Source organism: Chishuiella changwenlii (genome assembly GCF_900142565.1).
Taxonomy (GTDB): domain Bacteria; phylum Bacteroidota; class Bacteroidia; order Flavobacteriales; family Weeksellaceae; genus Empedobacter; species Empedobacter changwenlii.
On sequence record NZ_FRBH01000002.1, the window covers coordinates 115,344 to 173,014 of the forward strand.

At 27.2% G+C, this 57,671-nt stretch carries 61 protein-coding genes (1 of these 61 only partly in view); 26 read left to right on the forward strand and 35 right to left on the reverse strand.

The window, feature by feature from the left end; genetic code table 11:
• Window positions 1–111: 111 nt before the first annotated feature.
• The gene (locus BUA86_RS02205) at window positions 112–1,869 is read right to left on the reverse strand and encodes an ABC transporter ATP-binding protein (RefSeq protein WP_072929442.1); all 1,758 of its coding nucleotides are present in this window, start codon (window positions 1,867–1,869) and stop codon (window positions 112–114) included.
• A 65-nt stretch (window positions 1,870–1,934) separates the two neighbouring features.
• Between BUA86_RS02205 and nusB the strand changes: the two genes are divergently transcribed.
• The 6 genes from nusB (at window position 1,935) to BUA86_RS02235 (ending at window position 6,803) form a co-directional block, all read left to right on the forward strand.
• Window positions 1,935–2,882, forward strand: a complete 948-nt coding sequence (gene nusB / locus BUA86_RS02210) for a transcription antitermination factor NusB (RefSeq protein WP_072929444.1) — start codon at window positions 1,935–1,937, stop codon at window positions 2,880–2,882.
• A gap of 46 nt (window positions 2,883–2,928) precedes the next feature.
• Window positions 2,929–3,420, forward strand: a complete 492-nt coding sequence (locus BUA86_RS02215) for a DUF1573 domain-containing protein (protein ID WP_072929827.1) — start codon at window positions 2,929–2,931, stop codon at window positions 3,418–3,420.
• 22 nt (window positions 3,421–3,442) lie between these two features.
• Window positions 3,443–3,799 (forward strand): preprotein translocase subunit YajC, encoded by a 357-nt coding sequence (gene yajC / locus BUA86_RS02220; RefSeq protein WP_072929446.1) that lies wholly within the window; start codon window positions 3,443–3,445, stop codon window positions 3,797–3,799.
• Between the two features lie 69 nt (window positions 3,800–3,868).
• The gene (gene coaE / locus BUA86_RS02225; RefSeq protein WP_083580272.1) at window positions 3,869–4,477 is read left to right on the forward strand and encodes a dephospho-CoA kinase; all 609 of its coding nucleotides are present in this window, start codon (window positions 3,869–3,871) and stop codon (window positions 4,475–4,477) included.
• 75 nt (window positions 4,478–4,552) lie between these two features.
• A complete protein-coding gene (locus BUA86_RS02230; protein ID WP_072929448.1) occupies window positions 4,553–6,103 on the forward strand; it encodes a sensor histidine kinase in 1,551 nt (516 codons plus the stop codon).
• A gap of 4 nt (window positions 6,104–6,107) precedes the next feature.
• On the forward strand, window positions 6,108–6,803 hold the full coding sequence (locus tag BUA86_RS02235) for a response regulator transcription factor (protein ID WP_072929450.1): 696 nt from the start codon (window positions 6,108–6,110) through the stop codon (window positions 6,801–6,803).
• Window positions 6,804–6,852: 49 nt separating this feature from the next.
• On the opposite strand, the gene BUA86_RS02240 is transcribed toward BUA86_RS02235, so the two are convergent.
• The 6 genes from BUA86_RS02240 to BUA86_RS02265 are packed head-to-tail and all read right to left on the reverse strand — an operon-like array spanning window position 6,853 to window position 13,087.
• Window positions 6,853–7,959, reverse strand: a complete 1,107-nt coding sequence (locus BUA86_RS02240) for a glycosyltransferase (protein WP_072929452.1) — start codon at window positions 7,957–7,959, stop codon at window positions 6,853–6,855.
• Between the two features lie 43 nt (window positions 7,960–8,002).
• A complete protein-coding gene (locus BUA86_RS02245; RefSeq protein ID WP_072929454.1) occupies window positions 8,003–9,145 on the reverse strand; it encodes a glycosyltransferase in 1,143 nt (380 codons plus the stop codon).
• 5 nt (window positions 9,146–9,150) lie between these two features.
• Window positions 9,151–10,152, reverse strand: coding sequence for a glycosyltransferase family protein (locus tag BUA86_RS02250; RefSeq protein WP_072929456.1), 1,002 nt, complete (start codon window positions 10,150–10,152; stop codon window positions 9,151–9,153).
• Window positions 10,153–10,156: 4 nt separating this feature from the next.
• Complete coding sequence (locus tag BUA86_RS02255) at window positions 10,157–11,068, reverse strand: polysaccharide deacetylase family protein (protein WP_178300388.1); 912 nt, start codon at window positions 11,066–11,068, stop codon at window positions 10,157–10,159.
• A gap of 19 nt (window positions 11,069–11,087) precedes the next feature.
• Entirely contained in the window at window positions 11,088–12,128 is a 1,041-nt protein-coding gene (locus BUA86_RS02260; protein WP_072929460.1) for a hypothetical protein, read from the reverse strand.
• Between the two features lie 11 nt (window positions 12,129–12,139).
• Window positions 12,140–13,087: a glycosyltransferase gene (locus BUA86_RS02265; RefSeq protein WP_072929462.1), complete on the reverse strand. Its 948-nt coding sequence runs from the start codon at window positions 13,085–13,087 to the stop codon at window positions 12,140–12,142.
• A 267-nt stretch (window positions 13,088–13,354) separates the two neighbouring features.
• Here BUA86_RS02265 and BUA86_RS02270 point away from each other — a divergent pair, with 267 nt between their 5' ends.
• Both BUA86_RS02270 and BUA86_RS02275 read left to right on the forward strand, forming a co-directional pair.
• Window positions 13,355–14,353 (forward strand): glycosyltransferase family 2 protein, encoded by a 999-nt coding sequence (locus tag BUA86_RS02270; protein ID WP_072929464.1) that lies wholly within the window; start codon window positions 13,355–13,357, stop codon window positions 14,351–14,353.
• Window positions 14,354–14,446: 93 nt separating this feature from the next.
• Complete coding sequence (locus BUA86_RS02275; RefSeq protein WP_072929466.1) at window positions 14,447–15,376, forward strand: O-fucosyltransferase family protein; 930 nt, start codon at window positions 14,447–14,449, stop codon at window positions 15,374–15,376.
• 15 nt (window positions 15,377–15,391) lie between these two features.
• Here the strand turns inward: BUA86_RS02275 and BUA86_RS02280 are convergent, their stop codons facing one another.
• From BUA86_RS02280 to rfbB, 16 genes are all read right to left on the reverse strand, one after another.
• Window positions 15,392–16,450 (reverse strand): glycosyltransferase family 2 protein, encoded by a 1,059-nt coding sequence (locus BUA86_RS02280; RefSeq protein WP_072929468.1) that lies wholly within the window; start codon window positions 16,448–16,450, stop codon window positions 15,392–15,394.
• Between the two features lie 11 nt (window positions 16,451–16,461).
• Window positions 16,462–17,604: a glycosyltransferase family 4 protein gene (locus BUA86_RS02285; protein WP_072929470.1), complete on the reverse strand. Its 1,143-nt coding sequence runs from the start codon at window positions 17,602–17,604 to the stop codon at window positions 16,462–16,464.
• Window positions 17,605–18,381: 777 nt separating this feature from the next.
• Complete coding sequence (locus BUA86_RS02290) at window positions 18,382–19,128, reverse strand: glycosyltransferase family 2 protein (RefSeq protein WP_083580273.1); 747 nt, start codon at window positions 19,126–19,128, stop codon at window positions 18,382–18,384.
• Between the two features lie 29 nt (window positions 19,129–19,157).
• Window positions 19,158–19,994 carry a glycosyltransferase family 2 protein gene (locus tag BUA86_RS02295; protein WP_072929474.1) on the reverse strand — a complete coding sequence of 279 codons (837 nt, stop codon included), beginning with the start codon at window positions 19,992–19,994 and terminating at the stop codon, window positions 19,158–19,160.
• Window positions 19,991–20,908, reverse strand: a complete 918-nt coding sequence (locus BUA86_RS02300) for a glycosyltransferase family A protein (RefSeq protein WP_072929476.1) — start codon at window positions 20,906–20,908, stop codon at window positions 19,991–19,993. Before BUA86_RS02300 ends, BUA86_RS02295 begins: the two co-directional genes overlap by 4 nt.
• A complete protein-coding gene (locus BUA86_RS02305; RefSeq protein ID WP_072929478.1) occupies window positions 20,908–21,927 on the reverse strand; it encodes an acyltransferase family protein in 1,020 nt (339 codons plus the stop codon). Before BUA86_RS02305 ends, BUA86_RS02300 begins: the two co-directional genes overlap by 1 nt.
• Before the next feature lie 27 nt (window positions 21,928–21,954).
• Window positions 21,955–23,457, reverse strand: coding sequence for a glycosyltransferase family protein (locus BUA86_RS02310; RefSeq protein WP_072929480.1), 1,503 nt, complete (start codon window positions 23,455–23,457; stop codon window positions 21,955–21,957).
• A gap of 6 nt (window positions 23,458–23,463) precedes the next feature.
• Entirely contained in the window at window positions 23,464–24,564 is a 1,101-nt protein-coding gene (locus BUA86_RS02315) for a DegT/DnrJ/EryC1/StrS family aminotransferase (protein ID WP_072929482.1), read from the reverse strand.
• A gap of 2 nt (window positions 24,565–24,566) precedes the next feature.
• On the reverse strand, window positions 24,567–25,601 hold the full coding sequence (locus BUA86_RS16385; RefSeq protein ID WP_221405184.1) for an acyltransferase family protein: 1,035 nt from the start codon (window positions 25,599–25,601) through the stop codon (window positions 24,567–24,569).
• 12 nt (window positions 25,602–25,613) lie between these two features.
• Window positions 25,614–26,075, reverse strand: coding sequence for an acyltransferase (locus BUA86_RS02325; protein ID WP_072929483.1), 462 nt, complete (start codon window positions 26,073–26,075; stop codon window positions 25,614–25,616).
• Window positions 26,068–26,493 carry a sugar 3,4-ketoisomerase gene (locus BUA86_RS02330; RefSeq protein WP_072929485.1) on the reverse strand — a complete coding sequence of 142 codons (426 nt, stop codon included), beginning with the start codon at window positions 26,491–26,493 and terminating at the stop codon, window positions 26,068–26,070. The genes BUA86_RS02325 and BUA86_RS02330 overlap by 8 nt, the downstream gene beginning before the upstream one ends.
• Window positions 26,486–26,896 carry a sugar 3,4-ketoisomerase gene (locus BUA86_RS02335; RefSeq protein ID WP_072929487.1) on the reverse strand — a complete coding sequence of 137 codons (411 nt, stop codon included), beginning with the start codon at window positions 26,894–26,896 and terminating at the stop codon, window positions 26,486–26,488. The genes BUA86_RS02330 and BUA86_RS02335 overlap by 8 nt, the downstream gene beginning before the upstream one ends.
• Before the next feature lie 2 nt (window positions 26,897–26,898).
• Window positions 26,899–28,173 carry an ABC transporter ATP-binding protein gene (locus BUA86_RS02340; protein ID WP_072929489.1) on the reverse strand — a complete coding sequence of 425 codons (1,275 nt, stop codon included), beginning with the start codon at window positions 28,171–28,173 and terminating at the stop codon, window positions 26,899–26,901.
• A gap of 17 nt (window positions 28,174–28,190) precedes the next feature.
• The gene (locus tag BUA86_RS02345; RefSeq protein WP_072929491.1) at window positions 28,191–29,051 is read right to left on the reverse strand and encodes an ABC transporter permease; all 861 of its coding nucleotides are present in this window, start codon (window positions 29,049–29,051) and stop codon (window positions 28,191–28,193) included.
• Between the two features lie 6 nt (window positions 29,052–29,057).
• A complete protein-coding gene (rfbA, locus tag BUA86_RS02350; protein WP_072929493.1) occupies window positions 29,058–29,915 on the reverse strand; it encodes a glucose-1-phosphate thymidylyltransferase RfbA in 858 nt (285 codons plus the stop codon).
• Between the two features lie 65 nt (window positions 29,916–29,980).
• Window positions 29,981–31,027 carry a dTDP-glucose 4,6-dehydratase gene (rfbB, locus tag BUA86_RS02355; RefSeq protein WP_072929495.1) on the reverse strand — a complete coding sequence of 349 codons (1,047 nt, stop codon included), beginning with the start codon at window positions 31,025–31,027 and terminating at the stop codon, window positions 29,981–29,983.
• A 350-nt stretch (window positions 31,028–31,377) separates the two neighbouring features.
• On the opposite strand from rfbB, the gene BUA86_RS02360 reads away from it, so the two are divergent.
• Both BUA86_RS02360 and BUA86_RS02365 read left to right on the forward strand, forming a co-directional pair.
• A complete protein-coding gene (locus BUA86_RS02360) occupies window positions 31,378–32,214 on the forward strand; it encodes a sulfite exporter TauE/SafE family protein (protein WP_072929497.1) in 837 nt (278 codons plus the stop codon).
• A 1-nt stretch (window position 32,215) separates the two neighbouring features.
• Window positions 32,216–32,596 (forward strand): DUF1634 domain-containing protein, encoded by a 381-nt coding sequence (locus tag BUA86_RS02365; RefSeq protein ID WP_072929499.1) that lies wholly within the window; start codon window positions 32,216–32,218, stop codon window positions 32,594–32,596.
• 64 nt (window positions 32,597–32,660) lie between these two features.
• On the opposite strand, the gene BUA86_RS02370 is transcribed toward BUA86_RS02365, so the two are convergent.
• The 7 genes from BUA86_RS02370 to BUA86_RS02400 all read right to left on the reverse strand — a co-directional run bounded on the left by BUA86_RS02370 (window position 32,661) and on the right by BUA86_RS02400 (window position 39,405).
• Window positions 32,661–33,506 carry an SDR family oxidoreductase gene (locus BUA86_RS02370; protein ID WP_072929501.1) on the reverse strand — a complete coding sequence of 282 codons (846 nt, stop codon included), beginning with the start codon at window positions 33,504–33,506 and terminating at the stop codon, window positions 32,661–32,663.
• Between the two features lie 10 nt (window positions 33,507–33,516).
• Window positions 33,517–34,683, reverse strand: coding sequence for an MBL fold metallo-hydrolase (locus BUA86_RS02375; protein WP_072929503.1), 1,167 nt, complete (start codon window positions 34,681–34,683; stop codon window positions 33,517–33,519).
• Window positions 34,684–34,841: 158 nt separating this feature from the next.
• Window positions 34,842–35,645, reverse strand: coding sequence for a siderophore-interacting protein (locus BUA86_RS02380; RefSeq protein ID WP_072929505.1), 804 nt, complete (start codon window positions 35,643–35,645; stop codon window positions 34,842–34,844).
• 173 nt (window positions 35,646–35,818) lie between these two features.
• Window positions 35,819–36,751 (reverse strand): siderophore ABC transporter substrate-binding protein, encoded by a 933-nt coding sequence (locus BUA86_RS02385; protein ID WP_072929833.1) that lies wholly within the window; start codon window positions 36,749–36,751, stop codon window positions 35,819–35,821.
• A gap of 1 nt (window position 36,752) precedes the next feature.
• Window positions 36,753–37,517, reverse strand: a complete 765-nt coding sequence (locus tag BUA86_RS02390) for an iron ABC transporter ATP-binding protein (protein WP_072929507.1) — start codon at window positions 37,515–37,517, stop codon at window positions 36,753–36,755.
• Window positions 37,514–38,464, reverse strand: coding sequence for an iron chelate uptake ABC transporter family permease subunit (locus BUA86_RS02395; protein WP_072929509.1), 951 nt, complete (start codon window positions 38,462–38,464; stop codon window positions 37,514–37,516). The genes BUA86_RS02390 and BUA86_RS02395 overlap by 4 nt, the downstream gene beginning before the upstream one ends.
• A complete protein-coding gene (locus tag BUA86_RS02400) occupies window positions 38,461–39,405 on the reverse strand; it encodes an ABC transporter permease (RefSeq protein ID WP_072929511.1) in 945 nt (314 codons plus the stop codon). The genes BUA86_RS02395 and BUA86_RS02400 overlap by 4 nt, the downstream gene beginning before the upstream one ends.
• Before the next feature lie 145 nt (window positions 39,406–39,550).
• Between BUA86_RS02400 and BUA86_RS02405 the strand changes: the two genes are divergently transcribed.
• Entirely contained in the window at window positions 39,551–40,531 is a 981-nt protein-coding gene (locus BUA86_RS02405) for a helix-turn-helix transcriptional regulator (RefSeq protein WP_072929513.1), read from the forward strand.
• A gap of 53 nt (window positions 40,532–40,584) precedes the next feature.
• On the opposite strand, the gene BUA86_RS02410 is transcribed toward BUA86_RS02405, so the two are convergent.
• Both BUA86_RS02410 and BUA86_RS16235 read right to left on the reverse strand, forming a co-directional pair.
• Window positions 40,585–42,036, reverse strand: coding sequence for a TonB-dependent receptor domain-containing protein (locus tag BUA86_RS02410; protein WP_229731930.1), 1,452 nt, complete (start codon window positions 42,034–42,036; stop codon window positions 40,585–40,587).
• A 24-nt stretch (window positions 42,037–42,060) separates the two neighbouring features.
• A complete protein-coding gene (locus BUA86_RS16235; protein WP_229731933.1) occupies window positions 42,061–42,570 on the reverse strand; it encodes a TonB-dependent receptor plug domain-containing protein in 510 nt (169 codons plus the stop codon).
• Between the two features lie 178 nt (window positions 42,571–42,748).
• On the opposite strand from BUA86_RS16235, the gene BUA86_RS02415 reads away from it, so the two are divergent.
• Complete coding sequence (locus tag BUA86_RS02415) at window positions 42,749–43,423, forward strand: ABC transporter ATP-binding protein (RefSeq protein WP_072929515.1); 675 nt, start codon at window positions 42,749–42,751, stop codon at window positions 43,421–43,423.
• On the forward strand, window positions 43,423–44,187 hold the full coding sequence (locus tag BUA86_RS02420) for a TIGR02757 family protein (RefSeq protein WP_072929517.1): 765 nt from the start codon (window positions 43,423–43,425) through the stop codon (window positions 44,185–44,187). The genes BUA86_RS02415 and BUA86_RS02420 overlap by 1 nt, the downstream gene beginning before the upstream one ends.
• Before the next feature lie 10 nt (window positions 44,188–44,197).
• Here the strand turns inward: BUA86_RS02420 and BUA86_RS02425 are convergent, their stop codons facing one another.
• Both BUA86_RS02425 and BUA86_RS02430 read right to left on the reverse strand, forming a co-directional pair.
• Complete coding sequence (locus BUA86_RS02425) at window positions 44,198–44,839, reverse strand: hypothetical protein (RefSeq protein ID WP_072929519.1); 642 nt, start codon at window positions 44,837–44,839, stop codon at window positions 44,198–44,200.
• Between the two features lie 26 nt (window positions 44,840–44,865).
• Window positions 44,866–45,768 carry a glycosyltransferase family A protein gene (locus BUA86_RS02430; protein ID WP_072929521.1) on the reverse strand — a complete coding sequence of 301 codons (903 nt, stop codon included), beginning with the start codon at window positions 45,766–45,768 and terminating at the stop codon, window positions 44,866–44,868.
• Window positions 45,769–46,037: 269 nt separating this feature from the next.
• On the opposite strand from BUA86_RS02430, the gene BUA86_RS02435 reads away from it, so the two are divergent.
• Together BUA86_RS02435 and BUA86_RS02440 are read left to right on the forward strand one after the other, a co-directional pair.
• Window positions 46,038–46,625 carry a helix-turn-helix domain-containing protein gene (locus BUA86_RS02435; protein ID WP_072929523.1) on the forward strand — a complete coding sequence of 196 codons (588 nt, stop codon included), beginning with the start codon at window positions 46,038–46,040 and terminating at the stop codon, window positions 46,623–46,625.
• A gap of 152 nt (window positions 46,626–46,777) precedes the next feature.
• Window positions 46,778–47,428, forward strand: coding sequence for an alpha/beta hydrolase (locus BUA86_RS02440; protein ID WP_072929525.1), 651 nt, complete (start codon window positions 46,778–46,780; stop codon window positions 47,426–47,428).
• A gap of 2 nt (window positions 47,429–47,430) precedes the next feature.
• Here the strand turns inward: BUA86_RS02440 and BUA86_RS02445 are convergent, their stop codons facing one another.
• Entirely contained in the window at window positions 47,431–47,946 is a 516-nt protein-coding gene (locus BUA86_RS02445; protein WP_072929527.1) for a Smr/MutS family protein, read from the reverse strand.
• 123 nt (window positions 47,947–48,069) lie between these two features.
• Between BUA86_RS02445 and BUA86_RS02450 the strand changes: the two genes are divergently transcribed.
• The 11 genes in view from BUA86_RS02450 to BUA86_RS02500 are tightly spaced (at most 35 nt apart) and all read left to right on the forward strand, a layout consistent with a single transcriptional unit that may run on beyond the window.
• Complete coding sequence (locus tag BUA86_RS02450) at window positions 48,070–48,936, forward strand: UbiA prenyltransferase family protein (RefSeq protein ID WP_072929529.1); 867 nt, start codon at window positions 48,070–48,072, stop codon at window positions 48,934–48,936.
• Window positions 48,936–50,255, forward strand: a complete 1,320-nt coding sequence (locus BUA86_RS02455) for an FAD-binding oxidoreductase (RefSeq protein WP_072929530.1) — start codon at window positions 48,936–48,938, stop codon at window positions 50,253–50,255. The genes BUA86_RS02450 and BUA86_RS02455 overlap by 1 nt, the downstream gene beginning before the upstream one ends.
• On the forward strand, window positions 50,255–50,980 hold the full coding sequence (locus tag BUA86_RS02460) for an SDR family NAD(P)-dependent oxidoreductase (protein WP_072929532.1): 726 nt from the start codon (window positions 50,255–50,257) through the stop codon (window positions 50,978–50,980). Before BUA86_RS02455 ends, BUA86_RS02460 begins: the two co-directional genes overlap by 1 nt.
• Window positions 50,980–51,570 (forward strand): HAD-IB family hydrolase, encoded by a 591-nt coding sequence (locus BUA86_RS02465; protein ID WP_072929534.1) that lies wholly within the window; start codon window positions 50,980–50,982, stop codon window positions 51,568–51,570. The genes BUA86_RS02460 and BUA86_RS02465 overlap by 1 nt, the downstream gene beginning before the upstream one ends.
• 35 nt (window positions 51,571–51,605) lie before the next feature.
• Window positions 51,606–53,114, forward strand: a complete 1,509-nt coding sequence (locus tag BUA86_RS02470) for a hypothetical protein (protein WP_072929536.1) — start codon at window positions 51,606–51,608, stop codon at window positions 53,112–53,114.
• Complete coding sequence (locus tag BUA86_RS02475) at window positions 53,114–54,256, forward strand: glycosyltransferase (protein ID WP_072929537.1); 1,143 nt, start codon at window positions 53,114–53,116, stop codon at window positions 54,254–54,256. Before BUA86_RS02470 ends, BUA86_RS02475 begins: the two co-directional genes overlap by 1 nt.
• 2 nt (window positions 54,257–54,258) lie before the next feature.
• Entirely contained in the window at window positions 54,259–54,807 is a 549-nt protein-coding gene (locus BUA86_RS02480) for a serine O-acetyltransferase (protein ID WP_072929539.1), read from the forward strand.
• 2 nt (window positions 54,808–54,809) lie between these two features.
• A complete protein-coding gene (locus BUA86_RS02485; protein ID WP_072929541.1) occupies window positions 54,810–55,793 on the forward strand; it encodes a glycosyltransferase family 2 protein in 984 nt (327 codons plus the stop codon).
• A gap of 6 nt (window positions 55,794–55,799) precedes the next feature.
• A complete protein-coding gene (locus BUA86_RS02490; protein ID WP_072929543.1) occupies window positions 55,800–56,912 on the forward strand; it encodes an EpsG family protein in 1,113 nt (370 codons plus the stop codon).
• Window positions 56,903–57,649 carry a glycosyltransferase family 2 protein gene (locus tag BUA86_RS02495; protein WP_072929544.1) on the forward strand — a complete coding sequence of 249 codons (747 nt, stop codon included), beginning with the start codon at window positions 56,903–56,905 and terminating at the stop codon, window positions 57,647–57,649. Before BUA86_RS02490 ends, BUA86_RS02495 begins: the two co-directional genes overlap by 10 nt.
• Window positions 57,636–57,671, forward strand: the beginning of a protein-coding gene (locus tag BUA86_RS02500) for a glycosyltransferase family 4 protein (RefSeq protein ID WP_072929546.1). It continues 1,068 nt past the right edge of the window; the window shows 36 of its 1,104 coding nt (coding positions 1–36); it begins with the start codon at window positions 57,636–57,638; its stop codon lies off the right edge, out of view. Before BUA86_RS02495 ends, BUA86_RS02500 begins: the two co-directional genes overlap by 14 nt.

Sequence of the window (57,671 nt, forward strand, 5' to 3'; positions counted from 1 at the left end):
TGTATAAGGTTATATTGTTAAATATTTCCTAACAAAACTATAAAAATTTAACAAACGAGCAAGTTTTTTAGATGATTTTTATAAAAAAATGAGAAATAATAAATATCAAGGCTAATCTAGCAATTGTTTATTGTACAATTCGTAATAATAACCACGTTTATTTATCAAATTTTCGTTAGAATCATTTTCTATTACTTTTCCGTCTTTCAATATTAAAATCTGATCTGCTCTTTTTGCAGAAGAAACACGATGTGTAATTATAATAGTTGTTTTACCATCAATTTCAGATGAAAGATTATTTAAAATTTGCTCTTCTGTCTCTGTATCAACAGCAGATAAACTATCATCGAAAATTAAAATATTAGGATCGTTTACCAATGCACGAGCAATAGAAACACGTTGTTTTTGACCACCAGAAAGTGTTACTCCTCGTTCTCCGACAACAGTATCATATCTTTCCTTAAAATTATCAATATTGTTATGTACAACAGCTTTTCTAGCAAATTCTTCGGCAATCATTTCTTCAGAAGCGTCAGACCCAAATAATATATTATTGGTTAAAGAATCTGAGAATAAAAATGCTTCTTGTGGAACATACCCAATAACATCCCTTACAGCTTGAATACTTAAGTCATTAATATTTTTTCCATCTATCAGAATTTCTCCAGAAGTTGGTTCTAATGAACGTGTAACTAAAAGTGCAATTGTTGATTTTCCGGAACCTGTTTTTCCTAAAATAGCTAATGTTTCACCTTTATTAATCTTGAATGAGACATTATCTAAAGCTTTTATTCCAGTATTATCGTATACATAAGAAACATTTCTAAATTCTATGCTTCCATTTATTTGTTGATACTCAAATTCCTTTTCTTGTATATCAGATTCAGCATTCAAGAATTCGTTAATACGGAACATAGATGCTTCAGCACGTTGAACAACCATTGTAATCCATCCAAGAGATGTAAAAGGCCAAATTAGCATATTTAAATAAAGGAAAAACTGAGCAATAGATCCAATGTCCATTGTTCCCTCTATATATTTTAAACCACCTAGATATAAGATCATTAAATTACTTATACCTACAACGACAACCATTAATGGACCAAAAGCGGCTTGTATTTGCGCTAAATTAAGAGCTCTGGTTTGGTATTCATCTGCTTCTACTTGATATTTAGATTTGATGAAGCCTTCCGAATTAAATGATTTTATTACTCTAATTCCAGAAAAAGTATCTTGTACAGAAGATGAAATTGTTGATTGCTGTTCTTGTACACGTTTACTTTTTTTGTTGATATTTTTAGCAACGTTATAAATTAATACGGATAGAATAGGTAAAGGAGCTAATGTATAAAGCGTTAATTCTTTATCAATTTGCAACATAAAGTAAGCGATGATTATTACACGAGATAATAAATCTATCGGATACATAATACCAGGACCTAAATACATACGTACTAAACCAACGTCTTCGGTAATACGGTTCATTAAATCTCCCGTCTTATGCTTTTTATAAAATGATAGAGATAGCTTTTGGTATTTATCATAGATTACATTTTTTAAATCAAATTCAATGTAACGTGACGCAACAATAATCATTTGTCTTGTACCAACAGTTAAAATACCTCCTAAAACTTTAAAGCCAAAGAAAGCCAAACTAGCATACATTAAACCTTGTTTTAATAAATCTATATTATCGTTACCATTTTGTTTAAAATTACGGAGTAATTCTTCTACAGCGTTAATAGCTTCTCTAATATACGTAACGGAAAAAACTTGCACCCAATTGGCACAAATTGTAAAAATGAAGCCTAGTAAAATTCTCCATTTATACTTCCACAGAAAAATATTTAGTTTTTGTAATGATTTCACAAAGCAAAATTACATTCTTTTTTTTACCTTTGCACTAATTTATTAGACGTTATATCATTGAAATTATGTTGGGAAGAAGACAACTCCGCGAAAAAGTAATGCAGAATATCTATGCTTACAATTGTTTAGGGACAAATGGCGAAGAAAGAATGGTCGAAAAAAATATGCTGAAAAGCATTGACCAAATCTACGATTTGTACATTTATTTCTTGAATTTAATTAAAATTCAAAAAGAAATTGCTGAGCACAAAATAGAATTAGCAAAATCTAAAAACTTTCCGACAAAAGAAGATTTAAATCCAAATTTAAAATTTGTGAACAATAAAGTTTTCACAATTTTAGAACAAAATCTTGAGTTAAGCAGATATTCTAATGATAACAAAAGCTTACTTTGGGATATTTACGATTCTTACCCAAATAATATTTACAAAAATTTAATAGAAAGTGATCTTTATAAAGATTACATGAAAAATGATAAAAATTCTTTTGCAGAAGATTTAGAATTTATCATGAATTTATATGTAGAGTTTATTGCTGAATATGAAGATTTACACGATTATTTAGAAGGTATACAAATCACTTGGGCAGATGATGTACATATTGCTAATGCAATGGTGTATACGACTTTAAAATCTTTTAGAGAAAATAGTTCTCCATTAATTTCTTTATTTAAAGTATACAAAGATTTAGATGATAAAAAGTTTACAGAAGAGTTATTCCGTAAAACAGTACGTCATCAGTCAGAAACAAGAAAAATAGTTGAAGAGAAAGCTCAAAACTGGGAATTAGATCGTATTGCAACAATAGATTTAATAATTTTAGAAATGGCTTTAACTGAATTTTTACATTTTCCAAACATTCCAGCAAAGGTTACAATTAATGAATATGTAGAGTTAGCAAAAAATTATTCTACAGAAAAATCTCGTGTATTTGTTAACGGAATCTTAGATAAATCTTTAAAAGAGTTAAAAGACAATGATAATTTACCAAAATACGGTAGAGGATTATTATAATAATAAAAATTTCTTAAATTTGGCTAAGACTAATAAATTAAAAAAAATGAAAAATAAAATATTTATTTTAGGTGCATTTGCATTATCATTTGTTGCAACTTCTTGTGGAGAGAAAAAAGCAAGTGAAAGTTTTACAGCCGAAGAAACTGCTCAACAAGCAGAAAACATCGTAGATCCTGCAACAGCTCCAATTTTAACATTGGCTGAAGCAAGTCATGATTTTGGTGATGTACAGGCAAATAATAAAGTAGAAACATATGTGAAGTTTAAAAATGATGGAAAATCTCCATTAGTAATTCGCGATGCTTCTGCAACTTGTGGTTGTACAGTTCCAGAATTTCCTACAAACCCAATTCCAGTTGGAGGTACAGATTCTATCAAAGTTCAGTATACTGCTGGTAACATGAATGGTAAACAACAAAAAACGGTAACATTAGTAACTAACACTGTTAATGGACACGAAAAGTTTGATATTACTGCAAATGTTACAGGAGCTGCTGCTAGTAACCAAACGGCACAAGAAGCTTTTGGTAAATAAATTTAACAATTAATATAATAAAATGATTCAAACAATCTTTTTACAAGCTGGTGCTCAAGGAGGAGGAATGTCAATGTTATTGATGTTTGGAGGAATGTTCGTAATTATGTATTTTTTCATGATTCGTCCTCAACAAAAAAAAGCTAAGCAAGAAAAACAATTTCAAGCAGATATCAAACGTGGAGATCAAGTTGTAACAACTTCTGGTATTCATGGAAAAATAAACGAAGTTTATGATGATGCAATTCTTATTGAAACTGGAGCTGGAAAAATTAAATTTGAAAAAGCTTCTATTTCTAGAGAGTTAACAGCTGCTCGTTATGGAAAATCTACAGAAAAAGCTGAAAAAAGCACTAAAGCTGTAGAAGAAAAAAATTAAAATAAGGTTAACATATATTTAACTCATTGCCGAAGAATTTATTCTTCGGCATTTTTTTAACTTCAAACCGTGAAAAACAAGCAAACTTTTATAGTAGGAATAACAGGAGGTATTGGTTCTGGAAAATCAACTGCAGCTCATTTTTTTGAAGAATTGGGAATTCCTGTTTACAATTCTGATACACGAGCAAAAGTTATTCAGAATGAAGATGAAACTGTAAAATCAAAAGTAATTCAGGTTTTTGGAGATGAAGCCTACACGAAAGAAGGTTTGAATAGAGCTTTTATAGCAAAACAAATTTTTAATAATAAGGAAAAGCTAAATGCTCTGAATAAAATTGTTCATCCTGCTGTTTTTTTGGATTTCGAAAATTGGAAAAAAGAACAGAATAGTAAAATTTTAATCAAAGAAGCTGCAATTTTAATTGAAAGCGGGAGTTATAAAGATTGTGATGCAGTTGTAAGCGTTGTTGTTGATTTAGATAAAAGAATTGAGCGAACAATTGCACGAGACCAATCTACTAAAGAAGAGGTCTTGAAAAGAATTAATAATCAGATTTCTGATGAAGAAAGAATAGCTAAATCAGATTTTATTATTGATAATAATGCAGATTTAAAGCATCTGAAAAATGAAGTAGAGAAAACATATTTTCAACTTAAAGAAAAGTTTTCTTTATAAATAAAGCTTAAAATTCAGGAAATAATTGTATATTATTTCTTTAAATAAAGGAAAAAACTAATTAGTATAAATTAGATGAAAAAAGGATTTTATAAAATCTTAATAGGAATAATGAGCGTTGCGCTTATTGGATTAATTATAATTCAGTTTTATTGGCTAAATCTGACAATTAAAACAGGTACCGAAAGTTTTAATAACAACGTGTACCAAGCAATGAATTATACAACAGAGAAGATAAATAAATCTGAATTAGAAAAATATTATAAGAAATTTAATAATATTCAGGCTGATTTAAAGTCTAATAAAGATAAACCTCAAGTTGTAACGAATCAAGTTATCAAAGACTCTTTAGGAGTTACATATGCCTATGTTACCAGATATGTAGTAGAGAAATCTATGTTACCTTCTGGTCAGTATAATGATAGTTTAACAAAGGCTAATATTTATTCGCAAGAACAAGTTTACAAAATAAAAAAAGATCCTAATTCTGACGGAATTCCTAATCTTAATTTCAACTGGGAACATTCATTACAAGACGGAACTTTTACATTAGAAAGTGCTGCACGTTGGGATGCAGGAACGACACCTATAGATAAAAGAATTTCGTATAAAATGTTAGATTCTATCTTGAAAACAGAATTACGAAATAGAGGAATAAATCAAGCATTACCAATTTTAGCTGTTCTAAAAAAGGATTCTACAGAAACATCCATAAAATCAGAAAATTTTGATTCTACGAAAATTGAATTTATGGTTCCTTTATTTTTAGATAGAAAAGATAGAATTGAATATTATTTAGCAGCCAATTTTGAGAATAGAAAATTAGCAATTCTTGCACCAACTGTACCCATCATATCATTGACTTTTATTTTAACAATGATAATTATTACAGTTTTCTCATTGTCAATTTATTATATGCAACTTCAACGAAAAAGTTCGGAAGTAAAAACAGACTTTATTAATAACATGACACACGAGTTTAAAACTCCTATTGCCACAATTAATATTGCGTCTGATGCGCTTAGAAATGAAAAGGTATTTACAGATCCAGATAAGGTTAAATATTACGCAGATTTAATTAAACAGGAGAACAAACGAATGAATGCCCATGTAGAAATGGTCTTAAGAATGTCAAAATTAGACATGAACCAAATGGACATGAATTTGCAAGAAGTTAACCTGAATGGAGTAGTACAAAAGAGCGTTGAACCAATTAGGTTCATTGTTGAAGAAAGAAATGGTACAATATTTGAACAATATAATGCAGAACATTCTTTTGTGAAAGGCGATCCTTTTCATTTAGAGAATATCGTGATAAACGTTTTGGATAATGCTCGTAAATATTCGCCTAATGCGCCAGAAATTACGGTAAAAACATATAACAAAGACCAAAACTTTATGATAGAGATTTCAGATAAAGGAATGGGAATGTCACAGAATGTTATTAAAAAAATATTTGAACAATTTTATAGAGAAGAAACAGGAAATATACACAATGTAAAAGGTCATGGACTTGGCTTAGCTTATGTTAAAAAAATTGTACAGTTACACAACGGACAAGTTTGGGCAGAAAGCTCTCCAGGAAAAGGAAGTACTTTTTATATTAAAATTCCTCTAAAATCATAAATCCATGAGCGATAAACAAAGACTACTTTTAGTAGAAGATGATCCAAGTTTTGGTAGTGTATTAAAAGACTATTTAGTTATAAATGATTTTGACGTAACTCACGCCATTGATGGTGAGGACGGACTTACAAAATTTAAAGAAAGCGATTATGATTTGTGTATCTTAGATGTAATGATGCCTAAAAAGGATGGATTTACTTTAGGAAAGGAAATCAAAGAACTAAAAGGAGAACAACCTATAATATTCTTAACTGCAAAAAATATGCGTGAAGATGTATTAAATGGGTATAAAATCGGGGCAGATGATTATGTGCTAAAACCGTTTGATTCGGAAGTTTTGTTGTATAAAATAAAAGCTGTTTTACAACGCAATTCTGGAGAAGATGAAAAGTTTGAGCAAGACGATTTCAAAATTGGTAAATTTAATTTCAATGCTAAATTGAGACAATTAATTTACGATGGTAAATCGCAGAAATTATCTCCAAAAGAAAACGAATTATTACGTTTATTAGCTGTTTATAAAAATGATTTAATGCCAAGAGAAATTGCTTTAACACGCATTTGGCACGATGATAATTATTTTACATCTAGATCTATGGACGTGTATATTGCAAAATTACGTAAGTATCTAAAACAAGATGCAGCAGTAGAAATTGTTAATATTCACGGAGAAGGATTTAGATTATTAGTACAAGAATAAAATATTTCTAAATATAGAAAAGCACTTCATATGAAGTGCTTTTTTTATGTTAATTGATTAATTCTAAAATTTGATTGAAAGAATTTCTATTCTTTAGAAAAATTGCTCTCAAATTAGTTTTTTCTTGAAGAGAGGCTAGAGGCTCATTGGCATTTAAAATATTTTTTAAGCCTTCGTAAAGAGCATCTTCGGAATTGTTTACAATAATACCAGCATTTCCATTATCTAAAATTTCTTCCATTCCAGAACAGTTTGTTGTAATAACAGGAGTTTCTAAAATAACAGATTCTGTAACAACTGTACTATAACCTTCTTTATGAGAAGAGCAAACAAATAAATCTGCATGTTTTATATAAGGATATGGATTTTTCTGGAAGCCTAAGAAATTAATTTGATCTGACAAATCATTGTCGATAACATATTTCTTTAATTCAGCTTCCATAGGTCCCATTCCTAAAATATTTAGTTCAAAATCAAAACCATCCGATTTTAATTTTTTCATAATTCTCACTAAACGATCATATCCTTTTTGAGGATTTAACCTTCCTACCGTTACTAATCTAATTTTATCTATTTTTTGATATGGATTAATTTCAGCTTTTGTTGTTATTTCGTCTATTTCTAGTGGATTATAGATAACTTCTAACTTATCCTGAGGAATTGCTACACATTTTGTAAAATGGTCTTGTACTGTTTTCGCTACGGAAACAATTTTATGAAATTTATTGTAACACTTAACAGCCTCCTTTTTGTTTCTAAACTCGTATCCAATTGTATTTTCATATAATTCTAAATGAATCCAACTTATTAATTTAATATTTGGATTTGTACAACCAGCAACAATTCGAGAAGGAAAGCCTTCTAAAAATGAAATAATAACATCGTAATTATCTGACTTAATAAACCGTTTAAATAAAAATTTAGGAGAAAATAATAAAGCTAAACGAGTATATCCTTTAAATGGTTTTTCAAAAATCCATTCTTGTTTAATTTCTTTGTTTAAATCTTCTCTATTTATTCCTTCTTTAAAAATGGTTAGAACAGTGACTTCATATTGAGAATAATCAAAACTATTAACAATATTTACCAATATTTTCTCGGCGCCTCCACCTCTTAAATCAGTGTTTACAAATAGTATTTTTTTTAAGTTGGTCACGAAATTTAGTTTTAAGTGGTTTTAATTTAAGTAAAAGATAAATCTAAATATTTATAAATAGTTGTTCAATTTTATTTAATTGCTGTTCTAAATTAAATTTTAAATGACTCTGTTTACAATTCTGCTTTAATTGAATTAATAATTCTTTATCATCTAATACTTTTTTCATGTATTTATACACATTTTCTTTTCCTGGATTAAAAAGAAATCCTTCTTGCTCGTTTATCACCATTTCTGGAATTCCTCCAACATTAGTTGAAAGTACAGGAACTCCAAGAATTAAGGATTCTGCAACAACAGTAGGGTAAGATTCTGTATAGGTAGGAAAAATAAAATAATTACTGTTTTTTAGATATTTTAATGGATTAGACTGAAAGCCTAATAAATGAAAACTATCTTCTAAATTATATTGTTTAATAAGTTGTTTAATATTTTCATACTCTTCACCAGAACCAACTATTGCAGTATTAATTTTATAACCTTCATTTATTAACTGATAATGAGCATTAACTAAATCATCAAAACCTTTTGCTTTACCAAATCTCCCGATAGATATAAAATCAAAGAAAGAAATAGTTTCATTCATTTCTTCGTTTGATTTATCTTTTATTTCCATTGTATTTATCGGGTTATAAATAACAGTAGAGTTAGACAGTTTAATTTTATAATTATTTTCGATATTTTTCTTAGAATGCTCAGAAACAAAAACACCTTGGTCGAATTTTAATAAACTCTGAACCAATTTATATTTCTCATCATCTGTTAAAGAAAATTCGAGTAAATCGCCATGAAACCAAAAAATCTTTTTACTTGCCTTAATTGGGCTATTTAAAACAGTCGGAATCATGTAGTGAGAAAAGGCAATTTCGGTTTCAATATCCATTAATTGATGTTTTTTATAAAAAGCAATTGGATATGTTTGAAATAAAAAATATTGTAGTCTTTTTATAGCTCGATTTAATTTAGATAAAAAAGAGTTTTTATTTAGAAAATCTATACCGTTTGTTATACTTTTTACTTTTACATCGGGAGGTAATTGATTGATAAATTCTCCTTCTTTAAAATTTAAAACTAATGTGATATCAAATTTATTTCGATCTAAGTTTTGAAGAATATTTAATAATATTTTTTCTGACCCGCCAACTTCTAATGAGCGATTTCTGAAAAGGATTTTCTTTTTTCTCATTTTAATTAATCAACTTTAGCTCCAACATTTCTATATTGATTTTTAAACTTTTCAACCCATTTTTTCCAGCTATCAATATCAACATCTTCTTGTATGAAAGAAGCAATATAGTCATCAGAAAAATCGTTAGGAAAATTTTCTGTTACATTCAATTTATCATCTAACCATGCATTGTTAAGAATACGATTAACAGTGTTCATATCAATACTTATTCCGTATTTATGATAAGAATTTGTAGCAGAAGAACTGAATGTAGTTTTTAACACTTCAGCTTCTGTTCTAGCAATTATTTTTGTATTTTTTTTGTATTGATTAAACCATACTGAAGCATTGCGTAATTGTTGAAGTTCATCTACTTTTCCTTTCGCATCTTTCCAAATGTGTAACCAATAATCTTTATGATAAAGTCCCATTAAAATAGAGTTAAGAACCCAATATTTATCAACCGTATGATTATTTACAAGACCTAGTTTATATAGAATTGTATAGAATTTAAATTTATTATAGAAGAATAAATCCATAATTAATTCAGAACTTGTAAAGAGATTTTTAGGATAAGTTGATACAATTTCTTTTGATAAATTAACTTCATCTACAGACGAATTAGACTTTTTGCCAAGCCATCCTAATTTTACAAGTTGTATTGAATCAGCCTTCATTTGACGAATTATCTCGTCTACATTAATATCATTTACAAACCAAACATCGTCTTCTGTTACAAGAACATAATCTTTCGCATTTTTAACTGCATTTATCCAAAGATTTGTAGGAATATTAAATCCATCAATATCTTGACTATTCTCTAGCTTTTTTGACTTTATATCATAATTTTCTGAAAGAATAACTTTTATCTCAGGATACTTAATTTTAATTTTATTTAAAAATTTTTCTGGAGTACCGTCATCTAAAACAGTAACAGTAAAATTCCCTTTGACATGTTTATAAATAGAATCTAAACATCTGTCTAAATAATAGGGACGATTGAAAGATTTAATAATAATATCCATAAAATTAAACAGATAATGATTTCTTAATTAATTTTCTATGCTTGTCTTCATTATTGAAAACAACTTTTTTAAATGGTTCCCAAATAGCTCCAAATTTTAATTTTTTACGAATAAAATTTTTATCACCATGGTATAAACCATAACGAGGAACAGTTAATAAATTATCAGATAAATTGAGGTTTTTAAACTCGAAAGAAAAAGCATAATTAATATTGCATTGTTTTAAAATATCAATTTCTCTTTTTCCAAAATCTAAACCTTTACTTCCATTAGGATATGCAAAAGATTCAACATTTCTACCCAATAATTCACTTAATTCAGTAATAGAATCTTTAATTTCTTTTTCGGAAATTATGTTAGATTCATTCGCTAAAATAGGATGATTCATGGTGTGAGCACCAATTGTAAAAATACCAGAATGTTCTAATTCTAACAATTGTTCAACAGTTATATATTGGCAACTTTTTGTAGGGATATTGAATTTATTTTGGTATGTTTTTATAATTTCCCAATTTGTAGCTAAAGACAATGTTTTCATTACAGAAATTGGATAAAAGTTAGCTAATTTCTCTTTCGAAATTTCTAAGACTTCTGCTATACATTCTTTTAATTGTTCTGTTTCATAATCGCCACATTCTGCATACCAAAAATTAGTCTGATCTTTTATAATTTTTGGAGAAACAAAAATAGATGCTGTTAATCCAAGTTCTTTTAAAATAGGATAAATAATAGTGTATGTAGAAATATTTCCGTCATCAATTGTTAGGTGTACAGCTTTAGGGTTTATTTTTTTACCATTGTAAAAATCCTTTATTATAGAAAAAGGCACAATTTCATAAGATTCTAAAATAACTTCTATTGTGTCACGAAACCATTGCGGATCGTATATATCATGAAAATTAATAATCTTAGGCATGAGAGTAGTTTTTAGATATTTATTCATAATTAAATTTTCCCTGATTACTATGCATATCCATATCACTGTCAGCAAAACTAATCATAAAAAAATTATTGGTATTATTTGTTTCATTATATTGAAAAGGGTAAGTAGATAAAACAACTTCATGATTTGTTATTTTAAAATTATTCTTTTCCAATATTTGATTTGATTTTTCTAATGAAGATGAAATCAAAATACCATATAAATTAAGTTCATTTCTTAATTTTTCTATGGCATTTAACAGTAATTCAAATTGATTTTTTTTGTCTATTTTATAACGATAATCAATAACTCTAAGCCAATTTACACCTTTATAAAAATAAGGTTTAACAACAAAATAGATGTTGTTTTCTGATTTATTTGTTGACTTTGATTGATAAAGGAAATAACGGTTTTTTCTGTAAAAAAAACGCCATTTTAAAAATTCCTTATTTCGTATAGTTTCTATCGTATTTTTATTCCAATTAAGATTGGGTAATTGTATTTGTTCAACACTTTCAACTAACTCAAATTCTCCAATAGATTTAGGTAAGGTATATAAATCTGTTGATTTCGCTTTTATTTTTAGACCTCTCTGAAAGATGAATTTTAATTTAGAAAAATTACTTCCCCATTTTTCATAAAAATCTAAATATCCAATTTTTTTAGCCCCCATTTTTTGATGGATAATTGCAGATTTTTCTGAAAAACCAACAGCAATATAATAGTCTTTTTTTAAATAGAAGTCAGAAAGACCTTTTCCAATTCCTCCTCCTCTATATTCTTCTAAAACGATATAATCTTGTCCCCAAAATGCAGGAATAATATTTTCGTTAAATGTCAATGCTCCAGGAGTTGTTAACATTTGGGCTATGTACTTATCATCTTTTTCTACACCGTATAAAAAATCATAACTTTTGTCGGAAAATGGGTTATCTATAAAACGGTATTGATCATATGCAGTATGATTACCTCTTATTTTAAAACAATGATTGTTGAATTGAGATATTGTTGAGAGATTATTTTTTTCTTGTTCAGAAAACTTAAAATAATTCATTGTTAGTTGGTCTATTTTTTTGAATAAATTTTATATGACAAGTTAAAGTTTTTTGAGATAATCCAAAAAATAAAAAACGATTTTATACTATAATATTTTTTTACTTTTTTAAACAATAATAAAAAATCTTCTTTTAGACCAGAAGTAAATGCCAGTTTCATGGCTAAATTCAGGTCATTTATTGAAGAATTATAATTTAAATCAAATATTTTAAGATAATTATCTGGGTTAAAGCTATCATAACTATCATAACCTTTTTCGACTCTTTCGTGGTAAAAAGAAATTGCTTTAAGTTTAAATAATTCTTGTATTACAGCTTTATTATTTCTAGATAAAGAAGTTTTTAAAATTCTATAGTTGAATAGAAAATCTTTTCTATGAATCATCTTTTTTCCATCAGAAAATAATCGTAAATATAAATCGTATTCTTCTGTGTAAAACATTTTTGGTCGATATAAATGACCTTCATTTCTAAATAGAATAGATGGATGGCAAAAAGGATTCTCTTTAAGAATCATTCGGTTTGATTCTTCAATATGATTAGGTCGTATAACTTTTCCAATTATATTATCATTTTCGTCAATTTCATATGCATTTGCGCTAAGTAAAAAAATGCTTTCGTCACTTTCTATATCAACTAATTGTTTTTCTAACTTATTTTCAAACCAAATATCATCTGCATCAATTATTGCGATATATTTTCCTTTTGCTTTAAGTATACCTTTATTTCTAGACTCTATTACAAATTCATTTACTGTATTATTAATAACAGTAATTCGTTCATCTGTTTCAGCACTTTCTTTTATTATTTTTAGAGTGTTGTCTGTAGAACAATCATCAATAATTAAAAATTCGAAATTTTTAAATGTTTGATTTAATACAGATTTAATACATTTTTCGATAAATTTTTCAGCATTATAAGCAGATAAAATAACAGAAATGATAGGTTGGTTGTTCATAGGGAAAAATTAATTATACGTTGGTTTTATTATGAAAAACAGCATCTAAAATATGAAATAAAATACTTCAATGTAAAAATAATCTATATTCTAAAGAATTGTGTTTTTTCTTTAAAGCTATATTTTTTTTACCGATTTTATTTAAAGTGTTTTCCTAAGTTATTTATAAGAAAAACAATAGATACTTTATTTTCGTTTATCTTTTAAGGTTGATTGTTGTAAAAATAGCTGTTTTATTTATTATATTCGTTTTATTTAATAAAAATTATGAACCTAACCTCAATAGTTATTCCTGTTTACAATGTAGAAGCATTTATTATAAAATGTTTAGAAAGTGTTTATGAACAAACTTATCAAAATATTGAAGTTATTTTAGTTGATGATTGTTCTCCGGACGATTCTGTACAAGTTATAAATAATTATTTAGAGAATAAGAAACCTTATTTTTCAACTTCTATTGTTCGTCATGAAGTTAATAAAGGTTTATCAGAATCTAGAAATACAGGAACAAAACATGCAAAAGGAGATTATATTTATTATTTAGATAGTGATGACTGGATTAGTAGTAATTGTATAGAGTTATTATTAAACTCTGCATTAGAATATAATTCAGACGTTGTAATAGGAAGTACAATATGTTATTTAGAAAAAGAAAAGATTGAAAAAGTAATTTTTCCTCTAAGAAATACCAAACAATTTTTATCTTCTCAAAATGAGGTTTTCGATGCATTTATGGAGTATCAATGGCCGGTAATAGCACCAAATAAATTATATAAGAAATTGTTTTTAGAAAAATATAATTTATCATTTGAACCTAAACTTTTAGCAGAGGATGAGTTATGGAGTTTTTTATGGGCACAGTATGCGGAGCGAGTTAGTTTTGTGAATGAGCATACATATTATTACTTATTAAGAGGTAATTCTATCATATCTTCTAAGACTAAGAAAAATTTTGAAGATATGTTTTTCATTTTAAATAAGTTTAGTGAGCAATTTAAACTAGAAAAAAATGAAAAGAAAAAGCAACAAATAAAAGCTCATATACTTACCTTTAAAGAAATGCTTTTAATGATGCAATGGACGTCTTTACCTAATGATAAAGCTTATTTCTATCAAAATTATAAAAGATTAAAAAAATATCCTTTTCTTAATTTAGTAGATTCTTTATCAAATAGATTTTCAATTACACAAAAAAAGAAAAATTTCTTGTTACACTTGCCAACTTTTATTGGAGCTCCATTTTTTATTTGGAGGTATGAACGTTAATACTAGTCACAGGTAAATTTCTTTTTTTGTAAAATGACAAACTTTATAAGGTAAAAAAATAGAAATTTTAAATATTATTTATAATAAAAAAAAATGAATAGATCGCAGATAAAAAATAAATTGTTGCCAATAATTGATATTATAGAAAATAGAAACCTTATACAGGCAAGATTAATTGGAGGACTATGTAATAAATTATATTGTTTGATGAGTGCATGTGATATTGCAATTAAAAAAAATTATAAAATTATAGATCCTGAATTTGGATGGATTGAAAAAAAAATGTTTTCCGATATTTATGATCTTGAATACTTTAATGAAAGTATAGAAAAAATTACAGGAGTTAAAGATTTAATTGTAAAATCAGATGATCAGATAAATGAAAAAAAAATTATTAGAACTCAATTAGATTTGTGGGAGCATTCAGAAAAACTATTATCTGTATCAAGAGAGAGTAATAAAATTTTTCTAAACTCTCCAATGGTCTTTGTATTAAAGTCATTAAGATTGAATAAAAACTTACAAGATATATTAGATAATCAGTTAAATAATAAGATAGTAGTTCAGTTTAGAGTAGAAAGTGATTGGCAGAATCATGTTAAGCATCATGACTTTAATTATAGAAATGAAATTCCTTTTTCAGACTCCAATGATATAATAAAAATGTTACGTGTGAAATTTAAAGATTTTAACGAAGTTTTTTTTACGGCTGGTGAAAAACATACTGAAATAGAACATTTACTTTCAGATGAAGGAATAAAGTCGAATTATTTTTATGATAGTACGCTAGAGTATGAAATTAATGCTGCTATTAATTTTGAGATTATAGCTAATTCGGATATATATGTTGGAATTTCTAGAAGCACATTTTCTAATTTATTAACTTTGAAAAGACAGTTGTTATTGGAAAATAACAATAATTATATATACAATTATAATAATGAAATTGTATTGAGAAACGATTTTGGTTTGTATCCACATCCGTTTGACAGTATAAATAAAACTCCAATATTAATTTCTTAAAAAATATACTTTAAGTTAGTATTGATGATTTGTTAAGCATTTTACAATAAATTTTATTTTTTCTGAAGATGAAGGTATTTTTACATACTTGCTGTATTTAAAATATAATAGTAATAAATTGATGTCAAACTTACTTTTACTTAAGAAGTAATTTACTATTATTTCGTTACTATTTCGCTTTATAAATTTTTCAGTAAAGTATTTTGAATCATTATTGTATATTATGATTTTATCAGTCCAATCAATAAAATTTTTAAGTTCAGTTGAGTTTTTTAATGAAGAATGTCTTAAAAAAATATTTACAAATTCTTGTTCGTATAAATCATTTTCTTTTCCGATAAAACGATTCCAGATACTATATTGTATTTTATGAGAGGCAACTTGCTGTTTAATGTTTATAATTTGTTTTCCTTCGCTATCAAGACTAAATGATTCTTGTTTACCAGTAATTCTATAGTTATGTAATACAAGAGGAAGATTGTTAATCTTAGCACTTGCATCTATAAAACGTAATGACCATTCGTAATCTTCGGCAGTTCTGTAATCTTCATTATAAAATAAATTGTTTTTTATTATAAAGTCTCTTCTAAACATAAAGGTTGCATGTAAATATGGCATTCCTATTAAAAGAGTATCTTTAATTAATGAAAGATCAGTTTCTGCTTCTACAATATTATGTTGTAATCCAAAACATTTCATAAATGTACCACAACCAAACATGTCTAAATTTTTTTCTAGATAAGCTAGCTGTTCTTCAATTTTATTTGTTTCAAAATAATCATCACTATCTAATAATGCTATATAATTTCCACTAGCTTCTTTTATACCTATATTTCTAGAATGCGCAGGACCTTTATTTTCATTTTTAGTAAAAACTTTAATATTAAGTTCAGTGTGTGAATGTTTATAGTTGTTAATAATCTCTAAACTATTATCTGTGGAATAATCATCAATAATAATAACTTCAAGATTTTTATAAGTTTGATTTTTTATACTATTTAAGGCTTCTACTATTGTACTGTTGCAATTATAAGATGGAATTATGATCGTTACTAAAGGTTGATTTTGTGTCATAGGTTATAGGTTTAATTGATGGAATCTAATATAGTTTTTAATTTACTTCTCCAAACATTCCAATTTAAGGCTTCTTCATATCTTTTTCGACTATTTATACTTAAATTTTTAAACTTTTCTTTATCAACTAAAAAAGGTTCTATACTGTTTACATAATCTTCTGGTGTAGCTTTTAATGGTAAAGCAAATCCATTAACATTATCTTTTACAACAGATCTAACTCCTCCTGTAGCTGTCGAAATACTTGGTAGCCCATAGGCTGAAGCTTCAGAAAATACAATTCCATAACATTCAGCTTCTGTTGGAACAAAAAGAAAATGAGATGAATTTAATATATTTTTTAATTGTTGATATTCTTTTGGATTATTTTTATTTAAAAAAGGAATAACATTTAACAAATCAGATTTTACTGGAGGTATACAGCCTACAACTTTTAATTCGACATTATAACCTTTTTTAGCTAATAATTCTATTGTTTCTAATGCTAGGTAACCTCTTTTTCGTTTCCATTCTACACCAAGAAAAAGAAATGTTATTGGATTAGTTAATTCTTTTGGTTGAAAATCTTCTTTAATAGGAACATCTATATTAGCTCCAAAACGTAATAAATGAACTTTGTTTTTTGATAATTTATAGAATGATTTTGCTCTTTCAATAGACCATTCAGATGGTAATAAAACAGCTTTACATTTACGTAAAGCTTTATGCTCTATGAAACGTAATATTTTTTTAGAATACCACCCTAATCCTTGATAAGCTGGGTAATAGTTTATATGTTGATCATATAAAGTGTCATTTACATAAATAATAGGTTGCTTAATATTTAAAAAGGCGATATCATTTATTGCATTAGAAACAAAAAGTAAGTCAAACTTTAAATTCTCTAGTTTTTGTTTTGTTCTTTTTGATGCAATGAATGCTTTTGTTAAATTTTGATAACGATTAAACGTTCTATTTAATACTTTTTCATGAACAGAGGCTATCTTTTCAATAAAATTAATTTCAGAATGAGAATACTGTGTTGCTGGTAGCCATTCTACATCGTGTCCTAATTTTATTAAACTAGAGTACATCATATACATTGTACCAGACCAAGAAGTTTTGTCACGTGGATCGCCTTCACACAAAAAGACTATTTTTTTATACTGATTCATTAAAAAAAATACTTGATTATTCTAATAATACATCTTCATTTTTAGAAATAGGTTTCATTTTATTCTGAATTATTTTTTATAATAATTGAGAATAAAAAAAAGCTAAGAATGTTATAGTATTATCTTAACAAATTTAAAATCAAGCAAAAATATAGATTTTAATCTTTTTATCCTAGAAATCAGGTAGGGATTTGTGTTTAATTTTGTACAACAATAGAAGATTTAAGTAATTTTTTTTAGAATGGCTAAATGTATTTTTATTAGATTTAGAATATTCTCTAATAAAATTGATTCAAGAAATAAAAAAATGTTTTATCTATCTATTTTAAGTTTTCTTTTGAATTTATTAAACGACATTATGTCATATATATGATGTTGTGTTAATGTGTTTTGTCTTTGCAATTTTTATAATTCAAAAAGCTATCCTTTTATATATTGGTTCATAATTTATAGAAAGAAAATTAAAGATTTTATAATTAATTTTGCCAAATTTAAAATCAAATAATAACACAAAATTTAACATTTTTATTTTCAATCTAAATAAGAATTTGTTTTTTTTAGAATGAGGTAGTTTGAATAACTACAATTTTGATTAATTCTGAATATCATTATGAGCCTTTCTAATAAAAATAAAGTGTTCAATAAATATCGATAATGTTAATATAACAAAATTTTCTAAAAACAAGATATTTATTAAAAATTATAGAATAAGTTACTTAAAATAAGTAACTTATTATTAGTGTATTAGAATTTATGTATTATTTCAAAAAGATATATTCATCCTATAATTTTGTTTGGTTCAGAATGAAAAGTAGTTAATTGTCTTTTTTCAATTTCAAAATAATTAAAGAAGTTACTCTTGGGTTTTTCATAAGTATCATGACAAATAAAAGTATTTGGAGTAACACCAATCTTTAAATTTTTAAAAGTAACACGTCGACAATAATTATCATCTTCACCATAATGAAAAAAAGAAGGATTAAAACCTCCAACTATTTTAAGACATTTTTTTGTTATAAACCAAGAAGCAGCATAAGATTCTATCGTTTCATAAAGCTCTTTAGTTTGTTTCTTTAAAACAAAATCAGAGAAAAAATCTTTATTGAACTTACTACTTATAGAATAAGAAAAACCATTTTCTAATCTTTCTCCTGTTCCGTCAAGTTGTAAGGGACTTATGATACCGAAATCTTCATTATTCTGAGATATTCTAACTAATTCTGAGATTGTTTTGGGTTCTATCCAAGCATCTTGATTAAGTAGAAAAACAGCATCTGCATTTTTTTCTAAAGCTAGTTTAATTCCAAGATTATTGGCTCCTCCAAAACCTAAATTTTTATCAGATTTTATAAGCTCTATTTCAGGAAAGTTTTGTTCTATATACTTAACACTTTCGTCTTTGGAATTGTTATCTATAGCAATTACTTGTAGAGGATGTTCTGAATTTCTTAAAGAGGAGAAGCATTTTTGTATCCAATCTCTATGCATCCCATTATAGATGACAATTATAGCATAAACATTCATAGGTTTTTAGGTTTTATTTTGATTAGTATTTATTTTTTAAATTTATCAAAAAATGAAGTAAAAAAACTCATTATCTTAAATCTTTTGCTAATAAAAAATTTTTCAAAATTCTTATTAAGCGACTTTGTTTTTTGTAATTTTTCTAATAATTCAAAATAAGTTCCAAACTCTTTTAAATATTTTTCTTTATGTTTATTTAAGATATAGTTTTCATATTCATTTTTTAAAATTGAATTATTGTGAATTTCAACATTTCTAGAATCCTTTTTTATTCTATAATAAAAAACAGTGTCTTGAATATAAATAACTTTATCATTTTTTTCTAGTAGTGATATCCAGAAATCCCAATCCTCTAATCCTTTTTTTAAATAGCTATCATATTTTACGCCTTTATCATAATCTGCTCTTTTATAAAAGGCAGAAACATATATTATGTTACTAGCTAAAATATTATCAAAACTATATTCTCTTAATACAAAAGGTCCATTTTCATAATCAAATAATTCAGCTTTTCCATAAATTAGTTTAATGTCTTGTTTAAAATGTTCAGACGCTTTTTCTAAATAGGTTAAGCTTATTTTATCATCGCCATCTAGCGGTAAAATCCAATCTCCAGAAGAATTTTCAATTGCATAATTACGAGCATTAGCAACTCCTGAATTTTCTTGAAAAAGATATTTAAACCTATGATCTTTATCTACCCAAGTTTGTGCAATTTTTTCAGTATCATCCTGTGATCCATCGTTTATAATTATACATTCCCAATTTTGATAAGTTTGATCTAAAACTGATTGTAAACATTCGTCCAAATATTCTGATTGATTATAACAAGGAACAATTATTGAAACTAATGGTGCATTTTTCATTGTTTTATGGCGTTTTTGTTTAGTATGTATTTTTTATACGGGATGGTTAATATTTTTATAGGTTGATTGATGTATAAATATATTGAAAATAAATTCAGACTACTTTTCTTTTTAAGCTTCCATGCACGGAAAATTTGCTCTTTTAAAATGTTTTCAACATTTTCTTTGGCTATATACTTATGATATTTATTTAAAAGATCTTCAAAGAAATAATAACTTGCTTCTTCTTTTAAGTTATTATTTTTATCATTACTAACATCTCCAGATATACTTTTTTCAGAAAATCTAACTAAAACATGAGTAGAATTTATAAAATAGATTCCATGAGGAATAGATAATTGTACCACTGCCATATCATCTGAATGCCATGCTAGAGGGTATTTTTTAAAACGATATTCTTTATATTCAGATAATTTAAAAATATGTTCTGATAAGCTAGATCTTTCGGAAAGTAAAAATTTTCCTTCTAAAAAAGTCTTTGTTGAAATTATTTTTTGATAAGATGAAAATGTAGTATTCTGAATAGAGTTTTCATCAATTAAACATTGAGATATTTTTACAATACTAATTTTTTGATTTTCTATTTGTTCAATGTTTTTATAAAACTCTTCAACAAAATTATCAGCAATCATATCATCATCACCCAAAATTTGAAACCATTCTTCTGTCACATTTTCAAGAATCCTTTCCCATTGAGAAGCAAGATTTTTTCCGCCTAAATTTTCTTTATAATCGAAGTATTGATAATTTGTCTTATCAAAATATTTGTCAATAAGTTGTAAAGGATTGTTCGGGCTAAGATCATTACCTATATATAATGTAAAACGTTTATCAGTTTGTTGATAGATAGATAGCAATGTTTCTTCAAAGAAATCTATCTTGTAATATGGTACAACAATGGCAAGTTTGTTCATTAAACTAAGTTTTTATATTTCTGCATCGGTTTCTCAACATAATGCCATGATAAATAAGCTAAAAAGTAAGTAATTATAATACTATAAATAGTTAACTCTAAAACATTCAAATTTAAATAATTCATCAATATTTGTTGTACTAGAAATCCATATATGTATACTCCATAAGAAATATCACCAAATTTTTCTCCAATACTGCTAATGTATTTAGTTTTTAATGTACCAACTAATAAGATTAATACTGGTAGTGTTAATGGAGCTACTACTTTAAATTGAGTAAAATACAGAGATAAAAATAATAATATTAAAAGGCTTATTCTTGTATATAGATTATTAAATTTTTCAAATTTTACAAAATATAACAAACTTCCAGCTAGGAAATAAGTAGATAATCTATATAGTTCTTTTGTGTCGAGGTATATATAATTAAATAGCTTTGATAGAAAATTTGGTTTAAAAATATATAAAGAATAAGAAGCTATAAAACATAACAAAACTATGTGAAATATATACTTACTTTTTTTAAACGGAAATAATAATACAAGTACAATATACATCGTAAATTCATAGCTTAAAGACCATAAACTTCCGTTAATAGCTTTAGGGTATGGATTTGATTCAAAAATACCATTGATAAAATATTGGACTTTGTATAGGGACAAATTATTAGGTAAATATGTCCAATATTCTTTTTCAGAGAATATACTATTACCTTTATAAAAGAAAGGTAGTATAATCAAAGAGATTAACATTAGTATAATTAATGCAGGATATAGTCTTAATACTCTTTTCCAGATATAATTTTTTATGGTTTTACTATATTTTAAACTTGTAAAAATTAGATAACCACTTAAAATAAAAAATATATCAACAGATAAACTTCCGAAACCTAATTGACCATTGGTTATTGAAGCAAAAAATTCATCTTTACCTGTTAAAGGAAAAGAATGAGATAGTATAACAGCACTCGAAAAGACTAATCTTAAAAAGTCAAAGTTATTTTCGGATCTTTCTGCCATTTTTAATAGGTTTATGGTTATTACGGTTTATTTTTTTAATAAATAGAATTTAATACCTGGTGTGTAATCTATATTTCTGTTTTTATTTAAACTATAAAAAGCAACTTTTAATTTATTTATAAAATTTAAATTTTCAGTAAAATCAAAATGTTTTATTTGTAGCCCACCATGATCTAAAATAGAAACTATTTCTTCATTTCTTCTATCTAAGAATACATCATTGTTAAATTCATTTATTCGATGTGATAAATTTTTAGAATTTAAATAAAGTTGGTGTATTTTATTTTTCCAATGAATTAATTCGTATCTATCTTTTACATACCTATACTGCTTTTCTGTAACATTACTTCTGTAAGATTCGTCTTCAATAAGTTGATAAATACTACTTCTCCAATCTTCAATATTTTTCGGATAAATGATATAATCATTTTCAGAGTTCATAAATAAACTAAAAACTTCAGATGCATTATAATGTAATTGGAATGGTATTTTCTTTAATGCAGGTTTTAATAAAGCTGTAAATGATGGCATAGGAAAGCCTTCTATATAAATGTCAGATTTATTTTCAATTTCATTAAGCACTTCATGAGAAAGAAAACCATGATAAATAATTCGCTCATGATTATACTTTAAAGCATAATCTGAATCAGAAGAAATACCTACGATATTAATTTTTACATTATCATATTTTGAAGCTATTTTAAACATTTCTTCAAGAAAATTATATTCTTCATTTGGTAAATATTTATAATAAGTTCCAGTTGAGAGTATATTTATAATTTCCGAACCTCTATCAACATTTTTTATTTCTTGGTTTTCTATAGGAATAGGCAAAAAGAATTGTTGAGAAATTTGTCTTCTAATTATATCAACTTTAATATTACTCTCTCTAATTTGTAAAAGAACATCTGTTATTGATGCGCCTAGCCAAAAAACATGATCTGCATGATTTACCATATAAACAGGTATTTCGAGATTAGGATTAGATAATACTAAATTAATTATTACATCATCGGGATGTGTGTGTAATATAATTAAGTCATATCCTTTGAAAAGTAATTGATTTAATTCTTTAGCTGTTTCTATTTTAGAATCTGAATAAACAGAAAATAAGTTGACTGATTCTACATTTTTTATATTACTTATTATAACATTATTTAAGTCATTAAGAGTTTGTCGAGTAGAAACAATTGTATGTTTACTATCAGTATCATTATCTATCCAATTAAATAATAATTTAGAATGCCCTCCTGTTGAGCTTAATTCTGAAGAAATATGTAGAATTTCAAAATCTTGATTTTTATTTTTTGAAATGATTTCATCTTTTGAATAAATTATCTCACTTCCTATTCTGTTAAGAACGTTTTCTAAATAATTACTTCTATAATAGCCAGAAAAATTAAACCAAGCAAATTCTGAACTTTTTTCTATTTTATTAATGCAGTCTTCGTATAGCTTTTTGTTATAAAGTGTTTTAACTATTTCTAGACTTTTCTTAAAGTATTTATTATTTTGTAAAATAATAGACATGAAAAATTAAAATTTATTTATAACGTCAATAATAGTATTCACTTCTTCAGCTGTCATTACTGGACTAATAGGTATACTTAAAACTTCTTTATGCATCTTCTCTGTAATAGGAAATGATAAATTGTTTAATTCTTGATACGCTTCTTGTTGATGAGGTGGAATAGGGTAATGAATAATCGTTTGAATATTATTTTCAGTTAAATAATTCTGTAAATCATCTCTATCTTCAATTCTAATAACATATACATGCCATACATGCTCATTACTATCAGTAGGAATTTCTGGTAATTTTATCTTAGGATTATTGATTTCGTTATTGTAACGATTCGCTATTTGTCTTCTTTTTTCATTTTCATCATCAATAAAAGGAAGTTTTACATCTAAAACAGCAGCTTGTATTTCATCTAAACGAGAATTTAAACCTTTATAAATGTTAATATATTTCTGATTGGATCCGTAATTCGCAATAGCGCGAATAGCTAAAGCTAATTTTTCATCATTTGTTGTTACAGCTCCACCATCTCCTAATGCGCCTAAGTTTTTGCCTGGATAAAAACTAAATCCAGCAGCGTCACCTAAATTTCCTGTTTTTATATTGTTCCAACTTGCCCCGATTGCTTGAGCATTGTCTTCGACAATTTTTAAATTATATTTTTCTGCAATATTTTTTAATTCATTATTAAAAACTACACGACCTTGTAAATGAACAATTAAAATACTTTTAGTTCTAGGAGTGATTGCTTCTTCAATTTTTGAAATATCTATATTGAAATTATCATCATTTGGTTCAACCAAAACGGGGATTAAACCATTATCAGATAATGCAAGAATAGATGCAATATATGTGTTGGCTGGAACAATAACTTCGTCACCAATTTGCATAATTCCTAATTCTATGTATGCTCTATATATTAGACGTAAAGCGTCTAAACCATTGGCAACACCAATGGCATAATTTGTACCAATGTATTGAGCTAAATTTTCTTCAAAAGATTTAACTTCGCTACCAAGTAAGTACCAACCAGAACGAAAAACGTCTAATAATTTATTTTCAATTGCTTGTTGATGGAGTAGATTTATTTTTTGTAGGTCTAGGAATTTTATCATTTTTAGATTATTTTTTTAAAAATTTTATTCATTGGTTTTTCAATAAACTTATAAGATATGAAACTTATAAATAGAGATGTTGTTAATATTAAAAAAATTAAAATAGTGTTATTAGATATCATTAAATACTTACTGATAAATAAAATAACCAAATAATGAATCATATAAAAACAAAAACTTATTTCCCCTAAATATACAAATACCTTATGAGATAATAATTTGTTAATTAATATTGGTTTATAGTCTTTTATATAATATTGAGAGGATACACTTAATATAATAAGTGACATAGGTATCCAGTAATAACTTGAATATCTATATGATAGATGAATTTCTTCATGGAAGTAGAAAAACAGTGTAAAAATAATTAATGCAGAAAACTCAATTATTATACTATTTTTTTTTATATAATTTTTTGATTTAATTAAATCACACAAATAAAATAAGTAAATACCGATTATAAAATCAACAATTCGCATTAAAGGGAATATGTAAATATAATAATGTTGTTTTTCAATTGGAGTATAAGTTGTTATACTTATTACTGTTACACATAGTATTATAGTAACAATGGTTTTTAAAGTAAAACTTATTTTTCTAAAAAATGAAATTATAAAAGGAAATAGTAAATAGAAGAAAAATTCATCTGATATACTCCATGAAGGGGCGTTGTAAGAAAAATAAATTTCTTGATTTGGAAAAAAACTTTGAATACTAAAAATCTGTATTATAAACTTATATACTGAACCCTTAACAATAAAAATTGAAAGTAATAAGGTTAATAAATAGACTGGATAAATTCTTGCTAACCTATATAAATAAAATTTCCTAATATAAGATTTAGTAATAGTATTGTAGTTTAATGAAAGAACAAAACCACTTAAAATGAAAAAAAAGCTTACACCTAAAAACCCCTCTTTAAAAACTTGATTATATATTAAAGAGTAAAATTTTGAATTTTCTAAAAAACTTAGATGACTTAAAAATACAAAAAAAGCAAAAAAAAATCTAAGAGATGTTAATGGTTTTATTATCATAGGTTAACTTGGTTATTTATTAGGTTTCATAAATTTTGCTGGATTACCTATCCATATTTCACCATCGGGAACATTTTTTGTAACGACACTTCCAGCTCCAATTAATACGTTTTCACCTATTGTAATACCAGCTAAAATTGTAGCATTCGCACCAATTGAAGCCCCTTTTTTTATTACAGTTTTTTCAAAACTTGTTGGATATTGTTTAGATTTGGGAAACAAATCATTTGTAAATGTAACATTTGGTCCAATGAAGACATTATCCTCTAAGGTAACTCCATCCCAAATTTGTACACCTGGTTTTATTGTTACATTATCTCCAATTATAACATCATTTTCAATAAAAACTTGACAATTGATATTACAATTTTTTCCAATGATAGCATTTTTAAGTACAACACAAAATTGCCAAATAGAAGTATCTTCTCCTATATTTTCACTTTGTACATCTGCTAAATGATGAATTTTAATCATTTTTATAATAAGTTAAATATTCATTGTAATCTCTTATATAATCATTCTCATTATAATTATGAGAAGCTAAAACCAAACAAATAGAACCAGAAGAAAAATTAACTTCTGAGGCCCATATTCCTGGAGGAATATGTAATCCTATATTTGGAGAGTTAAGTAAAACTTGTCTTTTAATTTTACCATCATCCAATAATACTTCAAAAGCCCCTGATGCAGCAATTAAAAACTGATGACATTCTTTGTGAGCATGTGCTCCTCTACTTTCTCCTCCTGGGATATCGTATAAATAGAAAACACGATTAATATCAAATGGTATATCTTCAGAATTTTCTACAGGAGTAATATTTCCCGATCTATTTTTAAGTTTTCTTAATTGTAGTAAACTACAATCATAAACTGTAACTTTATTTTTAGTCATTTTGATTAGCTTTTAGGTTTAAAAAATCATCAAAATCTCTAATATATTCATCTTCATTATAAGATAAATCTGTGGCAATAAAAGCTAAAGAATTAGTAGAAAAATTTTCTATTCTTCTCCAAGTCATTTTAGGAACATATAGTCCATAATATGATCTATTTAAAGAAAATTTCATTTCTTTTTCGCCATTATGTAAAATAACATCAAAAGAACCAGATAGTGCTATAATTAATTCATTTTGATTTTTAAATGCATGGCTTCCTCTAATCTCTCCTCCTGGAACATCATAAATCCAATAAGTTCTATTTATCTTAAAAGGTAATTGATTTGGATATTCAAAAAATGAAAGATTACCTCTAGGATCTTCAATTTTAGGTAGTTCGATTATTTTTATTTCACTCATAATCAAAGATTTTTATATCCAACGTTATAATCAAATTCAGGACGCATTATACCAGGGTAGATGTGTGTTTTAGCTCCAACTTTCACATTTTCAACTTCAAAACCTATCAAATTATCAATTCCAAATAGTAATTCGGTTTGATTTTTTCCAAACATTAATTTGAAGTAGTAATTACCTGCATTAATTAATCCAGAAGGCATATCAAACTCAATAGAATATATTCCTTTTTTAGAATCATTTTCTTTACTAAGTAATTTTCCAACATGATAAATTACTAATTCTTCAAAGTTTCTTAATTCAAATGTTGCATCTAAATTAATGTTAGGTAAATTATTGTAAAACTCTAATTTAACTCTAATACCAGAGTTAATATCAATTAAATCTCCTTGAATTGGTTTAACAGAGAATTCTGTAATTTTTATATTTTCATTACCAACAGCATTTTCTAAATTCTGAGCGATATAACTTGTTGATAATTCATAATCTTTTTGATATTCTAAAATAGTGTCCAACATGTCACCTTGGTAACTAATTGTTCCATTTTTCATTAGAATTCCTGTGTTACAAAGTTCTTTAACTGCTGTCATGTTATGACTAACAAAAAGAATAGTTCTTCCTTCACCTTTTGTAACATCATTCATTTTACCCAAACATTTCTTTTGAAATTCGGCATCACCAACAGCTAATACCTCATCTACAATTAAAATTTCTGATTCTAAATGTGCTGCAACAGCGAATGCCAAACGAACATACATTCCAGAAGAATATCGTTTTACAGGCGTGTCTATATAACGCTCTACACCAGCAAAAGCTACAATTTCATCAAATTTTCGGGTAATTTCTTTGCGTGTCATTCCAAGAATAGCACCGTTAAGATAGATGTTTTCTCTACCAGTCATTTCAGGATGAAAACCTGTACCAACTTCTAGTAAAGATGCAATTCTACCTTTATATTTTATAGAACCAGTTGTTGGTTTAGTAACACGTGAAAGTAATTTAAGTAATGTAGATTTTCCAGCTCCATTTCTTCCAATTATTCCAACAGCTTCACCTTGTTCTATTTTAAAATCAATATCCTTTAAAGCCCAAACATAGTCTGAATCTCCTTTTTGTGTACGGTCATTGGTTTCTCCAATTTTTAAATATGGATCATCTTTTCCTCTAACATTTGCCCACCAGCGTTTTAAGTCATGTTGTAAAGTTCCTGTACCAACTTCTCCTAATCGATATTGTTTTGAAACATTTTCTACATCAAGTATTATATTATTTTTTGACATTTTTTGTTCGTTTTAGGTTAAACAGTATCCATAAAAGATTTCTCTACTTTAGTAAAAATTACCGTACCAATTGCTACAATAATTATTGTAAATAGAGTAGAATAAATTAACATTCCTTCAGAGAAATCTCCTGTTCCTAAATAACCATACTTAAAGCATTCGAAAATTCCAGTTAATGGATTTAATTCTGCTATAAACTTTAACTTTTCTGGGAAAGATGAAATTGGTATAATGACAGGAGTGGCATACATAAATAATGAAATACCAAAGCCTAAAAGCATACTTACATCCTGATACTTAGTTGTCATTGATGAAAAAATCATTCCCATTCCCATTGCAAACCCTGCCATTAATAAAATAAGAAAAGGAGTTGCTAATATCCATATATTAGGATGTACGTTTCCTTCTGTAAAATAATAATATACAACAACAGCTATAAATAATACAAACTGTACTGCGAATCTCATTAAATTCGAAATAACTACAGATAATGGCATAACTAATCTAGGGAAATATACTTTTCCAAAAATTGTTGCATTTGTTTTAAATACAGAAGATGTACCCATTAAACAAGTAGAAAAATAATTCCATAGTGTAACACCTGCTAAATAAAAAGCAAATTTTGGAGATCCATCTGTTGATAAATTTGCAACATTTCCAAATATAACAACGTAAATGATCGTCGTAAATATTGGATTGATGAAAAACCAAATAGGACCTAAAACGGTTTGTTTAAAAGAAGTTACAAAGTCACGTTTTACAAGCATATAAACTAAGTCTTTGTAATTCCAGACTTCTTTTAAATTTAGAGAAAATAAATTATGTTTAGATTCTATTACTTGTGTCCAATTTTCGTTAGGTTGATTGTTTTGTTCCATATTAAATTAAACAATAGATTTTAAATAATCACCGTAACCACTTTTTCCATATTTAGCAGCAGCAATTAATAATTGTTCTTTGTTAATGAACTTTTTTCTGTATGCTATTTCTTCTATACAAGAAACACTTACTCCTTGACGTTTTTCTATAACACGAACAAATTCTGATGCTTCATGTAAAGATTCAAAAGTTCCTGTATCTAACCATGCAGTTCCTCTGTCCATAATACCAACTTCAAGTTCTCCTTTTTCTAAGTAAACTTTGTTGACATCTGTTATTTCTAATTCACCTCTTGGAGATGGTTTTAAATTTTTAGCAATTTCTACTACTTTATTATCATAAAAATATAAACCAGGAACAGCAAAATTAGATTTTGGTTCAGTTGGTTTTTCTTCAATAGATAATGCTTTTTGATTTTCATCAAAATCAACAACACCATAACGTTCTGGATCGCTTACTTCATAAGCAAAAACGCATCCGCCAGTTATATTTGTTTTACTTTCTAATAATTGTTGTAAACCTGTACCATAAAAAATGTTATCTCCTAAAACTAATGCAACAGAATCGTCTCCAATAAAGTCTTCACCAATAATAAAAGCTTGTGCAAGTCCATCTGGACTTTCTTGTACAGCATAAGTAATGTTACATCCTATTTGAGAACCATCGCCTAATAAACGTTGAAATGGCTCTGAATCGTGAGGAGTGGTAATAATTAAAATGTCTTGAATACCAGCTAATAGAAGTGTTGATAACGGATAATAAATCATCGGTTTATCATAAACTGGCATTAATTGTTTACTTACAGATATTGTCAAAGGATAAAGACGTGTTCCTGATCCTCCGGCAAGTATAATTCCTTTCATAGTATATTTTGTTGATTAAAAAAATAGAATAAGTCTTGACAGGGATCAAAACTTATTCTAAAATATTAATTGTATTGTGTTTCGTAATAATTTTGATAATCTCCTGATGTTACGTTATCTAACCATTGTTGATTTTCTAAAAACCAATCAATTGTTTTAGATAAGCCTTGTTCAAAAGTCACAGATGGTTCCCATCCTAATTCTTGGTTAATCTTAGTCGCATCAATAGCATAACGTAAATCGTGTCCTGGACGGTCTTTTACAAAAGTGATTAATTGTTCAGAAGTTCCTTTTTCTCTTCCTAATTTTTCGTCCATTTGTTTGCAAAGTTCTTTTACAAGATCAATGTTTTTCCATTCGTTAAAACCTCCAACATTATAAGAAGCTCCATTTTTACCTTCATGAAAAACTAAATCTATTGCTTTTGCATGGTCAATAACGAATAACCAATCGCGTGTGTATTTTCCGTCTCCATAAATAGGAAGCGGTTTATTGTTAATAATATTATGGATACATAATGGAATCAATTTTTCTGGAAAATGATTTGGACCATAGTTATTAGAACAATTAGTCATTACAATAGGTAATCCATACGTATCATGATAAGCTCTTACAAAATGATCAGAAGATGCTTTAGAAGCTGAATATGGAGAATGAGGATCATAAGAAGTTTCTTCTGTAAAGAATCCTTCATCACCTAAAGCACCAAATACTTCATCGGTAGATACATGGTGGAAACGTTTACCTTCAAAATTATCTTTCCAGATATGCTTCGCTGCATTTAGTAAATTAACAGTACCAATAACATTGGTCATTACAAATTCTAAAGGGTTTGTAATTGAACGATCTACGTGAGATTCGGCTGCTAAATGTATAACTCCGTCTGGTTTAAATTCTTCGAAAACCTCTAAAATTTGCTTTGCATCTACAATATCTGCTTTTACAAATTGATAATTTGGATTATTTTCTATATCTTTTAAATTCTCCAAATTTCCTGCATATGTTAATGCATCAAGATTAATAATCTTTGTATTTGGATAGTTTAAGACAAATTCTCTTACTACATGCGAGCCTATGAATCCAGCTCCGCCGGTAATTAAAATGGAGTCCATAATAGTTTGGTTAAATTCAATTATAAATATAAGTTAATCTATGTTGTAAATCAAAAAATAAAACCCTTAACACTTTATTTTTTTGATAAAACAATTCTTTAATCAAACAAAACTAATGATAAATCTAGAAACAATCGACTAATAACTAAAAAAGAGCTATTTAATTATATGTTAAAAAATCACTTTACAATATGTTTTTTAAGTTAATAAAAAGGAGGGAATTAGTTTTTTGAAATTATAATGTTGATAATTCCCAAAATTAGAATTGAATTAAACTATTACAATGTAGTAGGAATTGGTATTTGAAATAAATACTTTAGCAAATTATTAGTGTGTATTAGAATAGAAATATGAATGTATTAGAATTTATACTTATTGTTTTAGGAGGTTCTATTGGAGCTGGTATTATAGGCTCTTTATCAGGACTAGGAGGAGGTATTGTTGTTATTCCTCTTTTATCTATTGTTTTAGGAGTTGATTTGCATTATGCAATTGGAGCAGCGTTGGTTTCTGTTATAGCAACATCTTCTGGTTCTGCGGCAGCTTACGTAAAAGAAGGTATTGCAAATATGAGATTAGGAATGTTTTTAGAAATAGCCACAACATTAGGTGCTGTCGGTGGTGCATTAATATCTACTTCTGTACCAAGTTCACTTATTGCTGTCTTTTTTGGATGTGCTTTAATATTTTCTGCAACTAATTCTTTGAGAAAAAAAGGAGAACACGTTGTTGAGCAATCAAGTAGTCTTGCTGTAACATTAAAGCTTCCATCTACATATCCAGACAATAAAGGAAATTCTATTGCCTACGGAACAAAAAATGTTATAGGAGGATTTAGCATGATGGGATTGGCAGGTTTGCTATCTGGAATGTTAGGTATTGGCTCTGGAGCTTTTAAGGTTATTGCAATGGATACAATAATGAGAATTCCTTTTAAAGTATCAACAACAACAAGTAATTTCATGATGGGAGTAACAGCTTTAGCAAGTTGTGTTATCTATATACAGAAAGGATATATTGTGCCAGAAATTTGTTTACCTGTTATGATAGGAGTACTAATAGGTGCTATGATTGGGTCTAGAATATTAATGGCTACAGACCCTAAAAAACTTAGAATATTTTTTGCTTTTATTATATTTTTCTTAGCAGGGAATATGATTTATAACGGAATAAAAGGAAATTTTTAAGATGATTATTACAGATAAAGATTTACAAAAGATAATAGGAGGAGTCCTAAAGTACGGTGTAATAACTGTTTTAGTTGTTGCAACTATAGGTGGGTTAGTTTATTTATTTCATCATTCTAATGATACTCTTGATTACAGCAAGTTCGTTGAAAATGATAGAAGTATTTTCGAAGTTATTTCTACAACTGTTAAAGATGCATTTCAGTTAAAAGGAAGATCGATAATTTATTTAGGAATATTGATACTCTTCTTTACGCCATTCCTAAGATTAATTTTATCACTTTTTTCTTTTGTTATAGAAAAAGATAAACTTTATATAGCGATTACGCTCATCGTTATTGGAGTTGTTGCCATGAGTGTATTTTTTGGATTCTCTCATTAAATAAAATAACAAAGCCTCTAAAAAATATTTTTTAGAGGCTTTGTTAATAGTTTTTTATTATTTATTATCCAATGAAATCTTTTACAACATCCGCTAATGGAGTTGTTGGACGACCAATTAATTTAGATAACGTTTTGTCTTCTGAATATAAAGAACCTTTTGCAGCTTTAGCATCACTATCAGCTAAAATTTGAGCAAAACCTTCTGGTAAACCAACAGAAACTAAAACTTTTGTATACTCTTCTTCTGTAAGATCATTGTAAGGAATGTTTTTTCCAGTTTGTTTAGAAATTTCAGATGCTAAATCAGATAGCGTATAAGCATCATCTCCCGCTAATTCATAAATTTTATTTTCATGTCCTTCATTTGTTAAAACTACTGCAGCAGCCTCAGCAAAATCTTCTCTTGTTGCAGATGAAATTTTTCCATTTTGAGCACTACCAATAAATGCACCAGCTTGTAAAGCTCCTGCAATAGAACCTGCATAGTTTTCTGTGTACCAACCATTACGTAAAATAGTATATGATAAGCCAGATTCTGATAATAATTTCTCTGTAGCAACATGCTCTTTTGCTAATGCCATTTCTGAATCTGTCGCGTATAGTAAACTTGTGTAAACGATTCTTTTTACACCAGCTTCTTTAGCAGCATTAATAACATTTTTATGTTGAGTTTCACGTTGACCGATTTCACTACCAGAAATTAAAAATAAAGTATCAATACCTTGTAATGATGTTGCTAAAGTTTCTGGTTTAGAATAATCAAACTCTCTTGCTTCAATTCCTAAATCAGCAGCTTTTTCTGGTGTACGAACTAATGCTACTAAATTTTCTTTCGCTGTTTTTTCTTTTAATTTTGATACAGTAAGACGTCCTAATTGTCCTGTTGCTCCTGTTATTGCTATTTTCATAATTTAATAATTATTTAATTTGTAATTTTCCTTGTAAGTGATTAAATGAGCTGTCTTTTCCAGCTATATTTGTATAAATTGTATTGTTATTATAATCTTGAATATTGACAACTCTTGCGCCAATTTTAGGTTCTATCCAATAAACCATAAAAATATTGTTTGCAACTTCAATAGCTGTGTATTCAACATTGTCTGTAATGTTTTTTAAAGAACCAGCAGTTCCTATAAAACTCATGTGTTGATGATCTTTAAAATCTAAATCGAATTTTAATTCACCAAAATCTACAGTTATTTTTCGTCCAATAGCTGGATAAGGATTTTTTAAATCCCAATTCATTTCACCTTTGTAAACTTTAGCACCTAACTCTAAATTATCGATACCAGGAAGATTAGGATAAATTTCTTTTAAAGAAGTTATAACTTTATCTGCTGTTTCATATTTTTCATTTTCCTCTTTAAATTTTATTAAATAATCTTTTACAAAATCTAAAATCTTTGGTGAAAAATCTTTATTTAAAAAGTGAGAAGGAATAACAACAGAAGGTTTTAGTGCTTTCATGTTATCAATTTGTTGAATCCATTGATTTAATGCTGTTTTTGTTTGTGTATCTGCCATCCAAATATGTGCACCTTCTGAAACTGATATTCCGCCTAAAATAGTTTTGATAGATGGAATCCATAGGAAACTGTGTGCAGGATCTTCTAATGTTTGTTTTATTTCTATTTTATTTCCTTCTAAATCTGGAAGAGTTGTAATAGCTTCGGGAATAATAATTTCTGATGGAGCATCATTTTTTAATTGTGGAGACCAAACTGCTAATTTTCCATCTTTAGATGCATTTATTAAGTAAGCAGTTTGTGCTGTTGAGACAATTTTTGCATTAGGAAAATTCTTTTTGATAATATCTGTTGCAAAATAATAATCAGGATCGCTATGAGAAATATAAACTAGTTTTAAATTCCTTTTTAAAGCCTTAATTTCATTTACCAATTCTTCAGCATATTGTTTTTGAAATTGAACATCAATTAAGTAAGCATCTTTTTTTCCATAAACTATGGTTGACGCTACATCGAAAATTGCATCAGAACCAGGATGATAGGTTTTTGTTTTAATAGTTCCTCCAAACAATGAACTTGTTGTAAGTAGAATTGTTATGAATGAGATGAATGTTTTCATTTTTAATAAATTAAATATAAATATTATTTATGTAATTAAAATTGTTACAAAATATATTAAAAAAATATTACTTATTTGTTGAAGCAAATGTAGAATAAATTTTAATTGTAACAAAAAATATTACAATTAAAATTTATTTTTTTTAGATTAAACTAATTTTAAGAATTCTTTTCTTTTTGTCTATCAGCTTGAGATTTATCTTCAGCAACACCAGATTTCCAATAAGAATAGGCGTAAAGCTCTTTGTTGGTCCATAATTTCTCTTTACGTAAATATGTTCTAATCTCTTTAATGGTAGAGAATTCAGCTGCTACATAACCAAATTTATTATCAGAAGGTAGTTCAATATTTTTTACTGTGTTAAATAAATCACTTCCATTTTCTGGTGTAGTATTATGTACCCAAATTACTTCTACATTAGAATTATTTTTTAAAATTTGTTCATCATCTTTCCCATGAACTTCTAAAAAACAGTAGCCATTTGCATGTTGAGGTAAAGTTTCTAGAATGGCACTAATAACAGGAATTGCAGTAGCATCACCAACCAATAAATACCAATCTACATCTGGAAAAAGTTCTGTAGGTTCTGTTCTCATCATTACACCTAGTTTACTTCCTTTTTCTGCATTTATTGCCCATTTTGAAGCTGGTCCACTTTCTCCATGATTCACAAAATCTATAATTAACTCATTTTTTTCTAAGTCAATTCCTTTATGAGTATATGTTCTAATTGATGGCGCTACTTCTTTTGGTGGATGAATCCATTGATTATTATCATAATCATATTCAGGGAAATGAATTTCATTTAATCCTTCTGGTGGAACTAATATTTTATTATTGTCTCCAATTGTTGTATTTGCAAATTGCTGAATATCATCCGAAGTAAGATGAACTCTAATATAGTGAGGAGTTATAAATTCTTTTTTTATAACTGTAGCCTCTATTGATCCTTTTGCTGGCATAAAATTATAGTATTTAAATAATAAGAATTTAGGTGTTACTTATAATGACTATAACACCTAAAATTGTTTTGATATCTAATTTTCTTTCAAAAAAATGGATATAAGGATAGGTTGAAATAAGATTAAATTTAAAAATTAAAACACATATTTACCACTCTTTTAGAAAGATAAAATTATTTTATTGCGTTTTCAATTTCATCCATCATCATGTTGATAGATGTTATTCCTCCTCCAGATAAATACCAAATAGAAGAATTTAAGTAAACTATTTTACCGTTTTTATAAGCGTTTGTACTTTTTATTAAAGGATTTTCGAAGTCATTCTTGTTTAATCCTTTGTCACCAATAGCATCGCTTCTATCAACAACAAAAAGTATATCAGGGTTTTTCTCCATCACAAATTCATTAGAAACACTAGAACCATGAAGATGGACTCCTAAATTAGATACAGCTTCTTTAACTCCTAAAGCATCATGAATTAATCCAAATCGAGAACCACTTCCATAAGCACTCATTTTTCCTTTATTATGCATAACTACTAATGCTTTTTTATCGCTTTTTTCTGCTTCAGCTTTTATTCTATTTGCTTTCGTAGTAATTTCATTATAAGCTTTGTTTAACTCTTCTTTTTTATTGAAAATTTCACCTAAATCATCTAAGTTTTTCTTTAAAGCTTTTAAATGGTCTTTAGAATCCCAGTGAGTTAAAATTGTAGGAGCAATCTTAGAAAGTTGAGGGTAAGATTCCTTTAGACGACCTCCTATAATAATTAAATCTGGTTGTAGTTCATTAATTTTTTCGATGTTTATTTCTACAACATTTCCAAGATCTTCTATAGAGGAATCTTCTTCATATTTTTTTAAATGAGATGGTATACCAGATTTTGGAATTCCGACAACTTTTGCTCCAATATAATCTAGATCTTCTAATTCACTGTAATCTAATACCACAATTCTTTGTGGATTCATAGGTACTGCAACTGTATCTAGATCATGTATAATCGTTACAGTTTCTTTATTAGAATTTGTAGTGCCATTTTGTTCATTTTTACATGAAGCAAATAATAGTGCAGTCGTAACTGCAATAAATAATGATATTTTTTTCATTTTAATAGATATTATAATAGTTACATAATTTTTTATTGTTTGTGATTGAGATGCAAAATGGAATCTCGAATATTTCTGAAAGAATTTTTTCATCAATAATATTATTGGTTTCATCAAAGTAGCTGATTTTACCATTTTTTAGAGCAACGATGTAGTCTGCATATCCCGAAGCAAAATTAATGTCATGTAAAACGATTATTATTGTTTTACCCAATTCGTCTGTCAATTTTCTTAGAATTTTCATCATCTGAACAGAATGTTTCATATCTAGATTGTTTAAAGGTTCATCTAATAAAATATATTCTGTGTCTTGTGCAACAACCATCGCTAAATAAGCTCTTTGCTTTTGTCCTCCACTTAATTCTTCTAAATAGGAATCTGCAATATTCTCTAAGTCTAGAAAATGAATAGCTTCTTCAATTTTTTTATGATCTTCTTTAGTCAATTTATTTTCGGAATATGGAAACCTTCCAAAAGAAACAAGTTCTTTTACAGTTATTCTAATACCTATATTATTAAACTGCTTTAGAATAGATAATTTTTGAGCTAATATTTTATTTTTATAATTTTCAATATTTTGCTCATTAACCATAACAACACCTTTGTCTTGTTTTAATAATCGACTAATGATTGAAAGTAAGGTGCTTTTTCCTGCTCCATTACTACCTATAAGTGCTGTAATTTTACCTTCAGGAATTTTTAAATCAATTCCATTTAAAATATTTTTTTCTCCGAAATTTTTAAAAATATCTTTTACTTCTATCATAATCTTTTAGATTTTAGAATTAATACCATAAAATAAATTCCACCAATAAAATTGATAATTGTAGACAATGGTGTTTTGAGGTTTAAGAAATGTTCCATTACAAATTGTCCGATTACAATGACAATAAAAGAAATTAAACAACTAGCAACTAGCAATAGTTTATGTTGATATGTTTTCATTAAAACATAAGATAGATTAGCTGTTAAGAGTCCAAGAAATCCTACAGGACCAATTAATGCAGTTGATAATGCTACAAGTATTGCTATTATAATTAATATGTAACGAACTATTTTATTATAATCAATACCAAGGCTAATTGCATTTTCTTTTCCTAAAGAAATAATATCTAATTTCTTATTAAGACTAAAACCAAAAGTAATCGTGGGTATAATAATGATAATTGTATACCATAAAATCTCTCTATTGATTTTATTAAAAGAAGCAAACATTTTTCCTTGTAGAATAAAAAAGTCATTTGGATCTATTAATAATTGAATGAATGAACTAAAAGAATTCATGACCATTCCGAATACCAAACCAACTAGTACAAGTAAGTATAAATTGTTTTTCGTTTTCTTATAAATTAAACTGTAAATAAGAATAGAAAATCCTATCATACACAGAATAGAAACTCCGAAATTTTGAAAACTATTTAATACTTTAAATGTTTGATCACTAAAAATAAAAACAAGAATACTTTGTAGTAATAGGTAAACAGCTTCAAATCCCATTACAGATGGAGTAAGGATTTTATTATTCGTAATTGTTTGAAAACTTACAGAAGAATAACCAACACAAGTTGCAACAATAAAGATGGCAATAAGTTTTGTTGTTCTTAATTCTAATGAGAATTGCCAATTATTACCTAATCCAAAAAATAAGTATAAAAGAAAAGATAGAAATGCAAGAATACAAAGTGCTAGTATTTTTTTTGAATGTTGTGTCATCTTTTTCGGATTAATAAGATTAAAAATATTATACCTCCAAGACACCCCGCTGTTAATCCAATTGGAATTTCGAATGGAAAGATTATAATTCTTCCAATAGTATCACATACTAATAAAAGTAAAGCTCCAAATAAAGCAACAAGTGGTAAGGTTTTTTGAGTGTTATCTCCATATAGTAAACTAATAATATTAGGAACCACTAAGCCTACAAAAGATATTGCACCAGCAGTTACAGTAATTACGGTAACTGTAATAGAAATTAAAATCATTCCAATTGTAATTACAGCTTGGTAATTAAGACCAATATTTTTAGCAAAATCTTCTCCCATTCCTGCAGCAGTAAATCTATTAGCGTAAAAGTATGTAGCAATAAGAGGAGGAATTGTTAGATAAATCATTTCATATTGTCCTTCTAATACAGAAGAAAAGTCTCCCATCATCCAAGTATTCATACTTTGAACAATATTAAAATTTATTGCAAAAAATGTTGAAATAGAATTAATTATTCCACCAAACATTAACCCTATTAAAGGAATGAAAATGATGTTTTTAATCTTGATATGCTTTATTATTTTTAAGAAGATAAGTGTAGTTAATAGTGTGAAAATAAAAGCAAATGCAGATTTAACTAATAAGCTAGATGAAGGGATTAAGATGACTCCGATTAATAATCCTAGTTTTGTTCCTTCTATTGTACCAGCTGTTGTAGGGGCAACAAATTTGTTTTGTGTAATTTGTTGCATTATTAATCCAGATATACTTAATCCGATCCCAGATAGTATAATAGATAATGTTCTTGGTATTCTGCTAACGACAAATACCATAACTTCTGCTGGTTCTTTATTTATTATATCAATTAATGAGATGTCTTTAGCACCTAGAAACAATGAAATTGTACTAAAAATTAATAATAATAGGAAAGTATATAATAGTCTTGACAAAGCGTAAATAAATCGATTTTGTGTAAGAATTAATAAAATATTAATTCTTTTATTTAGAATAAATTAAATTTGCAATACAAAACTATTTTTTCTATTCGTATACTGAAAGATGAATAAAGGAGTAGTTTCGATGAAAAGATGAAATATGAAGATAAGAGTAGAGAGTATTTCTCCAACAGGAATATCGGTAACAAATGGATCAGCAGATGAACTTTCATTTTTAGAGGTAAGTGAAGTTAAGCGAACTAATTTTGCAGATGGTGTAAAAGATGATAATCTTATTATATCTCTTTCGGACATTTGTGTATCCGAAATTGAAATTGATTCTTTAACAGAAATTGATTTTTTTGTTCAAATCAATAAACCTGTTATAGAAATGATGTTTTTTGTCTCATCAAAATCTACATTTTATCTAAATGATGTAAAAAATCCTATTTCTATTGAAAACAATCAGCATAACATTTTTTATAATCCTCAAGATGGTTATAGAAGTATATGGGAAGCTGGAAAAGGACAAAAAGTAATTACAATTACATTGTATCCAGATGTATTTGTAAAGTATTTAGATGCCAAACTATTTCGCAAGTTTTTAAAAGCAATAGAACAACATAAGAATGCAGTTTTGTTTAATCAGAATCTTACAATTACACCTCGCATGTATGTTTTATTAGATGAGATTGTAAAAAATCAACATGTTCATGGAGCAAGAAGATTATATATAGAAAATTGTATTTATGAATTAATGTTTCTACAAATAGAACAGTTTAGTAATTTAAAGAAGACAAACGTAACTAGAATCCCTAATAATTTAGAGAAAAAAATTGTTGAAGCTAAAGAATTAATTGATACAAATTTAGCTGCGCCATATTCTATTTTAAATTTAGCAAAGGAAGTTGGTATAAATGATTACCATTTAAAAAAAGGATTTAAAGAGTTATATAATAACACAGTTTATTTATATACAACACAAAAGAGAATGGAAAAAGCTAAACTTCTTCTTTTAAAACAAGATTTAAATGTAAACGAAGTAGCATATATGCTAGGTTATAATGATGCAACAAACTTTTCTGCTGCTTTTAAAAAGTACTATGGCTATACACCTGGTAAAATAATTCGTAATAAATAAAAAAGCTGTTTCCGAAGAAACAGCTTAGAAAGGTTTAAAAAAAAATTCTTAGATTAAAATCTAAATGTAGCACCAACTTGGTATCTTGTTCCATCTATGCGGAATTCCGATGCTCCAGTACTATTGTAAACTTGTCTATTAAAAATGTTATATACTCCTAGGTTAAATTGAAAGTTATTTGTGAATTTGTATATTCCTCCTAAGTCAACTAATGAATAATCTGCAATGGTTGTTGTTGCAGCATTCCCTCTCGAAATTCCAGGAAGAGATTTACTTCTGAAATTATATCTAGACCAGAAATCTAAATCCTTTGTCGCTTTCCATTCTAAAATAGTATTTGCCATATGTTTTGGTAAACGAGATAAAGATTTACCTTTTAAATCACCTGACTTTACTTCAGATTCTGTAAATGTGTAATTTGCTTTAAGGTTTATATCTTTTGTAAATCTCAATGTAAGATTGGTTTCTAAACCATGAATTACAGATTTATCTACATTTGATTGTCGAGAAACGAATAAATAATCTTTTCCATTGTATTCGCAATTGTCACACAATCTAACTTCTGTAATTTTGTCTTGAAAGTTGGTGTTATATGCTGTAACACTTGCGCTAAATGTTTTTTTATCATTTTCGAACATAACAGTTAATTCTTGATTAAAACTTTTTTCTGGTTTTAAGCTAGAATCTCCAAGAATAACTCCTGGAACTGGAGCATTTGCACCACCTGTTATAGATCCCCAATTATCTGTAGATTGTCTTAGTGATGGAGCTTTGTATCCACTTGCAACACCTCCTTTTAAAGTGAAGTTATTGTTTATTGAATAAATTAAATACCCTCTTGGAGCAATGTGAGAACCGTAGTTTTCATTATTATCATAACGTATCCCTGTTACAAAATTTAATTTTTCAACTAATTTCCAATTCATTTCAGCAAATAAAGCCCAATTGTATCGTTTTATTTCACTTTGTATAACACCGTTATTTTCGAATTGATTTTCAGGGTCATTTAATTTCTCATTTCTAAATTCACCACCAAAAGAAAGAACGTGTTTCTTGAAATCGTAAGTATTAATTGAATTTAAAATTGTTGTTTGATATCTCATTCCACGAGAAAAATTATCACTCTTATCGTGTTGCAAAGTATTGTTTAATCTTAATTTTCCATATTTACCTTGATGACCTAAAGCATAATTGATACGATCATAATCATCAAAACTTGTAGTACTTCTACCTCCAGCAGCAAGAGATTTTCCTATTCTAGAATACCTTTCTTGTCTATTGTAATTAAAGTCTGCAGTAATGGTATTATTATCATTTGGGTTATAACTTAATTGTCCACCAATACTTTTGATTGTTCTTTCTGGGAACCCACTAATAATTTTATCTTCGTCACGATGAGAATATAATCCATTAAGTTTAAGTCCTAACACATTTTTAATTAAAGAACCAGAAACGTTTGCATTAACTTGATAAGTGTTTCCTGCATCTGAATTAGTTGTAATCATAGCGTCAGTACCTAATGAACCTCTCTAACCAGTATTAGAAGTTTTTTTTGTAATAATATTAATAACTCCTCCCATAGCATCAGAACCATATAAAGTAGACATAGGTCCTTTTACAACTTCTATTCTTTCTATTGCTTCTACTGGTGGCATTAACCCTTGTTCTAAACCTGGACCGTCAGAGTTTGGACGAATAGCTCTCGTATTGGCTCTTTTTCCATCAATTAAAATTAATGTATATCCAGCATCAGCACCACGAATAGAAATATCACTAGATCCTCCACCTCCAGTAATAAATACTCCAGGTATATCTTGTAAAACATCTGTAATATCACGATAGGCTCTTTTCTTTATTTCAGATTGAGGAATAACAGATATTGTTGCTGGTGCATCTTTAACATTTTGACGGTAACCACTTCCTGTTACAACAACTTCGTCAATTTCTATTTTAGAAACCGAATCATTTTTTTCTTGTGCATTTAAGTTAGATATAGATATCAGACCAATTGCAGATAAGATGATTGTATTTCTTAACATGTATTAATTTTATTTAGAATTAATTAAAATAATTTTTTAATGCCACAAAACTAGATGTTAAAGAAGTTATAATAAAGATGAAATTTGGAGTTATTTCGATGAATAAAGTTGTAAATTTATTATATCAAGACAAGAAAAATCTTGTTTATAACATCATCGAATATTGTATCTTTACATTATGATTAAAGCACAAAATATTGTCAAGAAATTTGAAGACTTAGAAGTTCTGAAAAACGTTTCTTTGTCTATAGCAGAAAAGGAGATTGTTTCTATTGTTGGAGCTTCTGGAGCAGGTAAAACAACTTTACTTCAAATTTTAGGAACTTTAGAAAAAAGTACTGAACCTAAAAAATACGCTACTCAAATTTCTATTGCTGGACAAGATATTACAAAGTTAAATGATCGTGAATTATCTAAATTTCGTAATGATAATATTGGTTTTATTTTTCAGTTTCATCAATTATTACCAGAGTTTAATGCATTAGAAAATATCTGTATTCCAGCATTTATTAAGAAAACGAAGAAAGCAGAGGCAGAAAAAAGAGCAAAAGAATTAATGTCTTATCTTGGTTTATCTAATCGTTTAACACATAAACCAAATCAACTTTCGGGTGGAGAACAGCAACGTGTGGCAGTAGCACGAGCTTTAATAAATAATCCTAAAGTTGTTTTTGCTGATGAGCCATCAGGAAACTTAGATTCTAAAAATGCCGAGGAGTTACACGACTTATTTTTTAAATTAAGAAATGAGTTTGACCAAACATTTGTTATTGTTACCCATAATGAAGAGTTAGCGGATATGACGGATAGAAAATTGGTAATGGCAGATGGTTTATTTGTAACAGATTTGTAATGAATAAACAAGAACTGAAGGCTTTTTTAGACGAAAAGTATACACAATACAATACATTAGAATTTATTGATAGTGACCCTGTCCAAATCCCGCATAGATATAGTTTAAAAGAAGATAAAGAAATCGCAGGTTTCTTAGCTGCTACTATTGCGTGGGGTAATCGTAAGATGATTATTAATAATTCGAATAAAATGATGCAATTAATGGGGGATTCTCCCTATGATTTCATTATGAATTTTTCTTCTAATCATTTAAATAAATTAGATGGCTTTGTTCATAGAACATTTAATGCCGAAGATTTAAAATACTTTATGACATCACTCCGAAATATTTATAAAAATCATGGAGGATTAGAAGCTGTTTTTGCAAAACATCAAGCAGTTGATTCTATTCAAGGAGCAATATCAGAGTTTAAAAAAGTATTTTTCGAATTAGAACATTTACAACGAACGACAAAACATGTATCTGATCCGTTAAATAATTCTGCGGCTAAAAGAATAAATATGATGCTTCGTTGGTTTTGTAGACATGATAATAATGGAGTAGACTTAGGTATTTGGGATTCTGTTCCAACCTCAATTCTTTCTTGTCCTTTAGATGTACATTCTGGTAATGTAGCTCGAAAACTTGGTATACTTACTCGTAAACAAAATGATGCAAAAGCATTAAAAGAATTAGATACTAAGTTGAGAGAATTAGATCCCAATGATCCAGTAAAATATGATTTTGCATTATTCGGATTAGGAGTATTTGAAGGTTTTTAGAAAATAATAGTTAAACTTTTGGAATTGTTTTCCAAAACCAACTAGCCGGAAGCCCATATAGAGCCAAAGCAAAATAATAAATAGCACCTAAACAAATAGCTGTTTGTGGTTCGTCTAAGAAAATTCCACCATGTGTTTTGGCTTCATCATAACCAATTCTTGTCAAGTTTTCGTCGTTTAAACCAAATTCAGGAACAATCGAAGAACCAATAGCAACACCAATTAGTAAAAAGAAATAGGTAATTGCAGCATAAGCAGAGCGTAATATTTGTTGAGATCTTAGGTCGTCATTCACATTAAAAAATGCGAATCTCATACGATTAAAAACGGCTATAAGATAAATGTATGCAACAATGTTATCTCCTCCAATAATACTATTAAATGCCCAAGCAAATAATCCGTAAGCAGGCACAAAGATAAGCAAAGAGATTTTGCGTGGCATAACCGCCATAAAAACTCCAGAGTGTATCATAATAAATTCAAATCCCATTAAACCTGCCATTTGGAAAATTCTATTTGGATCTACTAAATGAGGAGAAAACCACACACTGAAGTATTGATAAGACATAAATCCCATCATAATAATATCTACAAGTACAAAGCTAGGTTCTATTTTTTCTATGAAAGATGAATTCTTTTTAGGCTTTGACATACGATAGATACTTATTTTTATGAATGCTATGCTTTTACATTTTTTAAAAATGGTTTTGCTAAATAAATTACTCTAGCAAAAGACCTTAAAGTAAAGTTATGAATATCTTTTATAGTTTCTTGATAAGGTTTGTTATATTTTGATGAAAAAATAAGATAACCTATTAAATTTCTAAAAAGTACTTTTGGATACTGCCATTTTTTATTAGCGTAAACATTAAGAAACGTTTTAAAATTTTCTGCTAAACCAAAGGCATTTTGATCGGAATAATAGGTATTAGACAAAGAAATTGAATCACCATCATCTCGTATATAATTTCTTAAAGGATCATTTATACAATAATGATTACCAATAGTATCAAAATAATACTGATAAACACCTTCAGGTATAAAACCTTTGTGTTTGTATTTTTCTAAATCTACAGGGATTTTTTTATAAATTTCTGTTGTTGATAATCCCCATTTATCGCCTTTTAATTGGTATTTATACCTCATATCGAAGATACTCATTGACATACCTGAATCTGGAAATTTATGACCATCAATGTGTCCATTTTCATCTTTAGCTAGTACAGAAACAAAGGCAGTATTTTTTGGTGCGGTATTCCAATAATTTAGTAGCTTTTCAAAAGAATCATCATCAAAAGAATCATCAGAATCACCTAAAATAAAAAATTTCCCTTTTGCTAATTCAACACCTTTAAAAACAGTTACAAATTTGTGATTATTTTCTTGCTTATAATATCTAATATTAAAATCTGAGTTTTCAATAAAACGATCTACAACTTCTTTTGTATTATCTGTTGATCCGTCATCAATAATAATCCATTCAAAATCTCTAAAAGTTTGTTTGTTTAAAGCTTCATAAACTCTGTGTAAAGTATGTGCTCTGTTATAAGTGGGTGTAAAAAAGCTGATTAAAGGGGTCATTTCAATTGTTTAGTTTCGTTCATTCAAAAGTAGAAAAAAAAAATAAGCAAAAGTTAGTTTTACATTATTCATCTAATGTTTTTTGGTATAAATTAGCGCCGAATTACTAAGAAGTTTAGTGTTGTTTTTTTGTTTTAGAATAATAGTTATGCAGAAAAAAAGGCTGATGTTTAGAGGGATTCTTTTATAAAATTAACATTTTTGATGTTTAAATTACTTCTTTAAAATATTATATTTATTGAATCTAAACACTAATAAAAAATTGAATTATGGTAAAAATACTTGTTGGAGAAGAGTATAGACGAATAAATTTAAAAGGAGATTTACGTAATAACTATGCGATATCTAACTTTGGAAACTTAGTTAGCTTTACAAGTTGCATAGAAGAAAATGGAAAATTATTAAAAGGAAGTTACGTTAATGGATATAGAATTTTACGTTATAGTTACAGAGACGAAAATGGAGAAAAAAAATATTCTCAAAACTTGATTTATCATTTAGTTGCAGAACAATTTTTACCTCCACCTACAGAAGATCAGACTTATTTATTGCATGTTAACCATGTAAAAGATTATGATCATGTAGACAACTTAAAATGGGCAACAAAAGATGAATTTAGAGATCATTTTATGAGTAGTCCATTGTACGAAGAAGGAAAGAAAAAGTCGAGAGAAACCAGACAAAAAATGGATGGTACAAAATTGACAACAACGGATGTTATTAGAATAAAAAAAATGATAGCTAATCCGAATCGTAAAACAAGATTAAAATTAATAGCAAAACAATTTGGTATAAGTGAAATGCAATTATACCGTATAAAATCTGGAGAGAATTGGGGTCATTTAAAAATTGATTAAAAATATATTTTAGAAAAAAAATGCCAATAAACTTTTTGTTTATTGGCATTTTTTATTTTTTAATTAAAGAGCTTGTAATATTTAAAATATAAAAATCGAATAACAATTTTTTGATGAGGTTATTTGGTTGTAGTTTTATCAAAAATTAAGTAATGAAAGAATTAAATGCTATTCAATATATCGAAAGAAAACCAGTTGTAAAAACAGAGAAAACTCCTTTGTTTGTATTAATACATGGTTATGGAAGTAACGAGGAAGATTTATTTTCTTTCGCTAATGATTTACCAGAAAATGCACATATAATAAGTGTAAGAGCATTGCATAATACACAGTTTGGAGGTTTTGCATGGTATGATATTAATTTTGTTGATAATGAAAAATGGACAGATGTAGAACAAGCAATAGAATCTAGAGATAAATTAGTAAAATTTATAGATGCTATTATCGCTCAAGAAAATTTAGATGCAGATAATGTAACATTAATGGGATTTAGTCAAGGTGCAATTTTAAGTTATGCAATTTCATTAAACTATCCTGAAAAAATAAAAAATGTAGCTATTTTAAGTGGTTATCCAGAGTCTAAAATTATTGCAGATTTTAATCAAAATGCAGATTTCTCTCATCTTAACTTTTTTATTTCACATGGAACAGAAGACGTAGTGTTACCAATAGATTTAGGAAAAATGGGAGAGGAGTTTTTAAATTCTCTGAATATTAAATTCGAATACCATGAGTACAGAAGTGGACACGGTATTATTCCTCAAAATTATTTTGATTTAATGGCTTGGATTAAAAATTTCTAAGCTTAAGTATATTTTACTTCTATGGCGTCTCCGTGATATTCTTTGAAGGATGCGTCATAGAATTCTAAATTTGTGTAGCGGTATAACAATTCTGTTAATTCTTTTTTTAATACACCTTTTCCATATCCATGGATTAGAATTAATCTTACTTGGCTTTCAAACATTGCACGTTCAATTTCATTACGAGCAACATCTAATTGGGTCTGAATAATTTCTGCATTATCCATATCTCGCCAATTATCAACTAAGTTTTCAATGTGTAAATCAATCTCTCTTGTTAAATAGGGATGTCTATGAGATTTACGAAACGTTTTGAATTTTGGTTTAGAAAATTCTTTAATTTCTTCATCACGATATTCATCATAATCAATGTCAATATCTTTTATTAGTTCATCAATATGATATTCATATTCGAAACCAAAATCATCATTAAAATAAACAAAATCACCTTTTAGTTTTGTTATTTTACCAGCAATCTGATCGTCGATGACTTTTACTTTTGTTCCTATTTTGAACATTGATTATTAATTTTCTACAAATTTAATAATTATTTTACGAGTTTTTAATTTCTCCTTAGTTCTAATATCAATCATTATTGTATTTTTGTTTTCACTAACTAACCAAATGAATAATTAACCTACATGAAACACTATCTAAAATTAATACGTGTTAGTCAATGGGTAAAAAACTTTTTTGTTTTTATTCCCATATTTTTCTCAGGTAATTTTTTTAATACCAATTTATTAATAGAATCCTTTTTCGGGTTTCTAATATTTTCATTTGTAGCAAGTAGTATTTATATTATCAATGATTATGTTGATATTAAAAAAGATCAAAAACATCCAGAAAAGAAAAATCGACCATTAGCAAGTGGAGTAATAACAAAAAATAATGCACTAATATTATTTTTTGCATTAGTTGTAATTACAACTATATTAATATTTCTATTTGGAAATTTCAAAGTAGGAATAATTGTTGGAGTTTATTTTTTGATGAATTTGGCTTACTCTTTCAAATTAAAACAAATCGCAATATTAGATGTAATGATTATTGCATTTGGTTTTCTGTTAAGAGTAATGGTTGGGGGATATATGACAGGAATTGTTGTAACAGATTGGACTATTCTCTTGGTTTTTGACCTTGCTTTAATTTTAGCATTAGGAAAACGAAGAGGAGAATTAGTAAATTCTGAATTAGAAGGAGTGACAAGAAAATCTTTAGATGGTTATAATGTCAATTTTCTTAACTCAGCATTAGTCATAACATGTACAGTTGCAGTGATTTGTTACTTAATGTTTATCCTTTCACCAGAAACACAGTTAAAATTTCATCACTATATTATTTACACATTTGTTTTTGTTTTTGCAGCTCTTATGCGTTATTTACAACAAACATTTGTTTATTTTAAGACTGAATCTCCAACAAAATTAATCTTTAAAGATTTATTTTTACAAATATTAATTCTTTTGTGGGGTGCAAGTTATTTATTGTTGATTTATTTTAAATAATGGAAAATAAAAAATTAACCTCAGTTACTAATTGGGGACTTTATCCTACTATAAAAGCGAATGTAATTTCGCCAACTACGATATTAGAATTTCAAGAAGCAGTTTTATCTCATAGTGAAATTATTGCAAGAGGAAACGGTAGATGTTATGGAGATGCTTGTTTACAAAATACAATTATCTCAACATCAAAATGGAATAAATTTTTAGATTTTGATAGAGAAAACGGGATTATAGAAGTTGAATCTGGTGTAAGATTAGATGAAGTGTTAGAAACCTCTATTCCTGCTGGTTTTTTTATTGCTGTAACACCAGGAACAAAATTTATAACGGTTGGTGGTGCAATTTCTTCTGATATTCATGGTAAAAATCATCACATTGATGGATGTTTTTCTGATCATTTAATTCATTTTGATTTAATGATAGAAACAGGAGATGTGATTCGTTGTTCTCGAAATGAAAATGTAAATTTATTTTGGTCTACTGTAGGAGGAATGGGATTAACAGGAATTATTCTTTCTGCTCGTTTTATGCTTAAAAAAATAGAAACAGCTTACATTCGAAATGAAGCCATTCAAGCAAAAAATTTAGATGAAATTTTTGATTTATTTGAGTCTTCTGAATCATGGACGTATAATGTTGCGTGGTTGGACTGTTTACAGAAAGGAGATAATTTAGGAAAATCAATCATGTTACGAGGAGAGCATGCTACATTTAATGAATTACCTGAAAAATTAAAGAAAAATCCATTACAAGTAAAAAAGAAATTAAACTTAAATATTCCATTTTTCTTCCCAAATTTTGCATTAAATACATTATCAATTAAAATATTTAATTGGTTGTATTTTAATAAACAAGGAAAAAAACATCTAAAAAACTATGTAGATTATGAAACATTTTTCTATCCATTAGATGCTGTACATAATTGGAATAGAATTTATGGTAAAAATGGATTTATACAATATCAATTCGTTATTCCAAAAGAACATGGTAAAGAAGGAATGCGTAAGATTTTAGAAAAAATTGCATCAAGTGGTAATGGTTCTTTTCTAGTTGTTTTAAAGTTATTTGGAGACAACAATCCACAAGCTTATAATTCTTTTCCGATGAAAGGTTATACACTCGCTTTAGATTTTAAAGTAAATGATAAATTAGAGAAATTAATTAAACAATTGGATGAGGTTGTTATGCAATATGGAGGACGTATTTATAGAACAAAAGATGCTATGTCAAATCCTGCATTAACCAATTATTTACAAAATATAGATTCAACTAAATTTGAATCTATCCAAAATGAACGTATCAATAGATTTAAAAAATAATGATAATAATAGGATCTAATTCTGATGTAGCAGTTGCTTTCGTCGAAAAAATATTAAAAGAAGGAGAACGTTTTCCTATGGTTTATTTGTTAACTTCTAACGAAAATAAAACAAAAAAATTAGCTCAACATTTTTTTGCTAAATATGGACAACAATCAGAAGTTATTAATTTTGATTTAACCCAAGAAAATAATTTTGATCAACTAAACCATATTGATTCTGACTTACTTTTTTGTGCTGCAGGTGTTTTAGGTAAAAATACAGACGAAGGTTTGTATGATGATTGGAATACACAGAAAATTGTAGAAGTAAATTATTCAAAATTAATTGTTTTGATGAATTATTTTGCTCAAAAATTTGAAGCTAAAGGAAAAGGAACAATTATCGGATTATCTTCTGTTGCAGGTGAAAGAGGAAGACAAAGTAATTTTATTTATGGTTCTGCTAAAGCAGGTTTTACAGCTTATTTGGCAGGATTAAGAAACTATCTATATCATAAAAAAATTCATGTTATGACAGTTATTCCAGGTTTTATGGATACACAAATGACAGCAGATATAGAAACTCCTAAACCATTAACAGCTCAACCAGATCAAGCTGCAAATATTATATATAAAGCTTACAAAAAGAAAAAGAATGTTGTGTATGTTACGTTTTTATGGTGGGGAATAATGATGATTATTCGAAATATTCCAGAGTTTATATTTAAGAAATTAAAAATGTAATGAATAGAAAATTATATTTATTTGATTTTGATGGAACATTAACAAAAAAAGATACATTATTTGATTTTTTAAAGTTTTCTTTTGCTGATACTTATAAAATTAATTATCTTTTGTTTATACCTTTATTTTTCTGTTCTAAATTAAAATTTGTAGATGCGGGAAAAGTGAAAGAGATGTTTATCTCTAAATTTATGAAAGGTTTATCTTTTAGTGAAATAGATTTATTGGCTCAAAATTATTTTAATCATAATTTTTCAACGCTAATTCATCCAAAAGCGGACGATTATATAAAATCTATTAATAACTATCATGATAAATTTATTGTTTCGGCTTCTGTTGATTTTTGGATAAAACCTTTTGCGGAATATTATGGTATGGGACTTATCTCTACCAAAGCAGAATTTAATGAAAAAAATATTTTTACAGGGAAGTTTGCTTCTAAAAATTGTAACCATCAAGAGAAAAAAAATAGAGTAGAAAAAGAGATAGATTTAACTTTCTACGATGAAATATTAGCTTTTGGAGATACAAAAGGAGATAAAGCAATGTTTTCTTTATCAACAAAAAGTTATTATAGAGAATTTAATTAATTATATTTGCCTAGACCTAACTAAACTAACACTAAATGGAAAACTCTATCGATAAGAGAAAGATTTTTATTGCCTCAATTTTTATTATTGCACTTAAGTCTATTTTCTTTTTTACCAAACATATACAAGAAGATGCGTTAATAACGTGGCGAGTTGCTCGCAATATTATAGAGTTTGGTGTCTATGGTTATAATGGAGCCGAAAAAATATCAGCCTCAACAACCCATTTGTATGTCTTTGTAGGAGTTATCTTTCAAACAATCTTTGGGGAAGGAAACTTCATTTATCCATTATTAATTTTTAATACAATTTTACTTACAATAGGAATTTATTGGCTAGGGAAATTATTTTTTAATTCATCTACAAAAATTATTCTTTTTATACTTTTTGTTAGTTTTCTACCACCAGCAATAAAAATGTCAATTCTGGGAATGGAATTCGGTATTTTATTCTTTTTTTATATTGCTTTAATTAAATTCGGATTTGTAGAAAGAAAGAAATGGGCATTTATTGTATTTCCAATATTAATTTTATGGACTCGTATTGATACTTCAATCTTCTTAGGATTATTATTTATTTATGATGTTATTCAGAATCGTAAATGGAATACAGCTTTAATGATAGGTGGAATTTTAGCCATATTATCAACAGTAGCATTTAACTGGTTTTATTTTGGTGAAATCGTAAATAATACAATCACTTCAAAAAAGAATAACTATCCAAGTGCAGATTTTGCAGAAAGAATAAATCAGTTTACATATTTTGGACCTAATTATTTTGGAATAATAAAATTCCCGACCTCATTATATAATTTCTCAACAATTATATTATTTCTAATTTCTTTAGGATGTTTAGTGTTATTGAAAAATAAATTAAAAGATAATCGTACTAAAGTAATTACATTTTTATTTTTATACGGATTTTTTAAAACAATAATTTTTGGTTTTGCTAATTCTTGGTTTGACTGGTATTATTGGATTCCTCAAATATTCCTATTTCTACCTATTATTGTATTTGTACTAGACTTAGAAAAATTTAAACAAGCTTCTATTGCGTATTTTATTATAATTTTTATTCCATTTACTGCTTATCAGGCTGTACATTCTATTGCAACTGGACATGGAGAATGGAATCATGCACGTAAAATAGGATTGTATTTAGATTCTATAGAGCCAAATAAGAATAAATATATCTTTCTTGAGCCAGCAGGTTACATTCCATATTTTTCTAAATTAAAAGTAATTGATTATGTCGGTTTAGTAGACAAGAGATTAACAGAAGAAAATATTGTAAAGAATGGAATAGAGGTAGGATTTTCTAATTTGATTAATAAAGCTAAACCAGACTATATTTTAGAGGATTATAAACCAATGTTTCAAGGAAAATTAAAAGATAAAACAATATATGATGATTATGAATTAATTAAAGAATTCAAAATATCAAATGTTGCCGAATCTGATAATCCTATTTTGGATAAAATATATAAATTTAAACCTTCAGGAAGAGATTTTTATTTATATAAACGTAAATCAACGGCGAAGTAATGACTGCTAAAAAGAAAATATTAATCAGAATAGGCTCGCTTCGACATGGGGGAGCTGAAAAAGTATTGGTTACTTTTCTTAAAAATCTATCGCCAGAAAAATACGAAATCGATTTGTTGTTGAACTTATATTCAGGTAAATATTTAAAAGATGTCCCATCATGGGTTTCTATTTATTATTTGAATAAAGGTGAAATGATTACAACGAATAGATTACAAGATATTCCTCAGAAAGCTTTTAGAGTAATTTATCAATCAATTTTAAAGAAATTTCCAAGATTACTTTATCGTTATATTTTATCAAATAAAAAATACGATATAGAGTTTGCGGCAATTGATGGAATTGCAGATGAAATTTTAAATTCACCAATAAAATCATCAAAAAAAATAGTTTGGATACATTCAGATATATTTAGTCAAACAAGATATAGTAGTCAAGATTTAAGAAAGTTTTTCTCATTTGATAAAATATTAGTTATATCAGATAAAATAATGGATTCTTTTCAAGCTATTTCGAAAACTGAAGTAGAGAAAAATAAGATTGTTAAGATTTATAATCCTATTGATGCAGACGAAATTAGAAGTTTATCTAAAGAGAATTTAAATTTAGAGAAATCTAAAGAAAAAGTATTTCTAAGTGTAGGAACTATATATCCAGCAAAAGGTTTTGATCGCCTATTAAGAATGCATAAAAGATTAATTGATGAAGGATTTCAGCACGAAGTATGGATTGTTGGTGATGGATATGATTTTCCTGCTATATCAAAACTTGTTGAAGAATTAAATATATCAAATACGGCTAAACTAATAGGTTTTAAGGAAAATCCTTATCCTTACTTTTTACAAGCAGATTATTATATACTTTCTTCTCGTTATGAAGGTTATCCAACTGTTCTATTTGAAGCAATGGTTTTAAATAAACCAATAATTGCTACAGATGTTTCAGGTATTAAAGAAATGCTGAATAATGGAGAATTGGGTTATATTATACAAAACGAGGAAGAAGCAATTTATGATGGAATGAAATATTTTATTGAAAATCCAGAAGTATCCATAAAATATGAACAGATAATTCAATCAAAATCATTACCATTTGAATTGGAGAACGCGGTTAAATCAATAGAACATTATTTTATAGATTAAGAATGAAAACAATAATTCAGAAAGATTTTTACAGACAATTTGGATATTGGACAAATTATCCTTTAATAAAAGGATTTTTTAGCCCTGGCTTTCGTTTTGTTTATTGTTTAAGAAGAGCACAACAATACTCTATAAAACATCCATTAGGAATATTTTTTAGATTGTTATTGAGAAGATATTCTATAAAATATGGCTATCAAATATCTGCAAAAACAAAAATAGATGCAGGTCTTTATTTGGGACATTGGGGAACTGTAGTAGTAAATCCAGAAGTTACAATTGGTAAAAATTGCAACTTAGCACATGGTGTAACATTAGGACAAACAAATAGAGGAAAAACAAAAGGATTTCCAATAATAAAAGACAATGTTTGGATAGGAACAAATGCTGTTATAGTTGGAGGAATTACAATTGGTAACAATGTTTTAATAGCTCCCAATAGCTATGTAACACAAGATGTACCAGATAATTCTGTTGTTATGGGAAATCCAATGCAGATAATCCCAAAAGATAATGCAACAGAAGATTATATAAATAATAAAGTTGATTGATTATGAATTATTCAATTTCTATAATAGTTCCTGTTTATAATACAGAAAAATATTTATCTAAATGTTTAGATTCTATCATTAATCAAACTCTAAAAAATATAGAGATTATTATTGTTAATGATGGTTCTAAAGATAATTCACAACAAATTATTGATGAGTATTGTTCTAATGATATAAGAATAAAATCTATTGTCAAACAAAATGGAGGGCTTAGTGATGCTCGAAATATTGGAATAGATCATGCAAATGGAGAATATATTGCCTTTATAGACTCAGATGATTATATAGATTTATATATGATGGAAGAGCTATATAAAATAGCTATTCGCCATCAAGCAGAAATTGTCTTATGTGATTTAGTAAAGGTAGATGAAAATGGAAATGAATTTAGAGATTTACCACAATCACCTCAACTATCAGATAAAATTATTTTAAAGAACGATTTTACACTTTTTGGTGAGATGAGTTGTTTTGCTTGTAATAAAATTTTTAAGAAATCGTTATTTGAAAAGCATCGATTTAGAAAAGGAATTCATTTTGAGGATATAGAATTAATTCCAAAATTAGTTTTGGACTCACATATCATAGCAAAAATTAATCAACCATTTTATAAATATTTCGAACGTCAAGATTCTATTACTAAAACGCATACTAAAAAAGGATTAGATATGTTTTTAGCAATAGATGAAGTAACAAATTATTTTTTACAAAGTAATTATGCTGAAAATTTAGATCAGTTGAAAAGATTTCAGATTATACAGGGGTATTATTCCTATTTAGCTTATGTAGCTTTTGTAAAAGATAAACCTTTAAAAAAGGAGATGTTACTAGAATTGAATGAATTTTTAGTCAATAATGATATAGAGAAAAAAAATATAACAAACTATCAAAGATTCGAAAAAAACTACTTAAATTCATTACCATTAAAGAAAAGAATGTTTTATACATTAGCACTAATGAACCTTAACCTACTGAATATAATCTAAAATTACGTGAGCTTAATATATTACATCATACTTAGTTTAATTCTAATTTTCTCACTTCTAGAATTTTTTAATGAGGAAAAAATTGATAGAAACATTTTTTTTGCTATTGTCATATTAATGGCTTTGGTTGCAGGATTAGCTTGTGCTATTAGCCCAGATTGGTATGCTTATTTCGAGACCTATTATTACAGTTTAAGAGTAGATTGGAAAGATGTAGAGTTTTGGAGTGAAATGTCTGGGATGGAAAAAGGTTATTTAAGACTTAATAAACTTTTTACATTATTTGGTTTTGGTTTTGGTATGCTAACGCTTTTTATAGCTTCATTTTCTCTTTACTTAAAATCTACAATATTCTATAAATACGGGGGGTTCCCTCTTTTAGTTTTGTTTATATATGCAATGCCTAACTACTTGTTCGAAGAGCATATCCATATTAGACAAGGGTTAGCAAACGGTTTTGCAATATATTCTGCTCGTTATATTATAGATAGAAAACTTATAAAATTCTTATTATGTATTGTTATAGGTTTTCAATTCCATGAATCTATTATCGTTTTTGTCTTAGCTTATTGGATTGCTCCTATGAAATTTGATGAGAAAGTTATTGGATGGTTAGTTATATTCGCAATAATTGGATTTTACACAGGGTTAAATTCAATTATTGAAGTAATTATGAAATTTATGCCAATTGGTCAAGATAAATTTGAGGATTATCAAGGTGATCTCTACAATTCTGATGGTTTTGCGGTAGGTGATTTTATAAAAATAATTTCTGTAATGTCTATCATTGTTTATAATAAATACGCAAAACATGATTTGTTATATTGTTATTTCAGAAACTTGTTCATTATGGGAGTTTTGCTTTTCTTCTTTTTAGGGAAAGGAATATTCGGGATTAGGCTACCAGGTTTTTATCTTGTTTTCTTAGGTTTAACGTTAGGTAGAATGTTATATGTTTTTGAAGGCGATAGGTTTAAGAAAATATTTGTTTATTCTAGTTTTGTTTTTTATACGATAGTCCTTATTTTCTGGTTTCAAGTAAAACAAGGAAGTGATTCTGGTTTTAATCGTTATAAAACTATTTTTAGTAATGAAGCACCTTATGGATTATGGATTTAGTATCAATTATAACACCTTGCTACAATTCGGAACAATTTATTGTAGAAACCTATCAATCAATATTTAATCAGACTTATAAAAATTGGGAATGGATTATTGTAGATGATTGTTCTAAAGATAATTCTGTAGAACTAATCAAATCCTTTAATGATGATAGAGTAAAATTATTTGTTCAAGATAATAACCAAGGGGCCGCTGTAGCAAGAAATAAAGCATTAGATATCGCAAAGGGAAAGTATATTACATTTATTGATAGTGATGATTTATGGCTACCTAATTTCTTAGAAACAACAATAAATTATTTAGAAAATAATAATGAAAACTTAGTTTATACAAGTTATAAAAGAGTTGACGAGAATTTAAACTTTGCTTTAAACGATTTTATTGCAATTGATAAAATTAATAGAAATAGGATTCTATATAATTGTCCAATACCAATGTTAACTTCTGTTTATAATGCATCGGAAATAGGAATCGTAAAATTTCCAGATGTAGAATTAAGAGAAGATCATGCTATGTGGATAGATTTATTGGAGAGAACGAAATATGCAAGAGCAATTAAAGAATCCCTTGCAATATATAGAATGAGAGAAAACTCTGTTTCTAGAAATAAATGGAATATCGCTATAAAACAATACAATGTTTATAATAAATATTTAAGAATGAATATAATACAATCATCTTATTATACTTTTTTTTGGGCATTAAATGGATTAAAAAAATATGGAAAATTTTAAACTTTTAGATTACTTCTATAAT

Bases quoted from the DNA above. Each gene is read 5' to 3' on its own strand.
- BUA86_RS02330 (WP_072929485.1), bottom strand. From the start codon at position 26,493: ATGACTAAAAATAAAGTTACAGTTTATGATTGTAGTTTACTACAATTA.
- BUA86_RS02265 (WP_072929462.1), bottom strand. From the start codon at position 13,087: ATGAACAACCAACCTATCATTTCTGTTATTTTATCTGCTTATAATGCT.
- BUA86_RS02365 (WP_072929499.1), top strand. From the start codon at position 32,216: ATGATTATTACAGATAAAGATTTACAAAAGATAATAGGAGGAGTCCTA.
- BUA86_RS02215 (WP_072929827.1), top strand. From the start codon at position 2,929: ATGAAAAATAAAATATTTATTTTAGGTGCATTTGCATTATCATTTGTT.
- BUA86_RS02450 (WP_072929529.1), top strand. From the start codon at position 48,070: ATGAAACACTATCTAAAATTAATACGTGTTAGTCAATGGGTAAAAAAC.
- BUA86_RS02270 (WP_072929464.1), top strand. From the start codon at position 13,355: ATGAACCTAACCTCAATAGTTATTCCTGTTTACAATGTAGAAGCATTT.
- BUA86_RS02435 (WP_072929523.1), top strand. From the start codon at position 46,038: ATGGTAAAAATACTTGTTGGAGAAGAGTATAGACGAATAAATTTAAAA.
- BUA86_RS02420 (WP_072929517.1), top strand. From the start codon at position 43,423: ATGAATAAACAAGAACTGAAGGCTTTTTTAGACGAAAAGTATACACAA.
- BUA86_RS02410 (WP_229731930.1), bottom strand. From the start codon at position 42,036: ATGATTACAACTAATTCAGATGCAGGAAACACTTATCAAGTTAATGCA.
- BUA86_RS02480 (WP_072929539.1), top strand. From the start codon at position 54,259: ATGAAAACAATAATTCAGAAAGATTTTTACAGACAATTTGGATATTGG.
- BUA86_RS16385 (WP_221405184.1), bottom strand. From the start codon at position 25,601: ATGATAATAAAACCATTAACATCTCTTAGATTTTTTTTTGCTTTTTTT.
- BUA86_RS02285 (WP_072929470.1), bottom strand. From the start codon at position 17,604: ATGAATCAGTATAAAAAAATAGTCTTTTTGTGTGAAGGCGATCCACGT.
- BUA86_RS02275 (WP_072929466.1), top strand. From the start codon at position 14,447: ATGAATAGATCGCAGATAAAAAATAAATTGTTGCCAATAATTGATATT.
- BUA86_RS02395 (WP_072929509.1), bottom strand. From the start codon at position 38,464: ATGACACAACATTCAAAAAAAATACTAGCACTTTGTATTCTTGCATTT.
- BUA86_RS02385 (WP_072929833.1), bottom strand. From the start codon at position 36,751: ATGAAAAAAATATCATTATTTATTGCAGTTACGACTGCACTATTATTT.
- BUA86_RS02230 (WP_072929448.1), top strand. From the start codon at position 4,553: ATGAAAAAAGGATTTTATAAAATCTTAATAGGAATAATGAGCGTTGCG.
- BUA86_RS02405 (WP_072929513.1), top strand. From the start codon at position 39,551: ATGAAGATAAGAGTAGAGAGTATTTCTCCAACAGGAATATCGGTAACA.
- BUA86_RS02255 (WP_178300388.1), bottom strand. From the start codon at position 11,068: ATGCCTAAGATTATTAATTTTCATGATATATACGATCCGCAATGGTTT.
- BUA86_RS02445 (WP_072929527.1), bottom strand. From the start codon at position 47,946: ATGTTCAAAATAGGAACAAAAGTAAAAGTCATCGACGATCAGATTGCT.
- BUA86_RS02325 (WP_072929483.1), bottom strand. From the start codon at position 26,075: ATGATTAAAATTCATCATTTAGCAGATGTACAAAGTGAAAATATAGGA.
- BUA86_RS02430 (WP_072929521.1), bottom strand. From the start codon at position 45,768: ATGACCCCTTTAATCAGCTTTTTTACACCCACTTATAACAGAGCACAT.
- BUA86_RS02280 (WP_072929468.1), bottom strand. From the start codon at position 16,450: ATGACACAAAATCAACCTTTAGTAACGATCATAATTCCATCTTATAAT.
- BUA86_RS02470 (WP_072929536.1), top strand. From the start codon at position 51,606: ATGGAAAACTCTATCGATAAGAGAAAGATTTTTATTGCCTCAATTTTT.
- rfbA (WP_072929493.1), bottom strand. From the start codon at position 29,915: ATGAAAGGAATTATACTTGCCGGAGGATCAGGAACACGTCTTTATCCT.
- BUA86_RS02370 (WP_072929501.1), bottom strand. From the start codon at position 33,506: ATGAAAATAGCAATAACAGGAGCAACAGGACAATTAGGACGTCTTACT.
- BUA86_RS02375 (WP_072929503.1), bottom strand. From the start codon at position 34,683: ATGAAAACATTCATCTCATTCATAACAATTCTACTTACAACAAGTTCA.
- BUA86_RS02475 (WP_072929537.1), top strand. From the start codon at position 53,114: ATGACTGCTAAAAAGAAAATATTAATCAGAATAGGCTCGCTTCGACAT.
- BUA86_RS02380 (WP_072929505.1), bottom strand. From the start codon at position 35,645: ATGCCAGCAAAAGGATCAATAGAGGCTACAGTTATAAAAAAAGAATTT.
- BUA86_RS02315 (WP_072929482.1), bottom strand. From the start codon at position 24,564: ATGATAAAATTCCTAGACCTACAAAAAATAAATCTACTCCATCAACAA.
- BUA86_RS02300 (WP_072929476.1), bottom strand. From the start codon at position 20,908: ATGAACAAACTTGCCATTGTTGTACCATATTACAAGATAGATTTCTTT.
- nusB (WP_072929444.1), top strand. From the start codon at position 1,935: ATGTTGGGAAGAAGACAACTCCGCGAAAAAGTAATGCAGAATATCTAT.
- BUA86_RS02495 (WP_072929544.1), top strand. From the start codon at position 56,903: ATGGATTTAGTATCAATTATAACACCTTGCTACAATTCGGAACAATTT.
- BUA86_RS02425 (WP_072929519.1), bottom strand. From the start codon at position 44,839: ATGTCAAAGCCTAAAAAGAATTCATCTTTCATAGAAAAAATAGAACCT.
- BUA86_RS02465 (WP_072929534.1), top strand. From the start codon at position 50,980: ATGAATAGAAAATTATATTTATTTGATTTTGATGGAACATTAACAAAA.
- BUA86_RS02260 (WP_072929460.1), bottom strand. From the start codon at position 12,128: ATGAATTATTTTAAGTTTTCTGAACAAGAAAAAAATAATCTCTCAACA.
- BUA86_RS02305 (WP_072929478.1), bottom strand. From the start codon at position 21,927: ATGGCAGAAAGATCCGAAAATAACTTTGACTTTTTAAGATTAGTCTTT.
- BUA86_RS02390 (WP_072929507.1), bottom strand. From the start codon at position 37,517: ATGATAGAAGTAAAAGATATTTTTAAAAATTTCGGAGAAAAAAATATT.
- rfbB (WP_072929495.1), bottom strand. From the start codon at position 31,027: ATGGACTCCATTTTAATTACCGGCGGAGCTGGATTCATAGGCTCGCAT.
- BUA86_RS02415 (WP_072929515.1), top strand. From the start codon at position 42,749: ATGATTAAAGCACAAAATATTGTCAAGAAATTTGAAGACTTAGAAGTT.
- BUA86_RS02460 (WP_072929532.1), top strand. From the start codon at position 50,255: ATGATAATAATAGGATCTAATTCTGATGTAGCAGTTGCTTTCGTCGAA.
- BUA86_RS02360 (WP_072929497.1), top strand. From the start codon at position 31,378: ATGAATGTATTAGAATTTATACTTATTGTTTTAGGAGGTTCTATTGGA.
- BUA86_RS02440 (WP_072929525.1), top strand. From the start codon at position 46,778: ATGAAAGAATTAAATGCTATTCAATATATCGAAAGAAAACCAGTTGTA.
- BUA86_RS02485 (WP_072929541.1), top strand. From the start codon at position 54,810: ATGAATTATTCAATTTCTATAATAGTTCCTGTTTATAATACAGAAAAA.
- BUA86_RS02250 (WP_072929456.1), bottom strand. From the start codon at position 10,152: ATGGATATTATTATTAAATCTTTCAATCGTCCCTATTATTTAGACAGA.
- BUA86_RS02235 (WP_072929450.1), top strand. From the start codon at position 6,108: ATGAGCGATAAACAAAGACTACTTTTAGTAGAAGATGATCCAAGTTTT.
- BUA86_RS02245 (WP_072929454.1), bottom strand. From the start codon at position 9,145: ATGAGAAAAAAGAAAATCCTTTTCAGAAATCGCTCATTAGAAGTTGGC.
- BUA86_RS16235 (WP_229731933.1), bottom strand. From the start codon at position 42,570: ATGTTAAGAAATACAATCATCTTATCTGCAATTGGTCTGATATCTATA.
- BUA86_RS02455 (WP_072929530.1), top strand. From the start codon at position 48,936: ATGGAAAATAAAAAATTAACCTCAGTTACTAATTGGGGACTTTATCCT.
- yajC (WP_072929446.1), top strand. From the start codon at position 3,443: ATGATTCAAACAATCTTTTTACAAGCTGGTGCTCAAGGAGGAGGAATG.
- BUA86_RS02295 (WP_072929474.1), bottom strand. From the start codon at position 19,994: ATGAAAAATGCACCATTAGTTTCAATAATTGTTCCTTGTTATAATCAA.
- BUA86_RS02335 (WP_072929487.1), bottom strand. From the start codon at position 26,896: ATGAGTGAAATAAAAATAATCGAACTACCTAAAATTGAAGATCCTAGA.
- BUA86_RS02345 (WP_072929491.1), bottom strand. From the start codon at position 29,051: ATGGAACAAAACAATCAACCTAACGAAAATTGGACACAAGTAATAGAA.
- BUA86_RS02310 (WP_072929480.1), bottom strand. From the start codon at position 23,457: ATGTCTATTATTTTACAAAATAATAAATACTTTAAGAAAAGTCTAGAA.
- BUA86_RS02290 (WP_083580273.1), bottom strand. From the start codon at position 19,128: ATGAATGTTTATGCTATAATTGTCATCTATAATGGGATGCATAGAGAT.
- BUA86_RS02340 (WP_072929489.1), bottom strand. From the start codon at position 28,173: ATGTCAAAAAATAATATAATACTTGATGTAGAAAATGTTTCAAAACAA.